We start from the raw sequence: 55000 nt of genomic DNA, 5'->3' as shown, positions 1-55000 counted from the left end.
GTTTCGGGGTCGGCTTCTCGCAGGCCGGGGGCGTCGGCCAGGAGCCGCTGCCGGCGACCGCCACCGCCTCCGTGCCGTCCGGCCCCGTCGAGGCGTACGCGCACGCGTCGGCCGCTGCCAGGCCCGCCGGTGCGCCCGCCAGCAGCCAGGTCAGCGTCACCAGGGTCAACACCCTTGCGGCGAGGGCGGTTCGGGTCGGTTCGGGTCCATGCACGACGCAGATCATGAAGCCTCGCGGGCCCGGGCGCGCCGGGGCGCGGAAGGAATGCCCCGAAGGAGTGGAAGGCGCTGTACGGCGGTTTGACGAACCGGGTCCCGGAGGTGGCCGGATGCGTACGTACATGCGAAGTGGCTGCCGTGACACAGGAGTCGGAAAGATTTTTCTGCGGCCGTTGAACACTTCCGTGGTCCCCACCCGTACCTAGGACCGTGCGGCGGCACAGACGGGCGCTGCAACATCCAGGTGATTATGGGGAGTTGACGATGAAGACCTCCTGGCGGAGCGCCTCACTCGCGGCGACGGCCGTGTCCGTCATGGCGTTGACGGCGGCGTGCGGTTCGGAAAATGTGACCACACCTTCCTCTGCGGCACAGAACGTCGGTGCCACGGCGGCGGCCGGAGGTTATGGCAGCGTTTACCGGCGCCGCTACGTCGAGCCCCAGCGCCGCGGGCAACGGCTACGGAGCCGACGGCCAGCAGGCCGCGGCGGCCGAGCCCGCGGGCCAGCTGACCGTTGCCAACAACCCCGACCTCGGCAAGGTGTTGAGCGACGGAGCGGGTCTCACCCTCTACCGCTTCGACGCCGACACGGCCAATCCCCCCAAGTCGAACTGCGACGGCGACTGCGCCACCGCGTGGCCGCCGGTTCCCGCCGACGACGCCACCGCCGGTGCCGGTATCGACAAGTCCCTCATCGGCGAGGTGACCCGCACGGACGGCACCAAGCAGCTGACCATCGGCGGCTGGCCCGCCTACCGCTACGCCAAGGACGTCAACGCCGGTGACGTCAACGGCCAGGGCGTGGGCGGCAAGTGGTACGCGCTCGCCCCCGACGGCAAGAAGGCGACCCTCGCCTCGCTGCCCGGCCTCTCCGTCCGCAAGGACGCCAAGCTCGGTGACATCGTCGTCGACAAGAACGGCCACACGGTCTACCGCTTCCTCAAGGACAAGGCATGGCCCAAGTCCGTCTCGAACTGCGTCGGTGCCTGCGCGGAGAAGTGGCCGGCCGTCGGGATCGTCTCGGCGAACGACACCAAGGGCGTCGAGAAGAAGGGCCTCATGGGCTTCACCCGGTCCGACGGCGCCAAGCAGATGACCGTCGACTGCTGGCCGATCTACACCTTCTCCGGTGACACGGCCGCCGGACAGACCAACGGTCAGGGCGTGGGCGGCACTTGGTACGCCGTCTCCCCTGAAGGGAAAGCGGTCGGCGCGCCCGCGGCGTAGCGAGAACCTCCCCAGGGTTGATCGCCCCCGCCCACTCGGCAACGGATACGCGGAAGGGAGGGACGCGGGCAAGCGACAAGAGTGCCGAACACAGCAGCGCGTACGACGACAGGTCCGCCCCCTCCGCACCGCACGGAGGGGGCGGGCCGCTTTGGCATTTCCCTTACGCCAATTCCGGCATTCTGCGCGCCTCTCCGCGTGTCCCCGCACGTCAATTCGGCACGTGCCGCAGGCAGTGACCGGGAACGGACGGTCAATTTCCGTTTCCGCTCGCTCCTTTGGCGGGCGATCAGTAGCCTCAGCTCGAACACCGGATCGCCTACGCCTTGGAGAGATACATGGAGCGTCCCGCCTGGGCACCACGAAGCATCGACATCTCGGTGCCGAGCGTTTCGCGTATCTACGACTACTACCTGGGCGGTTCGCACAACTTCGAGGTCGACCGGGAAGCGGCCCGCAAGGCCATGGAGTTCCTCCCGGGACTTCCCAAGATCATGCAGGCGAACCGGGCGTTCATGCGTCGCGCCGTCCGCTTCGCGGCGGCCGAGGGCATCACCCAGTTCCTCGACATCGGCTCCGGAATTCCCACCTTCGGAAACGTCCACGAGGTGGCCCAGGAGGCCAGCCCCGGCGCCCATGTGATGTACGTCGACCACGACCCGGTGGCGGTCGCGCACAGCCAGGCCGTGCTGGCCGGCAACGAGACCGCGGGCGTCGTCGCGGCCGACCTCCGCAAGCCCCAGGAGATCCTGGCGAGCGCCGAGGTTCAGCGCCTGATCGACGTGAATCGGCCAGTGGCCTTGCTTCTCGTTGCCATACTGCACTTCGTGGAAGACGTGGACGACCCGTACGGAGCGGTGGCACAGCTGCGCGACGCACTCGCGCCCGGCAGCCTGCTGATCCTCACCCATGCCTCGTACGAGGGAATCCCGTTGCCACCGGAGCGGGCGGAGGGCGCGGTCGACGTGTACAAGGACATTCGCAATCCGCTGATCATGCGCTCGCGCGACGAGATCGCGCGGTTCTTCGAGGGGTACGACATGGTGGAACCCGGACTGGTGCCGATGCCGGACTGGCGGCCCGACACCGCACCGGAGGACGAGGATCCGTATTCCTTCTCCGGATTCGCCGGCGTAGGACGCACGGCGTGATCGCGGAGCCGGACGGGCCGGAGGACAGACTGCGCAGGTTCGCGACCATCTGGAGCCGGGCGGTGTTCCCGGCGACCTCGACCTCGCTGACCCGCCCGGAGTTCGAGGAGCTGCTCCTGCCGCTGGCGCGGCGGTTGAGCGACGCGTTGCGCGCCCGGACCTTCGAGGCCGAGGAGGGCAAACAGGTCGGCGCCGCCCTCGTCGCCGCGCACTGCACCGACCCCGACGCCCTCAGCCGCACCCTGGAGTGCGTCGACGCCTACCTGGTGCTCTACTGCGGCGGCGACGGCTCCCAGGAGGATCTGCGGATCCGCTCGGCCCGCCTCCAGCACGCCATGGCCGCCGGCTTCGCCCAGGAGCTGCGCGAGCGCACCCTCGCCGAGCAGGAGGCCATCTCGGTGGCCGCCCTCCAGGCCCAGGGTGTCGTCGCCCAGGCCCTGCACGCGACCGAGGCCCGCTTCCGCGCGGTCTTCGAGGGCGCGGCCATAGGAATCGGCATGGCCGACCTCGAAGGCAACATCCTCCAGGTCAACGGCGCGCTGCTGCGCATGTTCGGGATCTCCGACCAGACCATGGGCGGCCGCAACGTCCGCGAGTGGACCCACCCGGACGACGCGCCCCAGACCTGGACCCTCTACGACGAACTCGTCCGCGGCGAACGCGAGCACTACCACGTCGAGAAGGCGTTCTACCGACCTGACGGAACGGTCCTGTGGACCAACCTCACCGTCTCCCTGCTGCGCGACGCCGACGGCAACCCGCAGTACCAGCTGGCCCTCATGGAGGACACCACCGAGCGGCGGCTGCTCAACCTGCGGCTGCGCTACGAGGCGACCCACGACGCCCTCACGGGCCTCCCCAACCGCACCCTGTTCTTCGAACGCCTGGAGAAGGCGCTCGGCGCGGGCGAGAACCAGCGGTTCGGGCTGTGCTACCTCGACCTCGACGGCTTCAAGACCATCAACGACAGCCTCGGCCACGCGGCCGGCGACCGGCTGCTCGTCGAGGTCGCCGACCGGCTCCAGTCCTGCGCGACCGCGCCCGGCGAGATGGTCGCCCGGCTCGGCGGCGACGAGTTCGTGGCGCTGACCACGGGCCCCGACACCGAGCGCGAGGTCGACGAGCTCGCGGGCCGCATCATGAACGCGCTGATCACCCCCGTCAGCATCGACGGCCGTGACCTCACCGTGCGCGGCTCCATCGGCATCGTCGAGGGACCGGCCGGCGAGCGCGGTCCGGCGGAGGTGCTGCGCAGCGCCGACATCACGATGTACCGGGCCAAGTCGGCGGGCGGCAACCGCTTCGAACTCGCCGACCCCGAGGCCGACGCCCGCGCCATCACGCGCCACGGTCTGACGACGGCACTCCCGGCCGCCCTGGACCGCAACGAGTTCTTCATCGAGTACCAGCCGCTGGTCCACCTCGGCGACGGCAGCGTGCGCGGCGCCGAGGCCCTGGTCCGCTGGCTGCACCCGCAGCACGGCGTCCTGGGCCCCGACCGGTTCATCCCGCTCGCCGAACACACCGGTCTCATCGTGCCGTTGGGCCGCTGGGTCCTCGACCAGTCCGTCCGGCAGGCCAAGCAGTGGCAGGAACGACACGGCGGCAACGACGCCACCGGCCCGCTGCGCATCAACGTCAACCTCTCGCCCTGCCAGCTCAGCCACCCCGGCCTGGTGCAGGACACCGTAGACATCCTGGAGCGCGCCGGCGTCAGCCCCGACGCGCTCTGCCTGGAGGTCACCGAGTCCGCGCTCATCGGCGCCGACGACGACCTCCTCAAGCCGCTACGGCGCCTCGCCGAGATGGGCGTCGACATCGCCCTCGACGACTTCGGCACCGGCTACTCGAACCTCGCCAACCTCCGCCGCCTGCCGGTGAGCATCCTCAAGTTGGATCGTTCCTTCACCCAGGGCATGCAGCAGTTCCCGGCCGACCCCGTCGACCTCAAGATCGTCGAGGGCATCGTCTCCCTCGCCCACAGCCTGAACCTCGCGGTGACGGTCGAGGGCGTCGAAACGGGAGCGCAGGCCGAGCAGTTGCGGATACTCGGCTGCGACACGGCCCAGGGCTGGTACTACGCCCGCCCCGGCCCGCCGGAGCGGCTGCACGATCTGGCGTTGGTCGACGCGACGGGCTGAGCGACCGCTGCCTCAGGGCAGCGGGATCGACCGCAGGCTGCGATGGGTGCCCGCCTGCACGACGACATGGTCAGGGTCGCCGCCCGGCACGGCGAGCCTGGGGTATTCCCCGCCCCTCGCCTGTGAGTACCGCGGGGACAGGTGCGGCGCGGCGTCGCCGGTCCCCTTCGGACCGGCGCGCAGGTCGATCGAGATCACCCGGTCCCGGACGGCGTCGTCGTTGCCCTGGGTGAAGGTGAGGAACCGGTCACCCGCCAACTCGGCCTCCTCCGTGGTGTTGTCGTAACTCCACAGCCTCTTGGGGTGGACGAGGTCGTACGCGTTCCAGGAGCCGGCGCCCGGGTCCTCCGCGCTGTCCTCGTACAGCACGAGCACACCGTCGGACGAGATCACACCGCGCTCGGGCTTGTCCCCCGTGTCCTCGGCCGTCTTCAACGGCCGGAGCGTGTCCGGGTCCAGGCGCCGGAGCGGCGGAAAGGTGTCCTCCGCGGAGTACGGGCTGCCGGTGCACACGAGGTAGTGGCCGCCGGTGATGAGGTAGTCGCACTCGACGCCCTGGGGACTGGTCGCCACGGTGTCGCCGGTACGCGTGTCGCGCGCGGTGACCTCGGTGCCGTCGCTGGTGTAGACGCGGCCCCCGAAGACGGCCATGTCCCCGTACGGATCCGCCGCGACGCCGCGGTGCCACAGCGGCTTCCCGTCGGACACCCGGAAGGCGGCGAGGGTGATGACCTTCGTGCCCTCCGTCGGGGACTCGAGCACGTAGACGGTCCCGCCCGCCACCCTGATGACCACCGGGAAGGCCGAGCCGTAGGTCAGCTGACGCGTCCACGCGGCCTTGCCCGTGCGCAGATCGGCCGCGCGCAGTGTCGCGCCGGAGCTGGTCACGGCCCGTTCGGCGGACGAGTCGACGACAAGGTCGGCGTCCTTGCCGCCCTCGGCCGGAGGGACGGTCCACTTGACCTTGCCGGTGGCCTGCGACCGCCCGACGAAGCCACCGGAACCGGTGCGGCACACGACCAGATGAGCCGCCGCCTCGCAGCGACCCCCCTCCTTGGAGTAGGACGCGGTCCACGCCCGCCACCCCGAGTCGGCGTGGGAGGCGCCGGTACAGCCCGCGAGTATCAACCCGAGCACGGCCACCCCGACCGGCCATGTTCTCCGCATTCCTGGTTCCCCCCTCGTACGCGAAGGGTTCATCGTACGGACGGTCAGCGCTCCAGCAGCATCCGCTGCAGTTCTCTGGCGGCCCGCGGCGGAGCCACATCGCTGCGATGCGCGAGCGCGATCGTGCGGTGCAGCCCGGGCCGCGCCAGCGGGGTCACCCGCAGCCCCCGCCCGGACTTCGTCGCCACCATGCGCGGGACTACGGCGACGCCGAGCCCCGCCCGTACGAAGCCGAGGACCGCGTCCATCTCGCCGCCCTCCACCGCGAAGTCGGGCTCGAAGCCCTCGGCGCGGCACGCGGCGACGGTCAGTTCGCGCAGGTCGTAGCCGTGCCGGAACATCACCAGACGCTCGCCCTCCAGATCGGCGATCCGGACCGTACGCCCACGCCCCGGCACCGGCGCCTCCGGTGACGACACCACCACCAGGTCCTCGCGCAGCAGCTCCACCGTGGTCAGCGCCGGAGACGGGGTGGGCAGCGGCAGCACCACCAGGGCCAAGTCCAGGGCGCCGCGCGCGAGTTCGCGTACGAGATCGTGCGAACCGCCCTCCTCGATCAGCAGCCGGATGCCCGGATAGCGGTCGTGGAAGGCGCGCAGCACGTCCGGCAGCAGGCCCGTGCACAGGCTCGGGGTCGCGCCCAGCCGGACCCGGCCGCTGCGCAGCTGGACCAGTTCGAGAACCTCGTGCCGGGCCGTGTCCGCGTCCGCCAGGATGCGGCGCGCGAGCGGCAGCAGCGCCTCGCCCGCGTCGGTGAGCGTGATGTTGCCCCGCGCCCGCAGGAACAGATCGGCCCCCAACTCCCGCTCCAGCGCCTTGATCTGCTGGGACAACGAGGGCTGGGCGACATGGACGAGATCGGCGGCCCGGGTGAAGTGCCGGGTCTCGGCGACGGCCACGAAGTACTGGAGCTGCTGGAACTGCATGCAGCCATGATAGTCGTAGCCTATGGAATCCAGGCGGATCATGTCTTGGACCGATCGACCTCCCGCCGCCTAACGTCCGTAGACATGGCTCTGGCAACGCGGACGGACCGACGGCCGTCGATGGCGCGCACGGTGTGGGACAGCTCCGTCGGCAAGAAGACAGTGATGGCGGTCAGCGGCCTGATCATGCTGCTGTACCTGGTCGTCCACATGATCGGGAACCTGAAGATCTTCTTCGGCGCGGGGGAGTTCAACCACTACGCCCACTGGCTGCGCACCGTCGGCGAGCCCTTCATGCACTACGAGTGGACGCTCTGGCTGATCCGGATCGTCCTCGTCGTCGCCGTGGTCGCGCACGCCGTCTCCGCGTACCAGCTCAGCCGCCGCGACATCAAAGCGCGCCCCAGCAAGTACGTGCACAAGAAACCCCGGGCGACCTACGCCACCCGCACCATGCGCTGGGGCGGGATCATCCTCGCCCTGTTCATCGTCTGGCACATCCTCGACCTGACGACCGGCACCGTGCACTCCGGCGGCTTCCAGGAGGGCCACCCGTACCAGAACGTCGTGGACACCTTCTCCACCTGGTACGGCGACACCATCTACATCGTCGCGATGCTCGCCCTCGGCCTGCACGTCCGGCACGGCTTCTGGAGCGCGGCCCAGACCCTCGGCGCGGGCAGCCGCAGCCGCGACCGCGCCCTGAAGACGACAGCCAATGTCCTCGCACTGCTGCTCGCCGCCGGCTTCATCGCCGTGCCCGTGGGCGTCATGACCGGAGTGGTGAGCTGAAATGGCCCCTGAAGCTGAAATCGCCCTTGAATACGCGGACTTCACGACCGGCGAACCCGTCACCGACACCAAGTCGCCCACCGGCCCCATCAACGAGCGCTGGGACACCCGCCGTTTCGAGGCCAAACTCGTCAACCCCGCCAACCGGCGCAAACACACGGTGATCGTCGTCGGCACCGGCCTCGCGGGCGGCTCCGCGGGCGCCACACTCGCCGAACAGGGCTACCACGTAGTCCAGTTCTGCTATCAGGACTCCCCGCGCCGCGCCCACTCCATCGCCGCCCAGGGCGGCATCAACGCGGCGAAGAACTACCGCAACGACGGCGACTCCGTCCACCGCCTCTTCTACGACACCGTCAAGGGCGGCGACTTCAGGGCCCGCGAGTCCAACGTCCACCGCCTCGCGCAGATCTCGGTGGAGATCATCGACCAGTGCGTGGCGCAGGGCGTGCCGTTCGCGCGGGAGTACGGCGGCCTGCTCGACACCCGCTCCTTCGGCGGCGTCCAGGTGTCCCGCACCTTCTACGCCCGCGGCCAGACCGGGCAGCAACTCCTCCTCGGCGCCTACCAGGCGCTGTCCCGGCAGATCGCCGCCGGGAACATCGAGATGCACCCGCGCACCGAGATGCTCGACCTGATCGTCATCGACGGGAAGGCACGCGGGATCGTGGCCCGCGATCTCATCAGCGGCCGTATCGACACCTACTTCGCGGACGCCGTCGTCCTCGCCAGCGGCGGCTACGGCAACGTCTTCTACCTGTCGACGAACGCCATGAACTCCAACGCCACCGCCGTCTGGCGGGCCCACCGGCGCGGCGCGCTCTTCGCCAACCCGTGCTTCACGCAAATCCATCCGACCTGCATCCCGCGCACCGGCGAGCACCAGTCCAAGCTGACCCTGATGAGCGAGTCGCTGCGCAACGACGGCCGGATCTGGGTGCCGAAGGCGAAGGGTGACGAGCGCCCGCCGAACCAGATCCCCGAGGACGAGCGCGACTACTACCTGGAGCGCATCTACCCGTCCTTCGGCAACCTGGTGCCCCGCGACATCGCCTCCCGCGCCGCGAAGAACGTCTGCGACGAGGGCAGGGGAGTAGGCCCTGGAGGCCAGGGCGTGTACCTCGACTTCGCCGACGCCATCGCGCGGATGGGCCGCAAGGCCGTCGAGGAGAAGTACGGCAACCTCTTCGACATGTACGCCCGGATCACCGCCGAGGACCCGTACACGGTCCCCATGCGGATCTACCCCGCCGTGCACTACACGATGGGCGGCCTCTGGGTCGACTACGACCTCCAGACCACCATCCCGGGCCTGTTCGCGATCGGCGAGGCCAACTTCTCCGACCACGGCGCCAACCGGCTCGGCGCCTCCGCGCTGATGCAGGGCCTCGCCGACGGCTACTTCGTCCTCCCGGCGACCATCAACGACTACCTCGCGCGGCACCCCGGGCACGAGGAGATCGGTATCCAACACCCCGCCGTGCAGGAGGTGTTGGCCGAGACCGAGGACCGCATCAACCTGCTGCTGGCAGTGGACGGCGACCGTACCCCGGACTCCTTCCACCGTGAACTCGGCGAACTCATGTGGGAGTTCTGCGGAATGGCCCGCACCGACAGCGGACTGCGCAAGGCGCTGGAGCGGATCCCGCAGATCCGCGAGGAGTTCTGGCGGCGGATCAAGGTCCCGGGCACCGGCGAGGAGTTCAACCAGTCGCTGGAGAAGGCGAACCGCGTCGTCGACTACCTCGAACTCGCCGAGCTGATGTGCCTCGACGCGCTCAACCGCGCCGAGTCCTGCGGCGGCCACTTCCGCGAGGAGTCGCAGACCCCGGACGGCGAAGCGGCGCGCAGGGACGAGGAGTTCGGCTACGCCGCCGCCTGGGAGTTCACCGGTACGGGCTCATCTCCCGTGCTGCACAAGGAAGACCTGGTCTTCGAGTACGTCCACCCCACTCAGCGGAGCTACGCATGAAGCTCACCCTGCGCGTCTGGCGGCAACGCAACGCCGACGCCCAAGGCGCCATGTCCACCTACCAAGTGGACGGAATCTCCAGCGACATGTCGTTCCTGGAGATGCTCGACACCCTCAACGAGGAACTCATCCTCAAGGGCGAGGACCCGGTCGCGTTCGACCACGACTGCCGCGAGGGCATCTGCGGCGCGTGCAGCCTTGTCATCAACGGCGACGCGCACGGCCCGGAACGCACCACCACCTGCCAGCTCCACATGCGGTCCTTCGAGGACGGCGACACGATCGACATCGAGCCGTGGCGCGCCTCGGCGTTCCCGGTCGTCAAGGATCTCGTGGTGGACCGCTCGGCCTTCGACCGGATCATCCAGGCCGGCGGTTACATCACCGCGCCGACGGGCGCGGCCCCCGAGGCCCACGCCACACCGGTGCCGAAGCCGGACGCCGACTTCGCCTTCGAGCACGCCGAGTGCATCGGCTGCGGGGCGTGCGTGGCCGCGTGCCCGAACGGCGCGGCGATGCTGTTCACCTCCGCCAAGATCAACCACCTCAACGTCCTCCCGCAGGGCGCCCCCGAGCGCGAGACCCGCGTCCTCGACATGGTCGCGCAGATGGACGATGAAGGCTTCGGCGGCTGCACCCTGGCCGGCGAGTGCGCCACCGCCTGCCCGAAGGGCATCCCGCTGGTCTCCATCACCAGCATGAACAAGGAGTGGCTGCGCGCCACGCGCAAGGTCGCCAAGCGCTGAACAGCCGTATCTACACCCGCACGAACTCCCTTACGGGACAAGAACGTTCGCCGACAAGATGCGGACGGGCGGGACCGGGAGTGGTGCTCATCCCCGGTCCCGCCAGGCATCGTGGCGCTCGGTAGGCTGCGCGCATGATCTTCACAGGCAGGGGAAAGGAGCGGTTTCTCGACGCCGTGACGGCGTTCGAGACCGCTGTGCGCGAGCGGGACGGTGAGCGGGCCCAGCGCCTGCTCCAGGACATGTACGGCCGGTTCGACAAGGCGGCGGAGCACGAGCTCATAGCCGCCGGGCCCCGTCTCGCGGCGCTGCTGCCGGACATGCCCGAAGGGCCGCGCGCCCTGACGGCGGTGGCGGTCGGCGCCTGTGTCGAGCGGGGCGCCGACGCGACACTGTGCGGTCCGCACGTCTTCGCCGGGCTCGCCGCGGCCCTCGGCTCCGCCGGGGAGTTCTGCGAGCGCTGGGCGGCGACCGGAGGAGGAGACCTGCCCGATCCGGACTCGGGCGACCCGGAACCCGCCGTACTCGAACGGGCCGGACGGGACGCCGCTCTGGGCTGGTGGCTGCTGCCCCGCTGGGAGATGGCCACAGTGGCGATGCTGAACCGCCCCGAGGTACGCACGTCACTCGAACCCGCCCTGCGCACAGGCCTGTTGGACGCCCTGCGCGTCGTACAGGAGGCGTCCGGCCACGACTTCAAATGCCTGCACTACGCCCTCCTCGTCCTCGACGACGAACCCCTCCTCGCCCTCCACCGCCCCACCGGCACCGGCTACCTGCTCCGGATGACCGGCATCGGAGACACCTTCCAGCTGCACACCCTCCTCGCCGACGTCCTCATCGGCGGCGGACACGTGCCCGGAGAGGCGCCCTCCGCGCAGGAGGCGGCCGTGTGCCGGGACGCCCCGGGGCAGGTGCCGACCACCGGAGCCTTCAACCTCGTGACCCCGGGCGGCGAATGGGTGTGGAACGAGGGAACTCCCACCGACATCCCGGTCGTTGAAGGCGTACGGGTGGTGGTCCTCGACCCGCCGCCGTACAAGCGAGGGTGGCCCGCGGGCCGGTTCTTCCCCGGGATGACCGGTGACCTGGTGCTGGAGCGGGTGCTCGGCGCCGAAGAGGCCCGCGAGTGGCTGGGGCGGTGCGCCCCGCCGAAGTGAGCGGCACACCCTGAGGGACCGGGTGTGGGGACGCCGTTCAACAACCCCACATCCCTGCTCCGGGCACAGGTCACGCGCAGGACGCCCGGCATCGGAAGAACTGTTGCGACCGGACATACGGAACCGGCCAGCCAGTTCCTCCGCCGAACCCGGCCCGTGATCAGGGAGAGCCATGACCGGCGTTTCCACCCTCGACCGTCCCTCGCAGCCCGCCGCGCCGACCCGCTACACCGTCACTCTCGCCCGTGACGAGGACGACGTACGTGCCGCGCAGCGGCTGCGGCACGACGTCTTCGCCGGTGAGATGGGCGCCCACCTGTCCAGCCCGCAGCCCGGCCTGGACGTGGACGCCTTCGACGCCTACTGCGACCACCTCCTCGTCCGCGACACGGTCACCGGGCAGGTGGTCGGCACCTACCGGCTGCTGCCGCCGGAGCGCGCCGCGGTCGCCGGACGGCTCTACTCGGAGAGCGAGTTCGACCTCGCCCCCCTCGACTCGATCCGCCCGGGCCTCGTCGAGGTCGGCCGCTCCTGCGTCCACCCCGACCACCGCGACGGCACGGTCATCGGCCTCATCTGGGCCGGCATAGCCCGCTACATGGTCGACCGCGGCCACGAATGGCTGGCCGGCTGCTGCTCCATCCCGCTCGCCGACGGCGGCGCCCTCGCCGCCGGCACCTGGGACCGGGTCAGCGCCAAGCACCTCGCCCCCGAGGAGTTCCGGGTACGCCCCCTGCTCCCCTGGAGCCCGGACGGCGTCACCCGCCCCACCGACCGCGTCGAACTCCCGCCGCTGCTGCGCGGATACGTCCGCCTCGGCGCCTGGGTCTGCGGCGAGCCCGCCCACGACCCGGACTTCGGGGTCGCCGACCTGTACGTGCTGCTGTCGATGCGCCGGGTCAACCCGCGCTATCTGCGGCACTTCCTCTCGCTCGTCCCGGCCTGATGAGCGTCTGGCTGCCCAGCGCGCCCTGCACCCCCAGGACGTGCATCGGGTCGACGGGGTCCGTCACGGCCGTACCGCGCGCCGTGCTGCGATTCGTGGCCGTACTGGTCGTGGTGGCCGCAGGGGCCGCGCTCACCCCCATCGGCGGGCGCATCCCTGCTCGCGCGGTGCGCTGGTGGTGCCGGACGATCGTCCGGGCCGCCGGCATCCGGCTCCGCATCACCGGCAGCACGACGCCCACCGGCGGACTGCTGCTGGTCGCCAACCACATCTCGTGGCTGGACATCCCGCTGATGGCCGCCGTACGCCCGGCCCGCATGCTGGCCAAGGCCGAGATCCGGCACTGGCCCGTCGCCGGGACGCTCACCGCGGGCAGCGGCGCCCTCTTCATCGACCGTGACCGGCTGCGGGCCCTGCCCGAGACCGTCGCCGCCATCGCGGGCGCCCTGCGGGCCGGCGGAGCGGTCGCCGTCTTCCCCGAGGGCAGCACCTGGTGCGGACTGGCCCAGGGCCACTTCCGGCGGGCCGTCTTCCAGGCCGCGCTCGACGCCGGAGTACCCGTACAACCGGTCGGCCTGCACTACCTCACCGACGGCGGCACGGCCAGCACGGCCCCCGCCTTCGTCGGCAGCGACTCACTGCTCACCTCGGTGTGGCGGGTGGTGTCGGCGCGCGGACTGGTCGCCGAGGTCGAGGTGGGGGAGACCATCGCGCCCGGCAGCCACCCCGACCGCCGCTCCCTCGCCCACGCGGCCCAGACCGGGGTGTCGGGCCGGGCCCACCACCCGGACCACTGCACCTCGGTGGCGCGGACCCCGGTGAAAATTCGCAGGACGATGCGGAGGCGTCCTGCTAGCGTCGCGGCCATGAGGATCATCAGGCACACCGGCACCGCGACCGCGCGAGCGACCAGCTCGCCGGCCGCCGACGCCTGACCTCACCACCTCTCCCGGCGGCCGGAAACGGACCGCCGGGACGTGTCGTTTCCAGCCCCCTCACAGGCCTCCCCGCGGTTCCTTTCCGGTCCCCACCCGACCTGAAGGACCCACCGCCATGAACACCGACGACACCGTCCGCACGTTCCTCGACTTCTACCGCGAACGCGGACACGAGCCGATCACCGGCAGCACCCTGCTCCCACCGCCCTCCGACCCGGTCCTCTTCACCACCTCCGGCATGCACCCGCTCACGCCGTACCTCCAGGGCCGCCCCCATCCGCAGGGGCGGCGCCTGGTCAACGTCCAGCGCTGTCTGCGCACCACCGACCTCGACGAGGTCGGCGACCCCACCCACCTGACCGTGTTCGAGATGCTCGGTTCCTGGTCGCTGGGCGACTACGACCATCCACAGAGCCTCCGCTGGGGATACGAACTCCTCCGCGACGGCTTCGGCATCCCGCCCGAGAAGCTGTACGTCACCGTCTTCGACACCGACCTCGAATCCCTGGACACCTGGCGTGAGTTGGGCCTCCCCGTGGAGCCGACCCAGGACGAGAACTGGTGGTCCAACGGACCGACCGGCCCCTGCGGCCCCGACTCCGAGATCTTCTTCTGGACCGGCGACGGCCCGCCGGAGGGGACTCCGACCACCGACTCGCGCTGGGTGGAGATCTGGAACCACGTCCACATGCGCTACGAACGCGGCGAGGACGGCGAACTCGTGCCGCTGCGGCAGGTCAACGTCGACACGGGCATGGGGGTGGAACGGCTCGTCTCCGTCCTCCAGGGACGTCGGTCGGTCTATGAGACGGACCTGTTCGAGCCGTGGATGCGGCTGGTCCCACCGCTGTGGGATCTGGACGAGCACGGGGTACGGGTGGTCTGCGACCACCTGCGATCGAGCATCGTGGTCCTCGGCGACGGGGTGCGGCCGTCCAACACCGGTCGTGGGTATGTCCTACGGCGGCTGGTGCGTCGGCTGCTCACGGTTCTGCGGCGCGATGAGCCTTCGCGCACGCTGACTGATCTGCCGGTGGAGCTTGTCGAGCACACGCTCGACCACTTTCGGCAGTCGCTCGGTGTCGACACGGTGCGAGACGTGTTGATGGACGAGGAGCGGCGGTTCGGTCAACTCCTTGAGCGGGGGCGGCGGGTGTTGTCGCGGCCGGAGTTCCGGGGCCCGCTGAGCGAGGAGGACTATCACTACCTGCACGACACGCATGGGTTGCCCCGTGACTTGGTCGCCGGTCTGTCGGGCGAGGAGCCCTCGACTTCAGTCACCACCCTTTGACCATGATCAGCAGAATGATCCCCACGGCGTACAGCGCCACTCCTCCGTAACCGAAGACGAACACGGCGAGCTGGTCGGTGCGGTAGTCGATGTCCTTCAGGAATCCCGTCTTCCCACGCCCTGGCTTCCGCCGGTCGTACACGACCGGAACCACCACGCCGAGGTCCACCATCCCCGGCTGGTCCTCGCGGAACTCGGCCCTGGGTTCACCTTCGGGCAGGCGGACCTCGTAGGAGACGCGGTACCGTCCGCCGCCGGCGTATTCCTGGGCCGTGGAAACGGCTCCGCCCTCGACGCCGTGCCGCGCCAGATTCCGCAGACGGCGATAGGTCATAAAGATGCCGATCATGGAGACCGCCGCACCGAAACCCACCATCTGAAAGATGACCGACAGAACAAAACCGGTGGTCGAGTCTCTCATGGCGCCCCCAGGCATGCTCACGACCAAGATCACGCATATTCAATGGGAACTACGCACCCTTGTCCAGGAAAAAGGCACTCAGGGCGTCGCCAGCGCCCTGCTCAAGTACGGTGCCGTCGTGCTTCCCGCCACCCTTGCCACCTTCCTCGGCGGGCCCGCTGCCACGATCCGGCCGGCGTCCAGGTCGATCACCCAGTCCGCGCCCGCCACCACCGCCATGTCGTGTTCGACCACCACCACGGTGTGGCCCGCGTCGACCAGTCCGTGGAGTTGGTGCAGCAGGACTTCGACGTCGGCGGGGTGGAGGCCGGTGGTCGGTTCGTCGAGGAGGTAGAGGGTGTGGGCGCGTCGGGTGCGTTGCAACTCGCTGGCCAGCTTGATGCGTTGGGCCTCGCCGCCGGACAACTCGGTGGCGGGCTGTCCCAGTCGGAGGTAGCCGAGGCCGACGTCCAGGAGTGTGGTGAGGCTGCGGGTCACGGCCGGGGTGTCCGCCTCCGCGAAGAAGTCCGCCGCGGCCTCCACCGTCAGGTCGAGGACCTGCGCGATGTTCCGTCCCCGGTACGTCACTTGGAGTGTACCGGGGTTGTAGCGGGCCCCGCCGCAGTCCGGGCAGGGGGCGTAGGTGCTCGGGAGGAAGAGGAGTTCGACGCTGATGAATCCCTCGCCCTGGCAGGTCTCGCAGCGCCCGCCCGGCACGTTGAAGGAGAACCGCCCGACGCCGTAACCCCGTTGCCGTGCCTCGTCGGTGGCGGCGAACACCTTGCGGACGACGTCGAAGAGGCCGGTGTAGGTGGCGAGGTTCGAGCGCGGGGTGCGGCCGATCGGTTTCTGATCGACCGACACCAGCCGTCCCACGCCCGGCAGTTCCTCGGTGATCTCGCCGATCAGGGTCGACTTTCCGGAGCCCGAGACGCCGGTGACGGCGGTGAACACGCCCAGAGGGAAATCGGCTGTCACGTCGCGCAGGTTGTGCCGGGTGATCGGGCCGACCTTCAACTCGCCCTGCGGGGGACGGACTTCGCGGGCCGGTGCGGGGGTGCGGTCGAAGAGGTAGCGGGCCGTCGCCGATTCCCTCACCTTCGCCAGGTCGGCCACCGGGCCGCTGTGCAGCACCTGCCCGCCGTGTTCGCCGGCCAGCGGTCCCACGTCCACCAGCCAGTCGGCGGCGCGCATCACGTCGAGGTGGTGCTCCACCACGAACACCGAGTTGCCCGCCGACTTCAGTCGCGTCAGGACCGTGAGCAGGGCCTCGGTGTCGGCGGGGTGCAGTCCGGCGGACGGTTCGTCCAGGACGTAGACGACACCGAAGAGACCAGAGCGCAACTGCGTTGCCAGGCGCAGCCGTTGCAGCTCGCCGGTGGAGAGGGTGGGGGTCGCGCGGTCCAGGCTCAGATGGCCCAGGCCGAGTTCGAGGACGGGGACGATGCGGGACTTGAGGTCTTCGGTGAGGACGCGGGCGACCTCCGAGGTGCCGCCCAGCGTGTCCGCCAAGTCCGCCAGCGGCAGCGCGGCCAGGTCGGCGATCGTGCGGCCCGCGACGGTCACCGCCAGGGACTCGGCGCGCAGTCTGCTGCCTGCGCAGAGCGGGCAGGGGGCGCTGGTCAGGAAGCGTTCCGCCTTGGCCCGTAGGGTCGCGCTCTTCGTGTCCGAGAAAGTCTTCATGACATAGCGGTGGGCGCTCATGTAGGTGCCCTGGTACGGGCGTTGGATGCGGTCGGCGTCCCGGACCGGATGGACCGTGACCACCGGCTGCTCGTCCGTGAACAGGATCCACTCCCGCTGTTCGGCGGGGAGTTCGCGCCACGGCACGTCGACGTCGTGACCGAGGGTGTCGAGGATGTCGCGCAGGTTCTTGCCCTGCCAGGCGCCCGGCCAGGCGGCGATCGCTCCCTCGCGGATCGAGAGGGAGGGGTCGGGGACCAGGGACTCCTCGCTCGTGCGGTGCACCCGGCCGAGGCCGTGGCACTCGGGGCACGCGCCCGCCGCCGTATTGGGGGAGAAGGCGTCCGAGTCGAGACGTTCGGCGCCGGGCGGGTAGTCGCCGGCGCGGGAGAACAGCATGCGGAGAGAGTTGGAGAGGTTGGTGACCGTGCCCACCGAGGAGCGGGAGGTGGGGGCCGAGCGGCGCTGCTGGAGCGAGACGGCGGGCGGGAGGCCGGTGATCTCGCCGACCTTCGGGGCGCCGACCTGGTGGATCAGCCTGCGGGCGTACGGCGCGACCGACTCGAAGTAGCGGCGCTGTGCCTCGGCGTAGATCGTGCCGAAGGCGAGGGACGACTTCCCGGAGCCCGAAACGCCCGTGAACACGGCCAGCACGTCCCGCGGGATGTCGACGTCGACGCCCTGGAGGTTGTGCTCGCGGGCGCCGCGGACGCGGACGTAGGGGTCGTGGGGGCTGTGCATGACCCGGCGAGTCTATGCGAACCCGCCCTGTGACGCCCGCTGACCTGCGGGGGTGCGGTGGTGTCCGTGCTGTGCCACGTTGGAAGGCACGGAAAGAGGTCGCCGCGGAGTCGCGTGTGCCCACCGTCCTGCGTCCGACCAGGCCGTATTCGCAGCCCTCCGGGAGACAGGTATGAGCAGCTATCGAGTCGCGCAAGTCGGTGCCGCCGGCGGCGAGTTCGAGGTCGTCGAGCGCGAGGTGCGGCAGCCGGGACCCGGACATGTACGGATCGCCGTGGAGGCGTGCGGGATCTGCCACAGCGACACCTTCTTCGTCGACGCCGGAGTGCCGGGCGTGCGGTTCCCGCTCGTCACCGGGCACGAGATCGCCGGACGGATCGACGCGCTCGGCGAGGGCACCTCGGACCAGGGCTGGCGGGTCGGCGACCGGGTGGCGGTCGGCTGGTTCGGCGGCAGCTGCGGCTACTGCACCCCTTGCCGGCAGGGCGACTTCATCGTCTGCGAGAACCTGAAGGTGCCCGGCTGGGCCTACGACGGCGGCTTCGCCGAGATGACGATCGCGCCCGTCGACGCGCTCGCCCGGATCCCCGAGGGACTGTCGGCCAGTGCCGCCGCGCCCATGGGGTGCGCGGGCGTGACCACCTTCAACGGGCTGCGGCGCAGCGCGGCGGGGCCCGGCGACCTGGTGGCCGTGCTCGGACTCGGCGGTCTCGGGCATCTGGGTGTGCAGTACGCGGTCGCGATGGGATTCGAGACCGTGGCGATCGCGCGCGGCGCCGAAAAGGCCGACTTCGCCAAGCAGTTGGGCGCGCACCACTACGTCGACAGCACGGCGGACACCGAAGTCGCGGAGGCGCTGCGGGCGTTGGGCGGTGCGAAGGTGGTGCTGGCCACGGCGGGCAACGCCGACGCCGCGTCGGCCACCGTGGAGGGGCTGCGCCACCGCGGTGAACTCGTCGTCATCGGGGCGGACACCGCGCCGTTGGGGATCAGTCCGCTCCAACTGATCATGCCCGGCAAGGTGGTTCGGGGGCATCCGTCCGGCACCGCACAGGACGTCCAGGACACCCTGGCCTTCAGTACGCTGCACGGCATCCGCCCGATGGTGGAGACCGTGCCGCTGGACCAGGCGGGCGAGGCCTACCAGCGGATGCTGTCCGGCGCGGCCCGCTTCCGGATGGTGCTCACCCCCTGAGCGAGGCGAGCCGCCGGTAGGAGTCCAGCAGGGCTTCGCGGTCGTAGGTGCTGGTGGTGACGAGGACCTCGTCCGCGCCCGTCTCCTTCAGCACCGTCTCCAGCTCGTGGGCCACCTGTTCCTCGGTGCCCGCGAGCTGTCCGGTGAGCCCTGCCTCGTAGAAGCCGAACTCCTTGTCGGACATGGCCAGTTGCTCCACCCGCTCGGCGGGCGGCAGCGGCGGGAAGGTGCCGTGGGTGCGCGAGTACGCCATCGACCAGGCCTCCGGCACGAGGAGCCGGCGGGCCGCCTCGGGGGTGGCGGCCACGGCGACCGTGCCCGAGACGACGACATACGGCTCGGCGGCCCAGGGGGAGGGGCGGAAGCGGGCGCGGTAGTGGTCGATGCCGCGCCGCATCTTCTCCCGGTTGCGCAGGTCGCCGATCACCATCGGCAGTCCGGCCCGGGCCGCGATGTCCGCGCCCTCGCCCATCGCGAGCACGAACGGCGGGACGACGAGGCCCTCCGAGGGCCGCGCGTGCGCGCCGGTCGGCGAGGTGCCCCGGAACCAGCCGAGCAGTTCGTCGAGTTGGCCGGCGAAGTCGTCGGCGTCGTCCTTGTCACGGTCCAAGGCCCTGCGCACGCCGTCCGTGAAGCCGACCGAGCGGCCCAGGCCCATGTCGATCCGGCCGGGGAAGAGTGACTCCAGCACCCCGAACTGCTCGGCCACGACCAGGGGTTGGTGGTTGGGCAGCATCACCCCGCCGGTTCCGACCCGGATGGACCGGGTGGCCGAGGCGACGGCGGCGGCCAGCACGGTCGGCGCCGAACCGGCGACCCCGGGCACACCGTGGTGCTCCGACACCCAGAACCGGTGATAGCCCAGCTCCTCGATCTCCCGCGCCAGCCGCACGGTGTCGCGCAGCGCCTCGGCGGGCGGGTGCCCCTCGCGGGTGCGGGAACGGTCCAACACGGAGAACGGGGTCGAGGCGATCAAGGAACTCACATCAGGTTCAACGCCCGCGAGCCTTCGGCATTCCCCGGGCCGGTCGGAGCGCTCAGCGCCGGGACCGGACGCGGGCGTCCCGGGGCGGGTCGATGAACTGCAGCTCCAGCGTCACGGGCGGCTCCGCGAGCCCCGGTCCGCCCGCCGCCGCCCACTCCAGGACTTCCTCCGTGCAGTCGTCGTCCATCGCGAACCCGACCCAGGTCGGCCGCCCGCCGGCCCGCCGCCCCGCGGCCGACGGCTGCACCACGATCACGTTGGCCTGGTCGCACGGGCCGAGACAGTCCGTCGTACGCACCGCGAATCCGTGCTCGGCGCCACCCGACCGCAGCCGTTCCAACTGCCAGGCGTGGTCCGTGCCCGGGTGCTTGCGCGGGTCGCCGCAGCAGCAGCCCCGGCAGACGACCAGGGTGCAGGGCCGTTCTCGGGCGGCGCCTATGAGGAACGTACGGGGAGCGGGAGTTGCGGCAGACATACGAGAAGCATGAGGCCAGGGCCTCGGACGGTCGCCGCCGGGGTGCGGGGGCTGTCTATGGTGGCCCGGTGACAGCTGACAGCAGGCGGCCCCTCGCCGTGTTCGACCTCGACAACACCCTCGCCGACACGGCCCACCGGCAGCGGTTCCTGGAGCACAAGCCGCGCGACTGGGACGGCTTCTTCGGCGCCGCGTCCCAGGACCCGCCGTTGGCGGAAGGCGTCGCGCTCGCGCTGGAGTGTGCCGAGGAGTGCGAGGTCGTCTATCTGACCGGGCGGCCCGAGCGCTGCCGGCGCGACACGCTCGACTGGCTCGCCGCGCAGGGGCTGCCCGAGGGGCGGGTCTTCATGCGGCGCAACGACGACCGCAGACCCGCCCGCCGCACCAAGCTGGAGATCCTCGAGCGGCTCGCCCGGGACCGGGACATCAGGGTTCTCGTGGACGACGACGAGTTGGTCTGCGACGACGCCGAGCGGGCCGGGTTCAGGGTCGTACGAGCCCGTTGGACCGTTCCATCCGCCGCGCTGGAGGCGGCGCAGGAGGGGGAGGGCCGGACCTGAAGGGGCCGGACCTGAGAGGGCCGTAGCCGCGTCATCCGACAGGACGCGCACGGCTCCTGCGCGGCTTGACGCATTCCCATATCGGCATACGATGGCTGCATGGCACGAGCAGCGACGACGTCGGACGTCTTCAACGCGATCGCCGAGCCGCAGCGCCGGGAGATCCTGGCGCTGCTGCGGGCGGGTGAGCGACCGGTGACCGAGCTGGCGCACGAGCTGGGGATGAGCCAGCCGGGGGCGTCCAAGCATCTGCGGGTGCTCCGGGAGGTAGGCCTGGTGCGGGTCCGCGAGGCGGGCAAGCAGCGGCTCTACGGCCTGGACGCCCGCGGGCTGCGGCCCGTCCACGAGTGGGCCGGCGGGTTCGAGCGGTTCTGGAACGAGAGCTTCGACCGGCTCGACACCTATGTGCAGGAGCTCAAGCAGACAGGACAGGAGGGCTGACCGATGGCAGGGACAAGGCAGGAAACAGGGGCGGGAGCGGAGTCGGCGACGGCCGAACGGGAGATCGTCGTCTCCCGGGTCGTCGACGCGCCCCGGGAGCTGGTGTTCGAGGCCTTCACCGAGGTCCGGCATCTGTCGCGGTGGTGGGGGCCGGACGGGTTCACCACCACCACGCGGTCCTTCGAGTTCCGCGAGGGCGGGGAGTGGGTCTTCGTCCTCCACGGGCCGGACGGGACCGACTACTCCGAGTGGATCCGCTGGACCCGGATCGTCCCGCCGGAGCGGATCGAGCTGCTGCACGGCGAGACCCCCGAGGACCCGAACGCCTTCGGGTCGGTCCTGACCTTCGCCGCGGACGGCGCGGCGACCCGGCTCGTCATGCGCACCCTGTTCCCCACCAAGGAACTGCGCGACGAGGCGGCCGAGAAGTACCACGCGATCGAGGGCGGCGAGCAGACCCTGGGCAACCTCGCGGCCTACGTCACCGACCTCGCGCGGAAGGCGGTGGAGGGCTGATGGCCGGCAAGGTGTTCTTCAGCGTGTCGATGTCGCTGGACGGCTTCGTCGCACCCGAGCCCGTGCCCGATGAGCTCACGCTCTTCGCGCCCGAACGGCGGGACGACCCGGACGTGCAGCGCTGGATGGGGCAGTGGACGGAGCTGCAGCAGTGGGTGTTCCCGCTGCGGTTCTTCCGGGAGAACGCGAAGCTGGGCGAGGGCGGTGAGGAGGGCGTCGACAACGACATCGCGCGCGAGACGTTCGAGCGCACCGGCGCGAGCGTCATGGGCAGGCGCATGTTCGACCTCGGTGAGGCGTCCTGGCCGGAGGAGGCGCCCTTCCACACCCCGGTCTTCGTGGTGACGCACAAGAAGCGCGACCCGTGGGAGCGGCCCGGCGGCACCACGTTCCACTTCGTCGACGACGGCGTCGAGCACGCCCTCGACCAGGCCCGCGAGGCCGCCGGCGACCGGGACGTCCGTATCGCGGGCGGCGGCGCGACGATCCTGGAGTACCTGAACGCGGGCCTGGTCGACGAGTTCTCGATCACGCTGTCACCGGTGCTCTTCGGCACCGGCACCCGGCTGTTCGACGGCGTGGACCGGTCCAGGATCGCGCTGGAGCCGGTCCGCGCGCAGCCGTCGTCGCGAGTGACGCACCTGACCTACGCGGTGCGCCCGCGGTAGGTCAGGTGTGTCAGTCCTCGTCCTCGATGCGGAAGCCGACCTTCAGACCGACCTGGTAGTGCTCGATCTGCCCGTTCTCGATCTGGCCCCTGACCTGCGTCACCTCGAACCAGTCGAGGCTGCGCAGGGTCTGCGCGGCGCGGGCCACGCCGTTGCGGATGGCCTGGTCGATGCCCTCGTGAGAGGTGCCGACGATCTCGGTGACCCGGTACGTGTGGTTGGACATGCGGGTACTCCTCTCGGCCGTGACGGGCGCGTCACGCGTCACTCCACCGTGCCCCAAGGTGCGGCGGTACGCGAGACGGCCCGTCACCCGAAGTCAGCGCACCACGCTCAGTGACAGCGCGAAGCGGCCCTCCCGGTCGGTCCACCAGTGGGCCAACTCCAGCCCGGCCGCCGCCAGTTCGCTCCGCACACCCTCCTTGCGGAACTTCGCCGAGATCTCGGTGCGCAGTTCCTCGCCGGCCGCGAAGTCGACGGCGAGATCGAGCGCCGGGATCTTCACGGTCTGGTCCGTGCGGGACCGCAGCCGCATCTCGATCCACTCGTTGCCGGCGTCCCAGAGGGCCACGTGGTCGAAGGCGTCGGTGTCGAAATCGGCGCCCAGTTCACGGTCGACCACGGTCAGGACGTTCTTGTTGAACGCGGCCGTCACCCCGGCCGCGTCGTCGTACGCCCTGACCAGGACCTGTTCGTCCTTGACCAGGTCCGTGCCCAGCAGCAGCGCGTCGCCGGGTGAGAGCAGCGCGCGGAGGCCGGCGAAGAACGTGGCGCGTTCGGCCGGCAGCAGGTTGCCGATCGTGCCGCCCAGGAACGCCAGCAGGCGCGGTCCCGGTGTCTCCGGGAGCGTGATCGCGCCGGTGAAGTCGGCGATCAGGGCGTGTACGTCGAGAGCTGGCCGCTCCGCGATGAGGGCGTGCCCGGCCTGGGTGAGCGCGCTCTCGCTGACGTCGACCGGGACGTACAGAGCCAGGTCGGTGAACGCGTCGAGGAGGTGGCGTGTCTTGTCCGAGGAGCCGGAGCCCAGCTCGACGAGCGTCCGCGCACCGGTCGCGGCGGCGATCTCGCCGGCCCGGTCGACGAGGATCTCCCGTTCCGCGCGGGTCGGGTAGTACTCGGGCAACTCGGTGATCTGCTCGAAGAGTTCGCTGCCGTGGGCGTCGTAGAACCACTTCGGCGGGAGGGTCTTCGGGGTGCGGGTGAGGCCTTCCAGGACGTCGGCACGCAGGGCCGCGTCGGTGGCGTCCTCGGGCAGGGTGCGGGTGAGAAGGAACGGACTCACGTGCGGGGCTCCTTCGGTGGTGCGAGGTCTTTCAGGGGGGTGAGGAGGACCTCGGCGCGGTTCGCGGTGAGCAGAGTGCGGTCGGGGACCTCCTGCCAGTGCGGGTCGTCGTCGTAGGGTTCGGAGGCCACGATCGTGCGGCGGCCGGGCTCGGAGAGGTACCAGAGGGAGTCGCCCCAGGCCGTCGCGGCGATCGAATCGCCGTTGGTGAGAAGGAGGTTGAGGCGGGAGCCGGGGGCCGCGTGGGCGACCTCCACCACCGTGTCGGCCAGCGCCTGGCCCTCCGCGTCGCCCGCCCGCAGCCGGCCGAGGACCAGCGCCCAGACGAGTGCCGAGTCGCAGCGGGCCTCAAGGGACAACAGGTCGACCGGGGGCAGGCGTCGGGCGAGCGCGGCGAGCGTCTGTGGCCAGCCGGTGACGGCGCCGTTGTGACTGAACAGCCAGGGGCCCGCGGCGAACGGCGCCGCCGCGGCCTCCCCGTCCGCACCCGCGAACGTCGCGTCCCGTACGGCGGCCAGCAGCGCCCCCGAGCGGACCACGCGGGCCAGGTCGGCGAAGGACTGGTCGCCCCAGATGGGCACGGCTCGCCGGTAGCGGCCGGGCACCGGGTCGCCCTCGGCGTACCAACCCACCCCGAAACCATCGGCGTTGACCGTGCCGTGCCGTTGGCGCCGGGGTTCCCAGGACTGGCGGTACAGGCTGTGCTCCGGGTCCACGAGGAGCCGGCCGAGCGGCTCCTCGGGTCCCAGGTACGCCAGGTGACGGCACATCAGACGGCCTCCGAGCGAGCCGTACGGGCTGTGCGGAACCCGGAGAAGATCTGCCGCCGGATCGGGTAGTCCCAGTTGCGGAACGTGCCCCGGCAGGCCACCTCGTCCACGGCGAACGAACCGCCCCGCAGAACCTTGTACTCCGGGCCGAAGAACACCTCCGAGTACTCCTTGTACGGGAACGCCCTGAACCCCGGGTAGGGCAGGAAGTCGCTCGACGTCCACTCCCACACGTCGCCGATCAACTGCCGTACGCCCAGCGGTGATTCACCCGCCGGATAGCTGCCCGCGGGTGCCGGGCGGAGGTGGCGCTGGCCGAGGTTGGCGTGTTCCGGGGCCGGGTCGGCGTCGCCCCATGGGTAGCGCATCGAGCGGTCGTTCACCGGATCGTGGCGGGCCGCCTTCTCCCACTCCACCTCGGTGGGCAGCCGGCGTCCGGCCCAGCGGGCGTAGGCGTCGGCCTCGTACCAGCACACGTGCAGGACGGGCTCGTCGGGTGGCACGGCCTCCGTCGCGCCGAAGTGGCGCCGCAGCCACTGCTTGCCGTCCTTGCGCCAGAACAGCGGCGCGACAAGGGAGTTGCGGCGGATGTGCGCCCAGCCCTCCTTCGTCCACCAGCGCGGGTCGTCGTAGCCGCCGTCCTCGATGAACGCCAGATACGCGCCGTTGGTCACCGGGGTCGTGTCGATGTAGAAGGGGGCCACCTCGCGCCGGTGCGCGGGCTTCTCGTTGTCCAGCGCCCACGGCTCGGTGGAGGTGCCCATCGTGAACGGGCCGCCGGGGACGAGGACTTCGGACGGGCCGGTGAACAGCGGTACCGGTTCCGGGTCCGGAGCCGTCAACGCCTGGGGGCCCGTGCGGAGCTGATGGGTGATCAACATCGTTTCGTCGTGCTGCTGTTCGTGCTGGGCGACCATCCCGAAGGCGAAGCCCGCCTCCGTCAGCCGCGTCCCGCGGAACGTCGAATCGGCCAGTACGTCCGTCACCCGGCCGCGCACCTCGGCCGCGTACTGCCGGGCTTCCGCGGGCGGCAGCAGCGGCAGCGAGGGGCGTTCGGAGCGCGGGTGCTCGAAGGCGTCGTAGAGGCCGTCGATCTCGGGGCGCATCGCGTCCCGGCCGCCGACGGCGCGCAGCAGCCACAGCTCTTCCTGGTTGCCGATGTGCGCGAGGTCCCAGACCAGCGGGGACATCAACGGCGAGACCTGCGCGGTGAGTTCGGGCTCGTCCACGCAGCTCGTCAGGAGCGTCGTGCGGTCCCGGGCCGTGGTGAGGGTGGTCAGCGCCCGTTCCCTGAGCGCCTCGATATCGATGTCATCAACGGTGGTGTCGGCGTCGGTCATGTGCGGATGTCCTTCCCGTGCGGGCGGCTGTCCGTGCCACGCACGCGGTCGAGCAGATCGTCGGCGGGGCAGCGGCCCCGGATGACATAGCGGTCGAAGTACGCGCGGACGGCGTCCACGACCTCGGCGCTCGCGCCCAGCCGGGGCAGCGCCTCCAGCGCCGTCGCGAAGCACACGAGCGCCACCTCGTGCAGCTCCGGGTCGGACAGGCCGTAGCGGGCCGCGTCGATCCACAGCGGATTGTGCGGCGCGGGCAGGCCCAGGGACCGTTCGGCCAGCGGCTTCACCGCCCGGTACGCGGTCTCGGCGGCCTCCGGGTCGTCGAACAGCGCCGTCGTCACCGCGAGCGGCACGATCCAGCCGTCGTCCCCGGGCTGCGCGTCGATCATGCGCAGTTCGAGATGGCCACGCGGTCTCACCGGCGGGAACAGGGTGGTCAGGTGGTAGTCGAGGTCGTCACGGGTCGGGGGCGTGGACGAACGGGTCCACTCCCGGAAGGTCAGCCCCTCGGGCACGTCCCACGGGCCGTCCTCGCGCCGGACGCACATCACCGGCGAGTCCAGCACGTGCTCCGCCCAGGCGCCGCGCGGTTCCGCGTCCAGCGGCGGCGCGCCCGCCCGGCCGGGGCCGATCTCCATCCAGATCAGCTGCCGGGAGGAACGCCAGCCCGTGGGGCTGCGGCCGACCAGCGGGGAGTTGGCGAACGCGGCCACCAGCACCGCGCCCAGCTGGTGCGCCAGCCACCAGCGCCGCCCGTGGCCGAGCGGTCCGGGCTCCTCGTAGCCGGCGTCGAGGCACACCTGCACGGACGCCGAGGTGCACATCATGCGGCGGCCCGCGGGTCCTGTGCGGTCGAGGCAGCGCTCCATGGCGTCGTAGCGCGGCTCGTGCAGGAACCGGCGCGGCGGGTGCCAGGGATCGTGGCCGACGCCGACCAGCCCCAGGTTGTCGCGGGCCAGTATCGCGCGGACGGTGTCGAGGTCTTCGGAGACGGAACCGATGCACTCCATCAGGGAGGTGGCGGGCGACGAGCTGAGTTCCAGCTGGCCGCCGGGCTCGACGGTGAGCGCCGACCTCAGGTGCACGGTCTTCAACGCGGCGTAGGCCGCTTCGAGTCGTTCGGGTGTCACGGGGAGCTGCGGGAGCCGCAGCTCGTGGACGAGCCATTCCACTTCGACCCCGAGGGTTCGGGGCGGACCGGTCTTGAAGCAGATGCCCCTGACCAGGGCCTCCACCTCGGGTTCGGTGACCGCGGTACGGGGCTCCGTACAGTCGCTACAGTCACTTGCCGTATCGGACATGTCGGGATCCTCCTGAGATTCCACCATGCCACCGGCCCGGTTTCGGTTGGGCCCGGGTCGGCACACTCGTACCACCCAAGACCCTCGCGGCGAGTCGCACAAGGGTGCGTATTGCCACGTTCGGGATCGGTAATCTCCGGTTCGCCGGCCGTTCGCGGAGCCCGGAAACTCCGTTGCACCGCACGACCAGCATCGCTCACGATGCATGTATGAGCACGACGGGGGAGAACACGGGGGAGATCGCGGGGCGCGCTCTCATGGCGTACACGGGGGTTATGCCATGAGCGCGCGCCTGCGCGGTATCGCGCAGCAGACCGAACAGATCGTCGCGGCCGGGGGCTACCGCGCGGCGGACGGGCGCGAGGTGCCCATCGCCGCGGAGACCGAGGCGGCCCGAGCGGGCACGAGCCTGCACGGACCGGAACCGGTGCGCATACCGGCGTTCTCGCCGGTGGACACGTTCATCGAGGTCACGGGCGAGAGCAGCCTGGAGGCCGCCCGCCGTCTCACCGGCCCGGTGGCCGTGCTGAACTTCGCCTCGGCCCGCAACCCCGGCGGCGGTTTCCTCAACGGCGCCCAGGCCCAGGAAGAGGCCCTGTGCCGCGCCTCCGCGCTGTACACCTGCCTGCTCGAGGCCCGCGGCTTCTACGACCACCACCGCGCCCACCGCGATCCGTTCTACACGGACCGGGTCGTCCACTCACCGGCCGTCCCCGTCTTCCGCGACGACAAGGGCCGCCTCCTGGACGAGCCGTACACCGCCGGATTCCTGACGGCCGCCGCGCCGAACGCGGGGGTCGTGCTGCGTACGGCACCGGAGCGCGCGGCCGAGCTGCCGGGTGCCGTGGCCGTACGGGCGGAGCGGGTGCTGGAGACGGCGCTCGCGCACGGTTACCGGCGGCTGGTCCTGGGGGCCTGGGGCTGCGGAGTGTTCCGGAACGACCCGGCGCAGGTCGCGGGCGCCTTCCACGCACTGCTCGGGCCGGGCGGGAGGTTCGCCGGGGCCTTCGAGCACGTGGTGTTCGGCGTCCTGGACCGCACACCGGGTGCCACGGTCCGGGACGCCTTCGTACGGGCCTTTCCGGAGCGTCAGCTCCAGAAGTAGCCGCTCAGCTCACGCAGGTGGCCGCTCAGGTCCAGCCGTAGCGCTCGTGCAGCCGGTGGCGGACGAGGTTGAAGCGCATCTGGTCGATCGCGCACGCCTCACGGCGCATGCCGTCCTCGTGCAGGCGCAGGATGCGGTCCACGTCGACCCAGGAGTCGCGGCCCGACTTGTCCCACGGGCCGTTGCCGATCGCCACCCACTCGCGGTCGGCGTCGTGCCGCTTGCTGGAGAGCTGGACGGCGAGCAGCGTCCCGCCGGGCTCACGGGCCACGACGAGCACCGGGCGGTCCTTGCCCCGGCCGTCGTTCTCCTCAAAAGGCACCCAGGTCCAGACGATCTCACCGGGGTCGGGATCCCCGTCGTGCGCGGGGGAGTACTCGGTACGCACCTTGCCGACCTCGCGCGGGTCGGCCTCGGTGGTGGCGGAGGGGCCGTAGCGGCCCGGGACGTTCTCATCGGTAAACGCGGTCACGGGGGGCACCCTAGAGGGTGTCCCCCGCGATCCGTGCGTCAGCCTCCTGTTGACGTCACTTCTCGTCCTTCTCCACCGGCACCTTCTGCGACGGTGGTGCCGTGGTCCCGTTCAGGGCCGAAGTCCCGTTCGGGGTCTGGCCGTTCTGGTTCATCGTGGAGAGCAGCTGACGGGCCAGGCCCAGGCCCGTGCCGCCCATCGTGAGCGCCTTGGCCAGCATCTCCGCCATGCCGTCCGCCCCGTTGAGGACCACCATGTTGTCGACGCTGCCGAACGCGGACGCGCCGGCCTTCACGATCTCCGGCCAGTTCTCGGCGAGTTGCTGCGCGACCACCGCTTCCTGGTTCTCGGCGAGGGCCGCGGCCCGCGCCTTGATGGCCTCCGCCTCGGCGAGACCCTGGGCCCGGGTCGCCTCGGCGGCGGCCAGACCCTTCGCCTGAGCGGCTGCCGCCTCGGCCTCACCGGTGGCCCGGGTGGCCGTCGCGGCGGCGGCACCGCGTGCCTGGGTCGCCTCTGCCTCGGCCATCGCGGCCGTCTTGATCCGGCTCGCCTCGGCCGTGGCCGCCAACTCGGTCTCCTTGGCCTTGGCCTGCGCGGCGGAGATCCGCGCGTCACGCTCGGCCTCGGCCCGGGCCCGGGTCTCGTAGGCCTGGGCGTCCGCGGGCTTGCGGACGTCCGCCTGGAGCTGCTGTTCCCGGCGCAGCGCGTCGAGTTCGGCGATCCGGGTCTCCTGGACGACGACGTCCTGCCGGGCGGCGGCGTCCGCGAGCGGTCCGGCCTGTCGGGCCTTCGCCGCCGCCTTGTCGCGCTCGGCCTGGTAGCCGGCCTGGAGGATCTCGCTGTCCCGGGTGGCCTCCGACATCCGTGCCGCGGCCTTCTGTTCGGCCTCGGTGGCGAGACGGTTCGCCTCGGCCTGCGCGATACGCGCGTCCCGCTGCACGGCGGCGGCGTGCGGCATCGCGAGGTTCTTGATGTACCCGGTCGGGTCCTCGATCTCGTGGATCTGCAGCGAGTCCACGATCAGACCCAGCTTCTCCATCTCCGTGCCGCACGCGGCACGGGTCTGGCCGGTCAGTTTCTCGCGGTCGCGGATCATGTCCTCGACCGTCAACCCGCCCACGATGGACCGGAGATGACCGGCGAACACGTTGTGCACGCGCTCCGACATCATCTTCTGCTGGTCGAGGAAACGGCGGCCCGCGTTGGCGATCGACACGAAGTCGTCGCCCACCTTGAAGATGACCACACCCCGCACCTTGAGCGGGATGCCCTGGGTGGTGACGCAATCCACGTGCAGTTCGGTCTCGTTGAGGTCCAGCGAGATCTTGCGCACCGCCTGCACACCCGGCAGCACCAGCGTGCCGCGCCCCGTGACGATGCGGAACCCCATGCCCTCTTCGAGGCCTTCGGTACGGTGTTTCGAGCCCGAGATGATGAGTGCCTCGTTGGGCTCGGCGACCCGCCACATCGACTTGAACAGACCGATCAGTACGAGGACGGCGACAACCGCCACCCCCGTTACGACGCCGATGACCATCGGCATACGCCCCCTAGTGATGGTGCCCTTTCGGCACCGAACGAAGGGAGTGTGCGCCTGTGCGACACCGGGGTACAGACGTTGACGGATCCTTGTTGCAATCTTGACGCGAACACCCTTGAAACGGCTCTCACCTGCGAGGGAGCACGCTCAACTGTCGTACGCCGCTGTTACGTAGACGGTACGTGGCGGGAGATATTCCACGACCATCACCACGGTGCCCCGCTCGATCCGGTCGGTGCCCGTGGCGGCGTACGCGAGGAAGTGCTCGGCGCCGCCGCGCACCCGGACGATCACCTCACCGACGAGCCCCGGTCCGACCGCCCCCGTGACCCGCCCCATCAGCCCGACCATCGAAGCGTCTTCCATGGTCACAGGGTACGGGCCGAACGGGTTTGTGCCGCCGGGGAATCCGCGCCCATCGGCTCCGGCCACCGCTCGTGCCAGCGCAGCTCCGCCTCCAACTGGGCGGCCAGCGACAGCAGGAGCGGCTCGCTGTTCGCCGGGCCCAACAGCTGGGCGCCGACCGGGAGTCCGTCCCCGACGAACCCGGCGGGGACGTTGACGCCGGGCCAGCCGAGGATGTTCCACGGCCAGGCGTAGGGACAGGCGGCGATCATCGCGCGGTCGGTGGCCAGGCCGTCCAGGTCGAGCATTGCCCCAATGAGGGTCGGGGGAGCGGCAGTTGTCGGCGCGAGGACCAGGTCGTACCTCCCGAAGAACGCGCCGAACCGGTCGTGCAGGGTCGCCTCCGCGCGCCGGGCCGCCCGCAGCGGGGCCCCGCCGAGCAGTCGGCCGACGCGGGCCGCCTCCAGGGTGCGCCGGTCGAGAAGTTCGGGGTGCGGTGCCTCGCGGACCCGCTCGGCGAGACCGACGGTGGCGCGGGGGAGGAAGGTCAGCCCGATCTGGCCGTAGGGCGGATCATCCGCTACGACTGTGTGGCCCAACTGGGCCAGTTTCTCGGCGAGTTCGAGGACCCGAGCCCGTACGTCCGGGAGCAGCCGGGCGGGCAGCGCGGTGAACGGCGGCTTCAGGGAGAGCGCGATGCGCAGTCGGCCGGGGTCGCGGCCCACGGCCTCGGACATCCGCAGCGCGGCCGGCCGGTGCGGGTCCTGGGCGTGATTGCCGCTGGCCGCGTCCAGCAGCAGGGCCGCGTCCGCGACCGTACGCGCGAGGGTGCCGTTGACCGTGATGCCCTGGAAGGACTCGCCGCGCGGCCAGGTCGAGATGCGGCCGCGCTGCGGTTTGACGCCGACGAGGTGGGTCCAGGCGGCGGGGATGCGGACGGAACCCGCGCCGTCCGAGCCGAGTGCGGCCGGGACCAGTCCCGCCGCGACCGCCGCCGCCGAGCCGCCGGACGAACCCCCGGGTGTATGGCGGGAGTTCCACGGATTGAGGGTCGCGCCGAACGCGGGTCCCTCGGTGAACGGCCACTGTCCGAGTTCGCAGGTGTTCGTCTTCCCGACGATCACGGCACCGGCCGCCCGCAGCCGTCGTACCGCCTCCCCGTCCTCGGCGGCCGGCGGGAACTCGCCCCGGCAGCCGAACGCGGTCGGCTCGCCCGCCACGTCCGTGTCGTCCTTGACGGCGACCGGCACCCCGAGCAGCAACTTGCGCGTACCGGCGGCCAGTTCGCGGTCCGCCGCGTCGGCCTCGGCGAGCGCGGCCTCCCGCCGTACGACCCGAAAGGCGTTCAGGGAGGCCTGAGTTGCCTCGATCCGGGCCAGGGCCCGCTCGGTCAGGGTGCGTGACGTCACCTCGCCGGCGGCCAGCGCGCGGGCGGACTCGGCGAGGCCGGGGGAGCGGTCGGGCGTCATGGCGGCACCTCCGGGAACGCGTGGTGTACCGAACGGTAACGGCCGGGAGTCCTGTGTGGTGCGGATGCGGCAACTTCCCGCGTGGCGTGGACGGTTGACGGTCCGCCACCAGGTCCGCCACAGGCTTCCCACAGAGATCTTCCAGCACTGCGCAAACCATTGACGTGTTCCTGACCCACCCCTACCTTCTGACCGAATTCACGAACCGCGTTCGACATGGCGAACGTCCGAGTCTCCGGGAGAGCCGCCCGTGACCACACGTCCCCCCACACCGTCCCGCCGCGCCCTGCTGCGCGCGCTGGCGGCCCTGCCCGCCTCCGCGCTCGTCCTGGGCGAGGCCCCCGGACTGCTCGGCACGGCCCTGGCCGCCGCCCCCGCCGCCGGCTACGCCACCCGCTACACGATCGTCCCGTTCCTCAACAGCGACGACGGCACCGTCAACGTCTACCAGTCCGACGACGCCACCGACTTCCGCCTCGTACAGGCCTCCTCGTACACCCCGCCGAGCAACCGCATCCGCGACGCGAGCGTGTTCAAGCACACCGACGGCTACTACTACCTGACGTGCACCACCCACACCTGGGAGGACGTCAGCACCACCATCGGCTTCGCCCGCAGCGCCGACCGGGTCAACTGGACGTTCCTGTACGACTACACGGTCCCGATCACCAACCTGTCCCGCGCCTGGGCCCCCGAGTGGTTCGTGGACAGCGACGGCAGTGTCAACGTCATCGTGTCCTGCTCGACCACCGACGACGAGTGGATCTTCACCCCGTACCGGCTGAAGGCCACCAACTCCGCGCTCACCGACTGGAGTTCACCAGTCGCCCTGTCCGGCATCGGCTCCAACCACATCGACACCTACATCGTGCGCATCGGCTCGACGTACCACGCCTTCACCAAGAACGAGACGGCCAAGTACATCGAGTACGGCACCGCCACCAGCCTCACGGGCCCCTACACGATCTCCAAGACCGGCGACTGGGCCGGCTGGGGCAGCTACCGCGAAGGCCCCTCGGTCGTCCAGCTCGACAACGGCGGCTGGCGGATCTTCTTCGACGGCTACGGCGACGGCACCTACTACTACAGCGACAGCTACGACACCTTCGCCACCTGGTCCGCGCCGACCGCGCTCACCACGCTCTCCGGCACGGCACGCCACTTCACCGTCATCAAGGAGACCGTGTCCGGCGGCCCGAGCCTCGCGACCGGGGTCACCCGCTCCTTCCAGTCCGCCAACTACACGACCCGCTACTGGCAGGAGGTGTCCTCTCTCCTCAACCTGCCGGTGGTGACCAGCTCCAGCACCACAGCCTTGAAGCAGGCGTCCACGTTCACCGTCGTCGCGGGCCTCGCCGACGCGACCGGCTTCTCCTTCCGGGACAGCGCGGGCAACTACCTGCGCCACTACGACTTCCGGGGCCGCTTCGACGCCAACGACGGCACGACCACCTTCGCGAAGGACGCCACGTTCTACGCCCGGACCGGCGCCACCACCGGCTCGCTCCGCTTCGAGTCGTACAACTACCCCGGCTACTACCTGCGCCACTACAACTATCAACTCCGGGTGGACCCGACGGACGGCACGGACCTCTTCCGTACGGACAGTTCGTTCGTGCCGGTGACGGCCTGGGCCTGAGCGCGGGCCGTGCTCAGTCGGTGAGGCCCAGTGCCCCCGCCGCCTGGATCGCCAGCCAGACCTCGGCCAGCGCCCCCGTCGACGTCAGGTCGCGGTCGGTGAGCGTGCCGAAGCGGCGCAGCCGGTAGGCGAGGGTGTTCGGATGGATGTGCAGGGCCGCCGCGGCCGTGTCGGTGCGGCGGTCCCGCTCCATCCAGGTACGGGCGGAGACCAGCAACTGCGAGTCGTGGGCCTCGTCGTAGCGCAGCACCTCGCCGAGCACATGCTCGACCAGTGCCGTCAGGACGGCCGGGTCGTCGGGCAGCCAGCGGCCGGTCGCGTCGTCGCCGTAGCGGACGACGGGCCGGCCCGACTCCACCGCCTTGGAGACCGCCCACAACGCCTCGCGCTGGGCGACTCGCAGCGCGGCGCCCGGCAGGAAGGGGCGGCTCATCCCGCTTGCCACGCCCGGGAGTTCACCGATGGCTACGGTCAACTCCGGTGCGCCCAGGACGTAGCGGTCCTCGCCCCGGGTGAGCAGTAGATGCGGGTGGTCCTCCAGACAGCGCAGCAACGCCTCGTCGGTGGTGTGCCGCACGACGACGAGCACGGTGTCGCCGTCGATCGCGTGCCGGGCGAGCCTGCGGCGCGCGGCCTCCGGGTCGAGGACTTCCTGCAGCAGTTCGGCCAGGGTCTCCGCGCCCTCGCGGCGCAGTGTCTCGCGTTCGTTGCGCACCATCGCCAGGCGCAGCGCCGCCACGGTGGCGATGTGCTGGGCGACGGCGAGCCCGGCCGGCTGGGCGCCCTGCCGCTCGTAGGCGACGAGGAAGCCTGCCGGGCCGCCGGGCGCGGGCACCGGCAGGACGAATCCGCCGGGGACGGTCGGCGGGGCGTCGACCGAGGCGGGCAGAACGGCCGGATCCGGCACGGGGACGCCGGGCAGCAGCGGGCGGCCCTGCGGCGTACACAGATAGACGTCGTAGCCCGACAGGTCTTCGAGGCGGCGCAGCAGGGTCGGGGTGTCCAGATCCTCGGCGACCAGCCAGCGCAGCGCGCCGAAGACCTGGAGCTGCGCGCCCAGCCGGTGCCCGGCGTCCTCCTGGACGGAGGCCGCGACTTCCTGGGAGATCGCGATGAACGGGACGGCGAGCGGCACTTCGAGCACCGGGAAGCCCCGCTCCTCCGCCGCCCGGAAGAACGCCTCGTGCAGCGGTGGCATGTGCAGCTGTGCGGAGAGGGCGAGCGCGGACACCCCGGCGTCGTCCAGCCGCTCCAGATAGGCGCGCTGTCCGGCCGCCGTACGCGGCACCGCGAGACCCGTCGTCATGATCACCTCGGCGCCCAGCAGCCAGGGCGTCGGATCGGTGAGTTCGCTGGCGTGCGCCCAGGACACGGACCTGCCGAGCCCGTCCCGACCGGCCTTCACGGAGAGCTGCAGCGCGGGGAAGGCGAGCAGATCCTCGACGGTCACTTTGTTTCCAGCCACAAAAGACAGCGTACTGCTCCGTGACTCGCACAATTGTCGCCGGTCGCGCGAGGGCCACAGACTGTGAAACCGGCCCCCCGCATGAACGGAAGGTGGAGCGCCAGTGACGACCTCGATCACCGAAATCGAGACCTACGGCGTCGAACGGATCCCGGACGAGGACCGCACGGCCCGCCCGATCGACCTGTTCCGACTCGCCTTCGGCGGTGCCAACACCTTCGCCACCTGTGTGCTGGGCGCCTTCCCGATCCTCTTCGGCCTCTCCTTCTGGCAGGGCCTCGCCGCCACCGTCCTCGGCCTGGTCGCGGGTGCGCTGCTGCTGGCCCCGATGGCTCTGTTCGGCCCCACCAACGGCACGAACAACGCCGTCTCCTCCTCCGCCCACCTCGGCGTGCACGGCCGGGTCGTCGGCTCGTTCCTGTCGCTGCTCACCGCCGTCGCGTTCTTCTCGATCTCGGTGTGGTCCTCGGGCGACGCGCTGGTCGGCGGCGCGCACCGCCTCGTCGACGTCCCCGAGTCGGACGTCACCTACGGCATCGCGTACGCCGTCTTCGCCGGGCTCGTCCTGGCCGTCTGCGTCTACGGCTTCAAGTTCATGCTGCTGGTCAACAAGATCGCGGTGCTGGCCGCGTCGGCCCTCTTCGTGCTCGGCGCCTTCGCCTTCGCCGGCGACTTCGACCCCGGCTACGCGGGCACCTTCGCCTCCACCGCCGACCCGCTGTTCTGGCCGTCGTTCATCGGCGCCGCCCTGATCGTGCTCTCCAACCCGGTCTCCTTCGGCGCGTTCCTCGGCGACTGGTCCCGCTACATCCCGGCCGGGGCCCCGCGACGCCGGGTGATGGGCGCCGCGTTCCTCGCCCAGCTCGCCACCCTGCTGCCGTTCCTCTTCGGCCTGGCCACCGCGTCGATCATCGCCTCGAAGGCCGCCAAGTACGTCGACCCGGCCGCCCCCAACTACGTCGGCGGACTCCTCGCCATCTCGCCCGGCTGGTACTTCCTGCCGCTGTGCCTGATCGCACTGATCGGCGGCCTCTCCACCGGCACGACGTCCCTCTACGGCACGGGCCTCGACTTCTCCAGCGTCTTCACCCGCTTCAGCCGCGTCCAGGCCACCTTCTTCATCGGCGCCCTGTCGATCGCGTTCATCTTCGTCGGCCGCTTCGCGCTGAACCTCACGCAGTCCATCTCGACGTTCGCCACGCTGATCATCACCTGCACCGCGCCCTGGATGATCGTCATGACGCTCGGCTATGTCACCCGGCGCGGCTGGTACGACGCGGACGCGCTCCAGGTCTTCAACCGCCGTCAGCGCGGCGGCCGTTACTGGTTCACGCACGGCTGGAACTGGCGCGGCATGTCGACCTGGCTGGTCTCCGCCGTCGTGGCCCTGCTGTTCACCAACCTCCCCGGCCAGTTCGTCGGCCCGCTCGGCGACCTCGCGGGCGGCACCGACATCTCCCTGCCGGTCGGCCTCGCCCTCGCGGTCGTCCTCTACCTGGCCCTGCTCACCGTGTTCCCCGAGCCGCGCGCCGTCTACGGACCGGCAGGACCCCGCTTCGTCCGGGCCTCCGACGCACCGGTGCCGCCCATCACCGGCGACGGCAGCGAGGCACCCGCCCCCGAGCCCGCCGCGGCCAACTGAACCCCCGCAAGGAGCAGCTCATGAGCACCACCGTCCAGGAAGTCCGGGCCGCCGCCGACGCGCTCGTCGCCGCCTTCGCCGAGGGCCGCCTCGACGACTACTTCGGCGCCTTCGCCCCGGACGCGAGCTTCGTCTTCCACACCACCCCGCAGCGGCTCGGCTCCACCGCCGAGTACCGCGCGCTGTGGCAGCGATGGGTGGACGAGGACGGCTTCCGCATCCTCGGCTGCACCTCCTCAGCCCAGCTGATCCAGCCCGTCGGCGACACCGCCGTCTTCAGCCACGACGTGGAGACGCGGATCGCCACCCACTCCGGCGAGGAGACCGTCCAGGAGCGGGAGACCATCGTCTTCGCCCGCGCGGACGACGGCGCCTGGGTCGCCGTACACGAGCATCTGTCCGCCCGCAGCGCCGCCTGACCAGGAGAGACGTCCATGAGCACCACCTTCCGCAACTACATCGACGGTGCGTTCGCGGACGCCTCGGACGGCCGCACCCTCGACGTGGTGGACCCCACCACCGGTGACGTCTACGCGACCTCCCCGCTCTCCGGGGCGGCCGACGTCGACGCGGCGATGGCCGCCGCCGCTGCCGCGTTCCCCGTCTGGCGCGACACGACGCCGTCCGTACGGCAGCGCGCCTTGCTGAAGATCGCCGACGCGATGGAGGCCCGGGCCGACGAACTGGTCGCCGTCGAGAGCCGGGACACCGGCAAGCCGCTGCATCTCACCCGCAGCGAGGAACTCGCCCCCGCCATCGACCAGATCCGCTTCTTCGCGGGCGCGGCGCGGATGCTCGAAGGGCGTTCGGCGGGCGAGTACATGGAGGGCATGACCTCGATCATCCGCCGCGAGCCGGTCGGGGTGTGCGCACAGGTCGCGCCCTGGAACTACCCGCTCCTGATGGCTGTTTGGAAGTTCGCGCCCGCGCTCGCGGCCGGCAACGCGGTGGTCCTCAAGCCCTCGGACACCACCCCCGCCTCCACCGTCCTGCTCGCGGAGATCATCGGCTCGATCGTGCCGAAGGGCGTCTTCAACGTCGTGTGCGGCGACCGCGACACCGGCCGGCTGATGGTCGAGCACCCCACCCCCGCGATGGCCTCCATCACCGGCTCCGTGCGCGCCGGCATCCAGGTCGCCGAGTCCGCCGCGAAGGACGTCAAGCGGGTCCACCTGGAGCTCGGCGGCAAGGCCCCTGCGGTGGTCTTCGAGGACGCCGACCTGGACAAGGCGGTCGAAGACCTGATCGTCGGCGGCTTCTTCAACGCGGGCCAGGACTGCACGGCCGCGACCCGGGTCCTGGTCCACGAGTCGGTCCACGACGAGTTCGTGGCCGCGCTCGCGAAGGCTGCCGCGGAGACGAAGACGGGCCGGCCGGACGACGAGGACGTGCTCTACGGCCCCCTCAACAACGCGGGCCAACTCGCCCAGGTCAGCGGCTTCGTCGAGCGCCTCCCCGAGCACGCCAGGATCGAGACCGGCGGCCACCGGGTCGGCGACCAGGGCTACTTCTACGCCCCGACCGTCGTCTCCGGCCTCCGCCAGGACGACGAGATCGTCCAGAACGAGGTCTTCGGACCGGTCATGACCGTCCAGTCCTTCACCGACGAGGCCGAGGCCGTGCGCTACGCCAACGGCGTCGACTACGCGCTGGCCTCCTCGGTGTGGACCAGGGACCACGCGCGGGCGATGCGGATGTCGAAGGCGCTCGACTTCGGCTGCGTCTGGATCAACACCCACATGGCACTCGTCGCCGAGATGCCGCACGGCGGCTTCAAGAAGTCCGGTTACGGCAAGGACCTTTCGGCCTACGGCTTCGAGGACTACACCCGGATCAAGCACGTCATGACATCACTCTGACCCGAGGTCGGCCAGCCGCTGCCAACGGTCCTCCAGCGCAGGGTCGATGGCGCTGCGCCACACCAACGTCCCGCCGATCAGACCGGGTTCGTCCCGGGGCGCCAGGGCCGGGGCTTCGAGCGCGTCGGCGGCCTCCTCCAGGTAGGTCACCAGCGTGTCGCGCTCGTCGTCCGGGTGGTCGTCGTAGCGCGACCACCGCCCGAGGAACCCGGTCTCGGTGTCGAGGTAGAGCCCCGAGACGCGGTTGGCGGGACTGTCCGCGGCGACCGGGATCCAGCCCGGCCGCCACACGATGATCCGCTCCTCCTCGGGACGACTGGCGTACGCGGTGTCCATGTGCGCCTGGGCCTCCGTCTTCTGCCGGTGTACGACGGCCACCGCGTCCAGCGGCAACAGCGCCCGGTTGCCCGGGAGGCAGCCCCGTCCGTCGGACCCTTCGTCGCCCGCAGTGAGCAGCCACAGGACGGTCAGCTCGACGGGTATCCGCACCCCGATCCCGCTCTCCAGCGCGGCGACGGCGGCCGGGTCGGCGCCCGTGCGGAGCGCCGCGTAGGAGTCGGGCGCGCTGTCCCGGAGCCGGCGCGTGATCCGGTGCCAGGCGTCCGCGACCTCCCGCACGGTGACCGCGGTGACATCGGGTTCGGCGGCCAACTCCCGCTCCTGCTCGGCATCTTGAACGTCGTCGGGTTCGGCGGACGGGGCCAGGGCGACGTACCGGATCTCGATGCGGTCGGGCTCATGGAGGTAGCCGACCGACAGCGAGGGACAGTCCTCGAACATCTCACCGTCGACCAGCACGGTACGGATACCGGGCAGCCGCGACGGCACCCCCATGTCCGGGTCGTCGGCGAGCTGCCCGGCCACGGCCTTCAACGCGTAGGGAGCACCGGCCCCGAACCGGGCGGCGGCGTCTCGCACGAGCGCGGGTATCTCGACGTCCACGGCCTGGGGCTCCTTGAGCTGGGGGAGAGCGATGCGCTCCACACCCTAGGACGCCGCAGGCTCCCGGCGTCTGCGGGTCATGTCCTGAGGGGTGGCCCGCAGGGCGAGGGCGCGGGGGTAGATCGCCTGGAGGAGGGGGCCCGTCATGGCGGTGGTCAGTACCGCCATGACCACCATCAGGGAGTACAACCGCCCGTCCAGGATGCCGAGTTGGCGGCCGACGCTGAGGATGATCAGTTCGGTGAGGCCGCGGGTGTTCATCAGGACGGCGAGGGCGGAGGAGATACGACGGTCGAGACCGTTGGCGTAGGCGCCCGTGTACGCGCCGACGACTTTGCCGCCCACCGCCACCAGGAGGATCAGCGCCAGCTGGCCGAGGTCGGACCAGCCGAGTCGGGACAGGTCCACCTGGAGGCCGGCGACCAGGAAGAACACGGGGAGCAGCAGCACGTTGTTCACGAGCCCGACCCGTTCGCTCAGATCGGCCCGGAGCCGCTCCGATCCCGGGCGCGGGACGACCGCCCCGAACAGGAACGCCCCGAAGATGAAGTGCAGCCCCATCCACTCGGTGGCGGCCCCCGACAGCAGCAGCCCGGCGAACGCCGTGGCCAGCAGGACGGCCGTCGGCTGCGCGGACACCCCCGGCCTCTTCAACAGCCGCCCCAGCAGCCACCGTACGGGGTAGCGCATCAGCAGCAGATACGGCAGGAACAGCAGCGCCCGTTCGGGGTTGCCGCCCGGTGCGACGATCGCGACCACCACGGCCAGCAGTGACCAGGCCAGTACGTCGGCGAGGGCGGCGCAGCACAGCGCCAGCGCACCCAGCGGGGTGTGGTCCAGGTGGCGGTCGGTGAGGATCCGGGCCAGCACCGGGAACGCGGTGATGGACATCGCGGCGCCCATGAAGAGGACGAAGCCCAGATGGTCGGGGCTGGGATGGTCGCGCAGGAGATAGGTCCCGAGCGCCATGCCCAGCCCGCACGGCAGCAGCAGCGAGGCCAGGGAGACGGAGGCGGCGATACGGCCCGTGCCGCGCACCATGCCGCGGTCGAACTCCAGGCCCACCAGGAACATGAAGACGGCGACCCCGACATCGGCGAGCGCGGTCAGGAACGGCCGGATGTCGGTCGGCAGCAGCGCACGCGAGACCGCGCCGTCGAACAGGGTCGGGCCGAGCAGGATGCCGGCCAGGATCTCGCCGACGACCGCGGGCTGCCCGAGTCTGCGCGCGAGCGCCCCGCACAGGGCCGCGGCGACGATGACGACGGCCAGTCCGGTCAGTAACGCGGATGCTTGGGAGGAGGTCATGGCGGGACGGACTCCTTGTGCCGGGGATCCTCGGTGGGCCCGGACGAAACCGTGCCACCTCTGGCCGAAGCGACGGCGCAGGTCTCACGACGACATCGGCACTGCGTTAACGGGATGGCGACACAGTGGGACGGGCCCAGCCCCATCGAGGAGCCGACTTGGGCATGAATCCGAGACCGAGGATTTCGTGAGCGGCACCTCGCTCTTCCTCTTCGTAAACCCGGTGCAATTCCCCGACCGACATAGAGAAGTGGTCGGGGGATTGGGTCGGTGCGATTGTTCCTGGGCGCGTCGCCGAAGTGAGCGGACCGTCAACGCCCCGTCGCCGACGGCTCGTTGGGGAGGACGGCCCTCGGCGGCCCGTCGGCGGTCGCGCGCAGAGTGGGTTCGTTGCGCAGGCGTACGAAGGTGATGGCCAGGGCGACCGCCTGGACGGCGGCGCAGCCCAGGACGGCCGTGCCGAGGTGGGCCGGCGGGGTGAGGGCGACGAGGATGCCGGCCAACGGGAACGGCAGCAGCAGGAGCAGCATGGTCAGGGAGAGCGTGGTGCCGAAGGCCGTGGCCGGGATGACCAGGGAACGCAGGGTGCGCAGCACGACGGTGAGGCCGCCGTCGCCCGCCATGAACAGCGCGACGAGGACCGTGTAGGCGGCGTAGGACGGGGCCTGCGGGAGAGCCAGGCAGGCCGCCGACGCGAACGTCGCGCACACGACCCCGACGCCCCACAGGTCGAGTCGGCTCAGCGCGAGGCGGCAGCAGGTGACCGCCAGCAGGGTCGCTGCCGCGGCGGCGGACCACAGGGTGCCGACGTCGGCGGAGGAGCGGCCGAAGTTCTCCACCACGATCACGGGACTGGCCGACTGGAGCAGACCGAGGGCGAGATTGGAACAGGCCAGGCCCGCCACCAGCCAGCGCAGCGCGGGCAGTTTGCGCAGCATCCGCAGCCCGGTCCGCAGCCCACCGGGTGTCCGTTCGCCGTCCGGCCGCGCGGAGCGCAACGGGGTGGGCGGGGTCTGGAGACCGAGTACGGCGGCCAGCAGGGACAGCGCGGTCAGGCACCCGAGCATCCAGCCCGGTCCCACCAGCAGCAGGAAGCCCGCGAGCAGGGGGCCGACCAGCATGGCGGTCTGGTCGATGCCGATGAGGACCGACTGCACTCCGTGCGGCCGGTGTTGGGCCCGCCGGGTGACGATCACGCCCACCGCCTCGTTGGCCACGAAACTGAACTGGGTGAGCGTGCCGGTCACCGCGGCCAGCACCAGCACGGTCACCGTCTCCGCGGTGCCGCGCGGCAGGACGGCGAGGGTGACCGCCGCCCCGGCCAGCACCAGGGCCCGCAGCAGCGAGGCCAGGAAGCACACGATGGCCGCGCCGCGCCGGTCCACCACATTGCCGGCCAGCACGAACGCGGCGATCCGGGGCGTCCACTCCAGGGCGAACGCCAGGCCCGTCAGCGACGGGGACCGGGTGATGGTCAGGACGAGGAGCGGCATGGCGTACGTCGACATGGAGAACGCCAGCGCGTCACTGGTGCGGGGTGCGTAGATCCGTCGGAAGAGACTGCCGGACGGAACGGCTGCATGGCGACCGGCGGGCGGCCGGTCCTCGTGCAGGGTCATGGCCACGGAGCGGAGGGCTTTCGGTGAGGCGTATCACGGAGGGGGAAACGGGCGGCCCCCGCCCACGGCGAAAGGAATTCGCGGGAGGCGGGGGGCAGGGTAAAACGCCTACGGGCAACGGCAGTTGAGGCGTGAAATATATCGCAGCCAAGGGGTTCGGCATATCCCGAGCGCACATCTCCGCACATCTCCGCACGGCCTCCGCAAGGGATTCGTGGCATTTCCGCCGCCGAAATCGGACGTGTCCGCAGATTTATGGCCCGGGGTCCGAGAGGTGATGGTCCCGTCGGTCAGCTCAGAGCCGGAAGCCCTCGGCGAGGCTCTCGATGTGGGCGGTCAGCAGGGTGTCGCCGCGCTGCCCCATACCGGCGAACTGCAGGGCTATTTCGAGACTGACCGTCCCGTGCAGGGTGGACCAGGCCATGACCGTGCCGGCGAGCGCGATCCCCATGGCCGCGCGCTCGGTACGGAGCCCGGTGTGGGCCGTGACCCAGTCGCGGACGGCGGGCTCGCGGTCGGCCCACGCGGTCATCTCCTCGACGAGGGGCGCGACGGCGGCGCCCGGCTCGGCACCGACGAAGAGACCGAGAAAGGGTCCGAGTGCGCCCCGGGCGCCACCGGACGTGCCCGGCGTCGCGACATGGCCCGGGAGCGGCGCGCCCTGGATGAGCTGGTGGAGGTGCGGCCGGCGCATCGCCCAGGACCGGTAGGCGAGGGCGAGTCGGTGCAGCCAGGCCCTGGGTTCGATCGGCGCGCTCGGGGCGGAGCCGGTGCCCGCGTCGTCGATGGCGTGCGCGATGTCGAGATAGGCGTCCGTGACCAGGGCGTCGACCAGCGCGTCCCGGCTGCCGTAGTAGCGGTAGAGGGCCGGTCCGGAGAGCCCGAGTGCCTTGGCGATGAGGGTGAGTCTGAGCCCGGACGATCCGCCGGACGCCAGCTGCCGCAGCGCGATTTCCTTGATCTCCGACCGTGTCCGTTCCCTGAAGCGCTCCCGAGGGGTGGGGATGCGTGTCGTCACGGTGACCTCCTCTGTCGGCCATGGCCGTGCCGGTCATGCCGATGAGCGCTACTGTATACCTCGTTAGTTATTGTATGTAGCGAACATGAGTGACGATCCCAGGAGGATGGGGCATGGCAACCCAGGCGCGCAGTCCGCGGGAGCGGTACCGGGAGCAGACCCGCTCGGAGATCAAGGAAGTGGCCGTACGCCAGCTCGCCGCCGGGGGTCTCGAGAGCGTGGCCCTGCTGCGGATCGCCAAGGAGATCGGGATGTCGGGCCCCGCGCTCTACCGCTACTACGCCAGTCGGGACGACCTGCTCGCCGAACTGGTCCTCGACGCCTACACGGATGCCGCCCAGGCCGTCCACACGGTGGACATCGAAGCCGGCGGACGCGCGGCGCTGCACGCCCTGACCAGGGCCTATCGGGCGTGGGCGGTGACGAATCCGCATCTCTACCTGCTCGTCCAGGGCACCCCGGTGGCGGGCTTCACCACTCCGCCCGAGACCGTGCTGCGGGCCCGGTCGGTCCTCGGGCCGTTCCTGCCGGTCTTCGCGGAGGGCCGGCCGCTGGCCGGTCTCGACCCGCTGCTCGCGGAGTTCCAGGTCTGGCTGCGCGACGAGCCGGACGTGACGGCGTGGGTCGCGCAGTGGACGGGCCGGGACCCCGCCGACCCGGCGGCGGCCGTCGCGCTGACCGGCGCGATCATGGCCTGGCCGCAGATCCACGGCACCGTGGGCCTGGAGACCGCGGGCCAGTTCACCGGCATGGGGCACGACCCCGCCACCCTGCTCGACGTACAGACGACGATCCTGGCGGACGCCTTCCAGCTCCGCTGACCCCCTCGCCCTCGCGGGCGCTCACCACTACTGACCAGCGCTTACGAGCCCTGTCGGCCATCGCCGGCGGGGCTCTTTCGTGTTCCGTACCGGGTGCCCCCGAAGGTATCTTGCTAGATGTAGTCGTGACAGTTACGCTCTATAACAACGGCATTGAAGTGTCGCGCAAAAGCGTGCGTGCGGCACGCCATGTCATCCCCTCGCCTCGTCTCGCCCACAGGAGGAGCCCACCGTGATCGAAGCAATCGGACTCACCAAACGCTACGGAGAGAAGGCAGCCGTCAACGACCTGTCCTTCACCGTGCGCGCCGGGCAGGTCACGGGCTTCCTGGGCCCCAACGGCGCCGGAAAGTCGACCACTCTGCGCATGCTGCTCGGCCTGGACCGCCCGACCTCCGGCACCGCGCTCATCGACGGCCGGCCCTACGCCTCGCTGACCCGGCCCCTGCACACGGTCGGCGCCCTGCTGGACGCCTCCGCCTTCCACCCCGGCCGCTCGGCACGCAGCCACCTGCGGGCCATCGCCCTCTCGAACGGCATCGGCGCCGCCCGCGTGGACACCGTCCTCGACGAGGTCGGACTGTCGAGCGTCGCCGGACGCCGGGCGGGCGGCTTCTCCCTCGGCATGAAGCAGCGGCTCGGCATCGCCGCCGCCCTCCTCGGCGACCCCCAACTCCTCATCTTCGACGAGCCGGTGAACGGCCTCGACCCCGAGGGCGTCCACTGGATCCGCACCCTCATGCGGGACCTCGCCGCGCGGGGCCGTACGGTCTTCGTCTCCTCGCACCTGATGAGCGAGATGCAGTACACCGCCGACCACCTGGTCATCGTCGGCCGCGGCCGGCTCATCGCGGACAAGCCGCTCGCGGATCTCATCGACTCCGCCGCCGGCACCCATCTGACCATCCGCACCCTCCCCGCGCACCGCGGCGAACTGGCCGCCGCCCTGCGGGCGTTGGAAGCCCAGGTCGAGACGCGCGCCGACGACGCGCTCGCCGTGCGCGGCACAACTCCCCACGAGGCGGGCCTGCTCGCCCACCACCGCGGTATCCCGCTCACCGAACTGTCCGTCCAGCGCTCGACGTTGGAGGACGCGTACATGGCCCTCACCGACGACGCCGTCGAATACCGGGCGAAGGAGGCAGTGTGATGCGTGACGTGATCGCCTCGGAGTGGCTCAAACTCCGCTCGGTACGCTCGACTTGGTGGGCGCTCGGCGCCGCCCTCGTCCTGATGCCGCTGACCGGTCTGCTCATCGGGATCAACACGAGCTCCGACCAGCTCGGCAACCCGTCCTACGACGCCCTCGACACCCTGACGGGCACGGCCATCGTGCAGTTCGCCTTCGGTGTGCTGGGCGTCCTGGCCATCTCACCCGAGTACGGCACCGGCCTCATCCGTACGACCTTCGCCGCCGTGCCGGCCCGCGGCCGGGTGATCGCGGTCAAGGCGGGCCTGCTCACCGTGGTGTTCGCGGTGGCGGGCACCCTGGTCTCGCTCGTCACGTTCCTCGTCGGACAGGCCGCGCTCCCCACGGGCCTGGGCGTCTCGCTCGGCGACCCGGGCGTCCTGCGGGCCGTGCTCGGAGCCTCCTTCTACATGGTCTTCATCGGCATGTTCGGCTTCGCGCTGGGGGCGTTGATCCGGCACACGCAGGGCGCGCTGTCCGTGCTGATGGCCGTGGTCTTCGTGATCATGGGCATCCTGCCGTCCATCGTGCCGCAGTCCCTCCAGGACAGCGTCGCCGCCTACTCGTTCACCGGACTCGGCCGCTCCCTGATCGTCGTCAAGCACGTCGACGGCGTCACCACCCCGCTCACCGCGCTGGTGCTCTGCCTGGTGTACGCGGCCGTCGTCCTCGTCCCCGCGTTCGTCCTCACCAACCGACGCGACCCCTGAGTTCCCCCCAACTCGCGTCCCCACCAGAGCACTTCACGGAGGCCACCATGTCCCACACCACCTACAACCAGCAGCGGTCCGCGGTGAGCGTCGTCCTCGACAACCGTCTGTCGTACGTCAGTTTCGGCCTCGCCTGGCTCGTCGGGCACGGCGTGAACGCGCTCACCCACGGCGACGATCCCCTCGTGGACCTGCCGTCCGCGATACCGGCCTCGCTGCTCGTCGTAGGCCTGCTCGCCGGTGTCGTCGTCACCGGCGTTATCACCTCCAAGGCGCTGCGCGGAGTCCGCGGCCCCGACGCGCTGGCCGGGAACCTGCTCGCCGCGTCCTGGCCGATCGGCTTCGGCGCCCTGTTCCTGATCATCACCGCGCTGAGCGCGGCCCTCGACGAGCAGAAGGTGCACACCCTCATGTGGCCCACCGCCTCCGGGCTCGTCGTGGGACTCCTCTACCTCGCCGGAGGTGCCGTCTACCGCGATCGCCTCCAGTACGTCCTCGGCACCTGGCTCGCCCTCACCTCCTCCGCCGCGCTCTTCCTCCACGGCGCACCCCTGTACTGGGTGCTCGCCCTCGCGGGCGGCGGCAGCTACCTCGTGGCAGCGGCCCTGGAACCCCGCCGCCACGCCAAGGCCCTGCTCGCCAGGGCGAGTTGAGACACCACCTGCGGACGGCGGCCACCGGCACCACGCCGGTGGCCGCTCTCCGTGTCCTCCTGGCAAAAGCGTGCCTAGTAGCCGTGCCCTGCCTTCTTCACCTTGCGGGAGACCGTGAACCGGTCGACCTCCGCGCCGGTCGCGGCCAGCGCCCGGACCGTGAGCGTCGTCGTACGGCCGGGTGTGGCCGGGGCGACGTCGACGCGGATGAACGAGTAACCGGTGTAGCGCACCCGGGACCAGTCGACGTTCTCGGTGACCTTGCCGTCCTTGCCCGTCCAGTACGTCGGCACCGAGTCGATCGCGTCCTCGTGGCCCTCATAGCTGTCGGCCACCGGGAAGCTGTACACGCTCTCGCCGCCCGCGCCCGCCGTCACGTACACCACACCGCCCTTGGCAGGCTCGTGGGTGCCGCCGATCGGCAGGGACCGTACGGCCTTGTCCTGGACGACCGGGTCGGTGCGCTCGTAGACGTGGTTGTGGCCGTTGACCACCAGGTCCACCTGGTGCTTCTCGTACAGCGGCACCCACTGCTCGCGCACCCCGCCCTCGGAGGCGTGCGAGCTGGTGGTGGAGAAGGCGCAGTGGTGGTGGAAGACGACGACGAAGTCGACGTCCGTACGGGCCCGCAGCTCGCCGAGCCGCTTGTCGAGCCAGGCGGTCTGCTTGCCCGCGGTGTAGCCGATGTTGGCGGGGATCTCGTACGACACGTCGTTCGCGTCGACCGAGACCACACCCACGTTGCCGTGGACGAAGGAGTAGACACCGGGAGCTGACGAGGCGTCAAAACCGTTGCCGGGGAGGGTGAAACGGGCCTCGTTGCCGCCGTAGCCGTTGGGGGAGTACCAGGACTCCATGTCGTGGTTGCCGAACGCCACCATCCACGGCACCCGGCTGGAGAGCGGCTCGATCTGCGCCAGGAACGAATCCCACTGGCGGGCGTCGTAGTTGCCCGCGTCCCCGGGCAGCCCGTGGCCGGTCTCCTCGGCGTAGCAGATGTCGCCCGCGTGCAGGTGGAAGGCCGGACTCTGCGCCTGGACAAGGGCGTTGAGGCCGATCGAGGTGTAACTCGGGTTCTGGTCACCGAAGGCGGTGAACGTGAACGGCCGGGTGCTGTGCGTGCGGGGCGCGGTGGTGAACGAGTAGATGGCGTGCGCGGCGCCCGGGTCGGCGGGGTCGAAGCCGTCGTGGCCGACGCCGTAGTAGTACGTCGTGTCGGGGCTCAGGTTGTCCAGCGCCGCGTGCACGTAGTACTGGTCGATGTCGGCGCTCTTGCCGATCCCGGCCGGTGTGAACAGGTCGCGCACCTCGGCCGGTATGCGGTGGCTCAGGTCGAGGGGACTTCTGCCGATCCGGAGGAACGGTTTGCTGACCGGCAGAGGCACCTGCCAGGACACCCGCATCTGGGTCCGGGGATCGGCGCCGTAGGCGAGGTGCCTGCCGAACGGCGCCACCAGCGAACCGTGCACGGTAGACGTGGTCGAAGCAGGCACCAGCGTGGGCGTCGCCGCCGCCGCGACACCCCCGCCGCCCGCGAGGGCGACACCGGTGGCGGCGACCGCGCCACCGCGCAGCAGACCGCGCCGGGAGAAGGCGCGGCGGAGGTACTCGTGTTGCTCGGGCATGCTCAGGGTGTCGGCGAGCCGGTCGGGAAGGCCCATGCGAGGAGTGTTCATGGGCGCGACGCTGGCAGCGCCGGTTGAACGACCGATTGCCGCCTGCCCATGGACTGGCCATATCCCGCCCATCGCCTGGCTTGTTCGCTACGCCTCGGATGTCGCCGGTGGCCGGGTGAAGTGTCAGGCGTCGGCCAGGATGGGCAGTGCCAGGGGGCTGGTGCTGTGTGCGGGAGCCAGGACTGGTCATGGTCGGCCCGTTGTCTGGCTTGCCTGCTACGCCTGGGACGTCGCGGGTGGCTGGGTGAAGTGTCGGGTGGCGGCCAGGATGGGCAGTGTCAGGGGGCTGGTGCTGTGTGCGGGAGCCGGGACTGGTCGTGGTCGGCCCGTTGTCTGGCTTGCCTGCTACGCCTGGGATGTCGCGGGTGGCCGGGTGAAGTGCCGGGCCGCGGTCAGGACGAGCAGCGCCAGGGCGGCCGGTGCCGCGTACGCGAGCCGGAACTCGCCGGTGGAGCCGAGCAGTCCGCTCACCGCGCCACCGGTGAGGACACCCGCGTAGTTGAAGAGGTTCAGCCGGGCCAGGACCGCTTCCGAGGCGGCCGGGCGCAGCCGCGCGGCGGAGGCCAGACACAGCGGGGCGAGCACCGACGCCCCCAGGCCCACCACCCCGGCCGCGAGCACGGCGAACGGCCAGCTCGGAGCCATGGCCATGCCCGCCAGCGCACCCGCCACCACCACGGCGGCCGTGCGTACGATGGCGACCGTCCCGACCCGCTGCACCAGCCGGTCCACGCTCGCGCGGCCGACGACCGTGCCGGCCTGGTACGCCGCGTACGCCATCGGCGCGACCGTGAGCGACGCGGCGAGGGTCTGGCGCAGATAGACCGCCGACCAGGCGGAGACCGTCGAGTCCACGACGTAGACGACGAGTAGGACCAGACCGAAGGGGAGCAGCCGCAGCCACAGCCGACGACCCAACGGCGGTTGCGCAGACGGCACTTGGGCGACGGGAAGGACGTGCGTACGCAGACAGCAGGCGACGAGCAGCAGGATGCCCGCCTGCACGGCCAGGCCGTCGCCCACGGGCCGGTCGAGACGGGCCGCCCCGGCGGTGAGCAGGGCCGCGAGCACACCGCCCACGCTCCACGCCGTGTAGAAGGATCCGAACACGCTGCGGCCGTAGGCGCGTTCGATCGCGGCGGCACGGGTGTTGATCCCGACGTCGAGGCCGCCCACCGCGAGACCGAAGAGGACGTAGGCGCAGACGGTGGTCCCCGGGCCGGGCGCCTGTCCGATCAGGGTGAGCGCGACGGCGGCCGTGAGCAGGGCGCCGCGCATCGTGGCGACCGGACCGGCGACACGGACCGCGGCCAGCCCGAGAAAGCTGCCGAACCCGGCCGCCAGGGCGACCGCGACCAGCGTGGCGGTCGTCAGGAGCGGGGAGAGCCCCTGGTGCTCGGTGACCGCGGGGACGGTCGTGTACACGGCGGCGACGGACACACCCTGGGCGGCGAACGCGAGCGTCGCCACCCTCCGGGCGCCCGCCCTGGGGGCGCGACGCCCGCTCTCGGCCCGGCTTGGAGCGCTGACTGACATGCAGGGACCGTAGTCAGGCGGTGCGGGACGGACGCAGGACGCCGGGGGCCGTTGAGGGGACTCCGGAGGCCAGTGGGCACGACCGGTGCGGCCCGGGTGCTTACGGTGGTCGCCCACGAGGAGGTGAGTGCGATGTTCCCCGACCCGGCCCCGGCGGACCCGCACGGGACGAGCCGCAGCACATCGGCGACGATCCAGCCGAACATCCTGCGCTATCTCGTCACCGTCGCCGACGAACGCGGCATCGACCTGCGGCCCCTGCTGAGCCAGGTCGGCCTGGACGAGACGCTGATGCGGTCCGCCGCGCTACGGGTGTCGTACCGGCAGGGCAGCGCGGTGATCCGGCGCGCGGTGGAGCTCACCGGGGACGAACGGCTGGGCCTGAAGGTCGGCGCGGCGCAGCACCTCACCGCGTGGGGCCTGCTCGGCTTCGCGCTGCTGGCCGCCGACACCCTGCGCCACGCCATCGAGACCGGGGTGCGGTACCAGAACCTCTCCGGCGCGATGACCGTGTGGTCGACCGGCGTGGACGAGGACGGCGCCTTCGTGCTGCGCGCCGACCTCCCCGATCCCGCCGTCGACCCGAGCGTGGCCTCCTTCCTCATCGAGGAGGGGCTCGCCTCAGTGGTCACCGTGTCCCGACTGGCCATCGGCCCGGACTTCGCCCCGCGCGTGGTGGAGTTCTCCGCCCCGCCACCCCGTCAACACGCCCTGTACGACGCCGTGTTCGGCTGTCCGGTCCGCTTCCGCGCCCCGGCCGACCGCATCGTCATCGACCCCGCGTGGGCCCGCGCCCCGATGCCCGGCCGCGACCGGGTGACATACGCCTCGACCCTGGAGACGCTCGACACCCAACTCGCCTCCCGCACCGGACAGCAGGACCTCCTGGAAGTGCTGGAGGTGTCCGTCGCGCAGAGCCTCCCGGTGATCCCCTCCTTCGGCGAACAGGCACGACGGCACGCGACCAGCGAGCGGACCCTGCGCCGCCGACTGGCCGACTGCGGCACCACCTACGAGGCACTGGCCGAGGGAGTACGCCGGGAACGCGTCGAACAGCTGCTGCTGCGCCCGGAGTTGACGCTGCGTGACATCGCCCACCGGGCGGGCTTCTCCGACGAACGCGCCCTGCGCCGCGCGGTACGCCGCTGGCACGGCACCTCCCCGGTCCAGCTGCGGGAGCGGCTGCTCCAAGCGGCGGCGCACCGCGAGTAACCGGGTCAACGGGTGCGGATCCAGACCGACTTCTCCCGCGTCCACTGGTCGAAGGCGTTCGTCGACTTCTCCGCGCCGCCGAACCCGGACTGCTTCCAGCCGCCGAACGGGGTGGTGATGTCCCCCTCGCTGTAGGAGTTGACGGAGACCACGCCCGCCTCGATGCCACGGGCCAGCCGCAGCGCGGTGTCGAGATCGCGGGTCCACACGGAGGCGGCGAGCCCGTACTCGGTGGCGTTCGCCATCCTGACCGCCTCCTCCTCGGAGCCGAAGGTCTCGACGGTGACCACCGGACCGAACAACTCCCTTGTGAGTACGGCGCTTTCGGCGGGAGCGCGGGTGATCACGGTGGGCGGGTAGTAGGCGCCGTGCGCGGGGAGCCCGTGGGGGAGTCCCGCCGTGTGGATCTGGGCCCCGGCCGCGCGGGCGGCGTCGACGGCACCCGCGACCCGGTCGAAGGCGGCGCGGTCGATGAGCGGCCCCTGCTGGGTCCGCGGGTCGGCCGGATCGCCGACGACGAGTTCCCGCGCCGCCGCCGTGAACCGCTCCACGACCTCCTCGGCGATGCTCCGGTGCACCAACACCCTTGAGCCGGCGGTGCAGTTCTGCCCCATCGTCAGGAACGCGGCCTCGATCACGTCGCCGATCAGCTCGTCGCCGTAGGAGAGCGCGTCGGCCATCAGCACCTGCGGGCTCTTGCCACCCATCTCCAGGGAGACGCGTTTGAAGTTGCTGTCGGCGGCTGCCCTGAGGACGCGGCGGCCGGTGGCGGTCGAGCCGGTGAAGGAGAGGGCCCGGACGAGGGGGTCGTGGGCGAGGGCTGCGCCGGCCTCCGCGCCGTAGCCGGGCAGCACCGTGAGCACGCCGTCGGGCAGGCCGGCCTCGGTGGCGAGCGCGGCGAGGTGGAGGGCCGAGCGCGGGGTGGCCTCGGCGGGCTTCACGAGGAGGCAGTTGCCGGCGGCCAGCGCGGGGCCGACCTTCCAACTGGCCATCGCCAGCGGGTAGTTCCACGGCAGGATCGCCGCGCCGACACCGACCGGCTCGCGGCTGACGAGACCGAGCGCGTCGGTCCCGCTCGGCGCGAGTCGGCCGAAGACCTTGTCGGCCGCCTCGGCGAACCAGCGGATCGCCTCGACCGCTCCCGGCACATCTCCCGTACGGCACTCCGTGATCGGCTTGCCCGCGTCCTCGCTGTCGAGCCGGGCGAGGAGTTCGGCGTCCCGTTCCATCAGGTCGGCCAGCCGCAGCAGTACGGCACTCCGCTCGCGGACCGGCAGCCGCGACCACACCCCGGAGTCGTAGGCGAGTCGGGCCTGTTCGGCGGCCTTGGTGACGTCGTCGGCGCTCGCGGCGGGCAGGGTGGCGAGCGGCTCGCCGGTGGCCGGGTTGACGACGGTCAGGTTCTCGTTCCTGGTCATGCCTCCTCCACCAACTCCCAGCGCCCGTCGGTCTGTCGGGCCAGTCCGCGACCGCGCAAGTCCTCCAGATAGCGGGCCATTCCGCGGTCGCCGCGCCTGCGGAACAGGGGGAAGATCCTGGGCAGCAGGTTCGGGACGAGCATCGCGCACCGCACCAGACGGGACTCGCCGGACCGGGGGTATGCCTCAAGCCGTGGCCTGTCCAGCAGGCTCACGACGGCCGCGACGACGTTCGCCGGCTGCTGCGGGCGGTCCTGGAACTGCATCGAGTTGCCGCCGTCCACGGCCTCCTGGCGCAGCATCCGGGTGTCGGTCGCCGAGGGCAGCACCGACCCCGCCAGGATGCCCCTGCCACGCAGATCCAGGCCGATGGCGAGCATCGCGCCGCGCAGCCCGAACTTGGACGCCGTGTAGATCGGGGTCTCGCCCAGCGGGAAGATCCCGCCCAGGGAGACCGTGGTGACCACCCGGGCGTCCCGCGAGGCCTTCAGCAGGGGGATCGCGATCCGGGTGGCGACCAGCGGGGAGGTCAGATTGAGGGTGATCTCCTGCTCGATGCTCTCGACGCTGCGCGCGTCGAACCGCTCCGAGCTGGTCATGCCCACGTTGTTCACCAGCACGTCGAGCCGGCCGTGCACCTCGCCGACCCGCTCGAACAGCCCCTCCAGCTGGGCGCGTTGGGTCAGATCGCAGCCGATGCCCGAGTGCCCGGCACCGGGCAGCGCGGCGGCCACCTTCTCGGCACGGGCCCCGTCGATGTCGACGACGACACAGCGCGCGCCGCCCGCCGCGAAGCGTTGGCACAGCGCACTGCCGATACCGCCCGCGCCACCGGTCACCAGCACGACCTTGTCGGTGAAGTCGAACCGCCTCATGCCGCCGTCTCCACCCGTCGCGGAGACCGCACCGGCGGCGCCTGGCCCTCGGTGCGCCAGCCCATCTGCCGGGCCACCTTGCCGAGGTACTTCACGAACGCCCCGCTGTCGACGTAGCCGGTGTGCCGGGGCGAGGCGACGAACTTCAGCCCGCCGGACAGATCCGGCCGGTCGGCGCGGATCATCTGCGTGAACCGCTCCGCGTCGGCCAGGCCGTGGCGCGCGTCGTGCAGATACCCGGCGATCAACTGCGCCTGCATGTCGAAGAGTTGGTACGCCCCGGCGTTGGTCTCGACGAACCCGATCCCGAACAGGCCCCGGTGCTCGCGCGAGAACGACGACAGATACAGGTCGGGATGCTGCTCGTCGCCGAAGTACCGCTGTGCGACCGGGACTTTGTGGACGAAGCCGGTGGCCAACAGGATCAGGTCGAAGTCGTCGCTCGTGCCGTCCGTGAAGTGCACGGTGCTGCCCTCGGCGCGGGCGATGCCGGGCCGGGCGGTGATGTCGCCGTGCTGGAGGTGGTGGATCAGCATCGAGTTGATCGCCGGGTGCGTCTCGAAGAGCTTGTGGTCCGGCTTCTGCAGGCCCAGGCGCGTCGGATCGCCGTTGACGATCCGCAGCAGACCGCCGAAGAGCCGCTGCGCCAGCCACATCGGCAGATGCGGACCGCTGTTGGCGATGGTGTCCACCGGCCGCCCGAAGAGATGCTTGGGGATGAACCAGTACCCGCGCCGCATGCTGATCACCGCACGGTCCGCCGCCCTGGCCGCGTCGCACGCGATGTCACATCCGGAGTTCCCCGCGCCCACGACCAGCACCCGCTTGCCGCGCAGCTCCTCGGCGCTGCGATAACCGACGGTGTGCCGGACCTCCCCGCTGAACTCCCCAGGAATGTCAGGGATGTTGGGGTGCCACTGGGAGCCCGTGCACACCACCACCTGCCCGTGCAGACTCTCCCGCCCGTCGGTGCGGACGACCGTCCAGGTGCCGTCCGCGTTCTTCTCGACGCTCGCGACCCCGGCGCCGAACTCGATCCGGTCCGTCAGCCCGTAGGCGTCGGCGAAGGACCGCAGATACGACAGGATCTGCCGGTGCGGCGGATAGTCCGCGAAGTGATCGGGCATGGGGAAACCGCTGAAGCCCGACAGGGTCCGGCTGGAGATGAAGTGCGCCGACTCGTACATCGGCCCGCCCGGATTCTCGATGTCCCAGATCCCGCCGACCCCGGTGTGCCGCTCCAGATGCGTGTACGGCAGCCCCCGCTCCGCCAGCGCCCTGGCGACCGCCAGTCCGGCGGGCCCCGCCCCGATCACACACGTGTCCAACTGGCTTTCCGTCACGAGCCTGCCTCCTCGGTCGTCCCGTTTCACGGGTGGTGGAGGAAACGTATGCACCCGCTGTCCTGCGGGAACTGACCCGCGCGGCCAGGGACCGGACCTCGGCGGCCGTG

Annotated in this window: 49 protein-coding genes and 2 pseudogenes; 25 read left to right on the top strand and 26 right to left on the bottom strand. The window is 71.0% G+C overall.

The genetic code is table 11. The annotated features are described in order from the left end of the window. Window positions 1-214 (bottom strand): annotated as a pseudogene (locus JHN45_RS17455) (hypothetical protein); the annotation flags it as partial. A 320-nt stretch (window positions 215-534) separates the two neighbouring features. On the opposite strand from JHN45_RS17455, the pseudogene JHN45_RS17450 reads away from it, so the two are divergent. The 3 genes and pseudogenes from JHN45_RS17450 (at window position 535) to JHN45_RS17440 (ending at window position 4739) form a co-directional block, all read left to right on the top strand. Then, window positions 535-1447 (top strand): annotated as a pseudogene (locus tag JHN45_RS17450) (SCO0930 family lipoprotein). A gap of 338 nt (window positions 1448-1785) precedes the next feature. Beyond that, the gene (locus JHN45_RS17445; RefSeq protein WP_201049658.1) at window positions 1786-2598 is read left to right on the top strand and encodes an SAM-dependent methyltransferase; all 813 of its coding nucleotides are present in this window, start codon (window positions 1786-1788) and stop codon (window positions 2596-2598) included. Further along, the gene (locus tag JHN45_RS17440; protein ID WP_200709152.1) at window positions 2595-4739 is read left to right on the top strand and encodes a bifunctional diguanylate cyclase/phosphodiesterase; all 2145 of its coding nucleotides are present in this window, start codon (window positions 2595-2597) and stop codon (window positions 4737-4739) included. The genes JHN45_RS17445 and JHN45_RS17440 overlap by 4 nt, the downstream gene beginning before the upstream one ends. Window positions 4740-4751: 12 nt before the next feature. Here the strand turns inward: JHN45_RS17440 and JHN45_RS17435 are convergent, their stop codons facing one another. Together JHN45_RS17435 and JHN45_RS17430 are read right to left on the bottom strand one after the other, a co-directional pair. Next, window positions 4752-5906 (bottom strand): PQQ-binding-like beta-propeller repeat protein, encoded by a 1155-nt coding sequence (locus JHN45_RS17435; RefSeq protein WP_201049657.1) that lies wholly within the window; start codon window positions 5904-5906, stop codon window positions 4752-4754. A 44-nt stretch (window positions 5907-5950) separates the two neighbouring features. Beyond that, on the bottom strand, window positions 5951-6832 hold the full coding sequence (locus tag JHN45_RS17430; RefSeq protein ID WP_200709151.1) for a LysR family transcriptional regulator: 882 nt from the start codon (window positions 6830-6832) through the stop codon (window positions 5951-5953). 120 nt (window positions 6833-6952) lie between these two features. On the opposite strand from JHN45_RS17430, the gene JHN45_RS17425 reads away from it, so the two are divergent. The 7 genes from JHN45_RS17425 to JHN45_RS17395 all read left to right on the top strand — a co-directional run bounded on the left by JHN45_RS17425 (window position 6953) and on the right by JHN45_RS17395 (window position 14677). Continuing rightward, window positions 6953-7624 carry a succinate dehydrogenase gene (locus JHN45_RS17425; RefSeq protein ID WP_201049663.1) on the top strand — a complete coding sequence of 224 codons (672 nt, stop codon included), beginning with the start codon at window positions 6953-6955 and terminating at the stop codon, window positions 7622-7624. A 1-nt stretch (window position 7625) separates the two neighbouring features. Further along, the gene (locus JHN45_RS17420; protein ID WP_201049656.1) at window positions 7626-9596 is read left to right on the top strand and encodes a fumarate reductase/succinate dehydrogenase flavoprotein subunit; all 1971 of its coding nucleotides are present in this window, start codon (window positions 7626-7628) and stop codon (window positions 9594-9596) included. Next, window positions 9593-10342 carry a succinate dehydrogenase/fumarate reductase iron-sulfur subunit gene (locus tag JHN45_RS17415; RefSeq protein WP_201049655.1) on the top strand — a complete coding sequence of 250 codons (750 nt, stop codon included), beginning with the start codon at window positions 9593-9595 and terminating at the stop codon, window positions 10340-10342. The genes JHN45_RS17420 and JHN45_RS17415 overlap by 4 nt, the downstream gene beginning before the upstream one ends. A gap of 134 nt (window positions 10343-10476) precedes the next feature. After that, a complete protein-coding gene (locus JHN45_RS17410) occupies window positions 10477-11502 on the top strand; it encodes a hypothetical protein (protein ID WP_201049654.1) in 1026 nt (341 codons plus the stop codon). A gap of 172 nt (window positions 11503-11674) precedes the next feature. Continuing rightward, window positions 11675-12448 (top strand): GNAT family N-acetyltransferase, encoded by a 774-nt coding sequence (locus JHN45_RS17405; RefSeq protein ID WP_200709147.1) that lies wholly within the window; start codon window positions 11675-11677, stop codon window positions 12446-12448. Further along, entirely contained in the window at window positions 12448-13383 is a 936-nt protein-coding gene (locus JHN45_RS17400) for a 1-acyl-sn-glycerol-3-phosphate acyltransferase (protein ID WP_201049653.1), read from the top strand. The genes JHN45_RS17405 and JHN45_RS17400 overlap by 1 nt, the downstream gene beginning before the upstream one ends. Before the next feature lie 118 nt (window positions 13384-13501). Further along, the gene (locus JHN45_RS17395; RefSeq protein WP_201049652.1) at window positions 13502-14677 is read left to right on the top strand and encodes an alanine--tRNA ligase-related protein; all 1176 of its coding nucleotides are present in this window, start codon (window positions 13502-13504) and stop codon (window positions 14675-14677) included. Here the strand turns inward: JHN45_RS17395 and JHN45_RS17390 are convergent. Next, the gene (locus JHN45_RS17390) at window positions 14664-15131 is read right to left on the bottom strand and encodes a DUF3592 domain-containing protein (RefSeq protein WP_200709144.1); all 468 of its coding nucleotides are present in this window, start codon (window positions 15129-15131) and stop codon (window positions 14664-14666) included. The genes JHN45_RS17395 and JHN45_RS17390 overlap by 14 nt on opposite strands. 45 nt (window positions 15132-15176) lie before the next feature. After that, complete coding sequence (locus JHN45_RS17385; RefSeq protein ID WP_201049651.1) at window positions 15177-17501, bottom strand: excinuclease ABC subunit UvrA; 2325 nt, start codon at window positions 17499-17501, stop codon at window positions 15177-15179. 172 nt (window positions 17502-17673) lie between these two features. On the opposite strand from JHN45_RS17385, the gene JHN45_RS17380 reads away from it, so the two are divergent. After that, the gene (locus JHN45_RS17380) at window positions 17674-18696 is read left to right on the top strand and encodes an alcohol dehydrogenase (RefSeq protein ID WP_201049650.1); all 1023 of its coding nucleotides are present in this window, start codon (window positions 17674-17676) and stop codon (window positions 18694-18696) included. Here JHN45_RS17380 and JHN45_RS17375 read toward each other — a convergent pair. After that, window positions 18686-19681, bottom strand: coding sequence for an LLM class flavin-dependent oxidoreductase (locus JHN45_RS17375; protein ID WP_201049649.1), 996 nt, complete (start codon window positions 19679-19681; stop codon window positions 18686-18688). The two genes, JHN45_RS17380 and JHN45_RS17375, sit on opposite strands and share 11 nt — an antisense overlap. 52 nt (window positions 19682-19733) lie before the next feature. Beyond that, window positions 19734-20156 (bottom strand): (2Fe-2S) ferredoxin domain-containing protein, encoded by a 423-nt coding sequence (locus tag JHN45_RS17370; RefSeq protein WP_201049648.1) that lies wholly within the window; start codon window positions 20154-20156, stop codon window positions 19734-19736. A 68-nt stretch (window positions 20157-20224) separates the two neighbouring features. Here JHN45_RS17370 and JHN45_RS17365 point away from each other — a divergent pair, with 68 nt between their 5' ends. From JHN45_RS17365 to JHN45_RS17350, 4 genes are all read left to right on the top strand, one after another. Next, entirely contained in the window at window positions 20225-20716 is a 492-nt protein-coding gene (locus JHN45_RS17365; RefSeq protein ID WP_201049647.1) for a hypothetical protein, read from the top strand. Between the two features lie 99 nt (window positions 20717-20815). Continuing rightward, window positions 20816-21157, top strand: a complete 342-nt coding sequence (locus JHN45_RS17360; protein ID WP_201049646.1) for a helix-turn-helix transcriptional regulator — start codon at window positions 20816-20818, stop codon at window positions 21155-21157. 3 nt (window positions 21158-21160) lie between these two features. Beyond that, window positions 21161-21673, top strand: coding sequence for an SRPBCC family protein (locus JHN45_RS17355; protein WP_201049645.1), 513 nt, complete (start codon window positions 21161-21163; stop codon window positions 21671-21673). Further along, window positions 21673-22341: a dihydrofolate reductase family protein gene (locus JHN45_RS17350; RefSeq protein WP_201049644.1), complete on the top strand. Its 669-nt coding sequence runs from the start codon at window positions 21673-21675 to the stop codon at window positions 22339-22341. Before JHN45_RS17355 ends, JHN45_RS17350 begins: the two co-directional genes overlap by 1 nt. Window positions 22342-22351: 10 nt before the next feature. Here the strand turns inward: JHN45_RS17350 and JHN45_RS17345 are convergent, their stop codons facing one another. The 5 genes from JHN45_RS17345 to egtA form a co-directional block, all read right to left on the bottom strand. Beyond that, complete coding sequence (locus JHN45_RS17345) at window positions 22352-22567, bottom strand: dodecin (RefSeq protein ID WP_019068358.1); 216 nt, start codon at window positions 22565-22567, stop codon at window positions 22352-22354. Between the two features lie 93 nt (window positions 22568-22660). Beyond that, window positions 22661-23623 (bottom strand): L-histidine N(alpha)-methyltransferase, encoded by a 963-nt coding sequence (gene egtD / locus JHN45_RS17340; protein WP_201049643.1) that lies wholly within the window; start codon window positions 23621-23623, stop codon window positions 22661-22663. Further along, window positions 23620-24393 (bottom strand): ergothioneine biosynthesis protein EgtC, encoded by a 774-nt coding sequence (egtC, locus tag JHN45_RS17335; RefSeq protein WP_201049642.1) that lies wholly within the window; start codon window positions 24391-24393, stop codon window positions 23620-23622. Before egtC ends, egtD begins: the two co-directional genes overlap by 4 nt. Next, window positions 24393-25733: an ergothioneine biosynthesis protein EgtB gene (egtB, locus tag JHN45_RS17330; RefSeq protein ID WP_201049641.1), complete on the bottom strand. Its 1341-nt coding sequence runs from the start codon at window positions 25731-25733 to the stop codon at window positions 24393-24395. The genes egtC and egtB overlap by 1 nt, the downstream gene beginning before the upstream one ends. Next, window positions 25730-27034, bottom strand: a complete 1305-nt coding sequence (gene egtA, locus JHN45_RS17325; protein WP_200709132.1) for an ergothioneine biosynthesis glutamate--cysteine ligase EgtA — start codon at window positions 27032-27034, stop codon at window positions 25730-25732. Before egtA ends, egtB begins: the two co-directional genes overlap by 4 nt. Before the next feature lie 280 nt (window positions 27035-27314). On the opposite strand from egtA, the gene JHN45_RS17320 reads away from it, so the two are divergent. After that, window positions 27315-28139 carry a TIGR02452 family protein gene (locus JHN45_RS17320; RefSeq protein WP_201049640.1) on the top strand — a complete coding sequence of 275 codons (825 nt, stop codon included), beginning with the start codon at window positions 27315-27317 and terminating at the stop codon, window positions 28137-28139. Window positions 28140-28164: 25 nt separating this feature from the next. Here the strand turns inward: JHN45_RS17320 and JHN45_RS17315 are convergent, their stop codons facing one another. From JHN45_RS17315 to JHN45_RS17300, 4 genes are all read right to left on the bottom strand, one after another. Further along, window positions 28165-28611, bottom strand: a complete 447-nt coding sequence (locus JHN45_RS17315) for a type II toxin-antitoxin system PemK/MazF family toxin (protein WP_200709130.1) — start codon at window positions 28609-28611, stop codon at window positions 28165-28167. A 55-nt stretch (window positions 28612-28666) separates the two neighbouring features. Beyond that, complete coding sequence (locus JHN45_RS17310; protein ID WP_201049639.1) at window positions 28667-30154, bottom strand: flotillin family protein; 1488 nt, start codon at window positions 30152-30154, stop codon at window positions 28667-28669. Window positions 30155-30298: 144 nt separating this feature from the next. Next, the gene (locus tag JHN45_RS17305; protein WP_234467570.1) at window positions 30299-30517 is read right to left on the bottom strand and encodes a hypothetical protein; all 219 of its coding nucleotides are present in this window, start codon (window positions 30515-30517) and stop codon (window positions 30299-30301) included. A 2-nt stretch (window positions 30518-30519) separates the two neighbouring features. Then, a complete protein-coding gene (locus tag JHN45_RS17300) occupies window positions 30520-31965 on the bottom strand; it encodes an amidase (RefSeq protein WP_201049638.1) in 1446 nt (481 codons plus the stop codon). 250 nt (window positions 31966-32215) lie between these two features. On the opposite strand from JHN45_RS17300, the gene JHN45_RS17295 reads away from it, so the two are divergent. After that, on the top strand, window positions 32216-33604 hold the full coding sequence (locus JHN45_RS17295; RefSeq protein ID WP_201049637.1) for a glycoside hydrolase family 43 protein: 1389 nt from the start codon (window positions 32216-32218) through the stop codon (window positions 33602-33604). A gap of 13 nt (window positions 33605-33617) precedes the next feature. On the opposite strand, the gene JHN45_RS17290 is transcribed toward JHN45_RS17295, so the two are convergent. Further along, complete coding sequence (locus JHN45_RS17290) at window positions 33618-35069, bottom strand: PucR family transcriptional regulator (protein ID WP_307783123.1); 1452 nt, start codon at window positions 35067-35069, stop codon at window positions 33618-33620. A 103-nt stretch (window positions 35070-35172) separates the two neighbouring features. Between JHN45_RS17290 and JHN45_RS17285 the strand changes: the two genes are divergently transcribed. From JHN45_RS17285 to JHN45_RS17275, 3 genes are read left to right on the top strand one after another with little or no spacing between them, the layout of a single operon-like run. Next, window positions 35173-36711, top strand: a complete 1539-nt coding sequence (locus tag JHN45_RS17285) for a cytosine permease (protein ID WP_201049636.1) — start codon at window positions 35173-35175, stop codon at window positions 36709-36711. 20 nt (window positions 36712-36731) lie between these two features. Then, window positions 36732-37130 carry a nuclear transport factor 2 family protein gene (locus JHN45_RS17280; RefSeq protein WP_201049635.1) on the top strand — a complete coding sequence of 133 codons (399 nt, stop codon included), beginning with the start codon at window positions 36732-36734 and terminating at the stop codon, window positions 37128-37130. Window positions 37131-37145: 15 nt separating this feature from the next. Then, a complete protein-coding gene (locus tag JHN45_RS17275; RefSeq protein ID WP_200709124.1) occupies window positions 37146-38570 on the top strand; it encodes a gamma-aminobutyraldehyde dehydrogenase in 1425 nt (474 codons plus the stop codon). Here the strand turns inward: JHN45_RS17275 and JHN45_RS17270 are convergent. The 4 genes from JHN45_RS17270 to JHN45_RS17255 form a co-directional block, all read right to left on the bottom strand. Next, entirely contained in the window at window positions 38562-39512 is a 951-nt protein-coding gene (locus JHN45_RS17270) for a hypothetical protein (protein ID WP_201049634.1), read from the bottom strand. The two genes, JHN45_RS17275 and JHN45_RS17270, sit on opposite strands and share 9 nt — an antisense overlap. A gap of 45 nt (window positions 39513-39557) precedes the next feature. After that, window positions 39558-40820: a cation:proton antiporter gene (locus JHN45_RS17265; RefSeq protein WP_201049633.1), complete on the bottom strand. Its 1263-nt coding sequence runs from the start codon at window positions 40818-40820 to the stop codon at window positions 39558-39560. 311 nt (window positions 40821-41131) lie between these two features. Beyond that, window positions 41132-42439: an MFS transporter gene (locus tag JHN45_RS17260; RefSeq protein WP_201049632.1), complete on the bottom strand. Its 1308-nt coding sequence runs from the start codon at window positions 42437-42439 to the stop codon at window positions 41132-41134. Between the two features lie 295 nt (window positions 42440-42734). Next, window positions 42735-43457 carry a TetR/AcrR family transcriptional regulator gene (locus tag JHN45_RS17255; protein ID WP_201049631.1) on the bottom strand — a complete coding sequence of 241 codons (723 nt, stop codon included), beginning with the start codon at window positions 43455-43457 and terminating at the stop codon, window positions 42735-42737. Between the two features lie 113 nt (window positions 43458-43570). Here JHN45_RS17255 and JHN45_RS17250 point away from each other — a divergent pair, with 113 nt between their 5' ends. The 4 genes from JHN45_RS17250 to JHN45_RS17235 all read left to right on the top strand — a co-directional run bounded on the left by JHN45_RS17250 (window position 43571) and on the right by JHN45_RS17235 (window position 46830). Continuing rightward, a complete protein-coding gene (locus JHN45_RS17250) occupies window positions 43571-44278 on the top strand; it encodes a TetR/AcrR family transcriptional regulator (RefSeq protein ID WP_201049630.1) in 708 nt (235 codons plus the stop codon). A 232-nt stretch (window positions 44279-44510) separates the two neighbouring features. Then, the gene (locus JHN45_RS17245; RefSeq protein ID WP_200709118.1) at window positions 44511-45428 is read left to right on the top strand and encodes an ABC transporter ATP-binding protein; all 918 of its coding nucleotides are present in this window, start codon (window positions 44511-44513) and stop codon (window positions 45426-45428) included. Continuing rightward, complete coding sequence (locus tag JHN45_RS17240) at window positions 45428-46177, top strand: ABC transporter permease (RefSeq protein ID WP_201049629.1); 750 nt, start codon at window positions 45428-45430, stop codon at window positions 46175-46177. The genes JHN45_RS17245 and JHN45_RS17240 overlap by 1 nt, the downstream gene beginning before the upstream one ends. 47 nt (window positions 46178-46224) lie before the next feature. Next, complete coding sequence (locus JHN45_RS17235) at window positions 46225-46830, top strand: ABC transporter permease (protein WP_201049628.1); 606 nt, start codon at window positions 46225-46227, stop codon at window positions 46828-46830. 74 nt (window positions 46831-46904) lie between these two features. Here the strand turns inward: JHN45_RS17235 and JHN45_RS17230 are convergent, their stop codons facing one another. Both JHN45_RS17230 and JHN45_RS17225 read right to left on the bottom strand, forming a co-directional pair. Beyond that, a complete protein-coding gene (locus JHN45_RS17230) occupies window positions 46905-48491 on the bottom strand; it encodes a metallophosphoesterase family protein (RefSeq protein WP_201049661.1) in 1587 nt (528 codons plus the stop codon). A gap of 360 nt (window positions 48492-48851) precedes the next feature. Beyond that, window positions 48852-50042, bottom strand: coding sequence for an MFS transporter (locus tag JHN45_RS17225; RefSeq protein WP_236583771.1), 1191 nt, complete (start codon window positions 50040-50042; stop codon window positions 48852-48854). Between the two features lie 132 nt (window positions 50043-50174). Between JHN45_RS17225 and JHN45_RS17220 the strand changes: the two genes are divergently transcribed. Next, window positions 50175-51254: an AraC family transcriptional regulator gene (locus JHN45_RS17220; protein ID WP_201049659.1), complete on the top strand. Its 1080-nt coding sequence runs from the start codon at window positions 50175-50177 to the stop codon at window positions 51252-51254. A 5-nt stretch (window positions 51255-51259) separates the two neighbouring features. Here the strand turns inward: JHN45_RS17220 and JHN45_RS17215 are convergent, their stop codons facing one another. The 3 genes from JHN45_RS17215 to JHN45_RS17205 are packed head-to-tail and all read right to left on the bottom strand — an operon-like array spanning window position 51260 to window position 54890. Beyond that, window positions 51260-52672 (bottom strand): aldehyde dehydrogenase family protein, encoded by a 1413-nt coding sequence (locus JHN45_RS17215; protein WP_201049627.1) that lies wholly within the window; start codon window positions 52670-52672, stop codon window positions 51260-51262. After that, the gene (locus JHN45_RS17210) at window positions 52669-53547 is read right to left on the bottom strand and encodes an SDR family NAD(P)-dependent oxidoreductase (RefSeq protein ID WP_201049626.1); all 879 of its coding nucleotides are present in this window, start codon (window positions 53545-53547) and stop codon (window positions 52669-52671) included. The genes JHN45_RS17215 and JHN45_RS17210 overlap by 4 nt, the downstream gene beginning before the upstream one ends. After that, window positions 53544-54890: an NAD(P)/FAD-dependent oxidoreductase gene (locus JHN45_RS17205; RefSeq protein ID WP_201049625.1), complete on the bottom strand. Its 1347-nt coding sequence runs from the start codon at window positions 54888-54890 to the stop codon at window positions 53544-53546. The genes JHN45_RS17210 and JHN45_RS17205 overlap by 4 nt, the downstream gene beginning before the upstream one ends. Window positions 54891-55000 lie beyond the last annotated feature (110 nt).

The organism is Streptomyces sp. MBT53 (assembly GCF_016654115.1).
In the GTDB taxonomy this organism is placed as follows: domain Bacteria; phylum Actinomycetota; class Actinomycetes; order Streptomycetales; family Streptomycetaceae; genus Streptomyces.
The sequence above is the reverse complement of the archived record's forward strand: the minus strand, read 5'-3'. Positions and strand labels throughout refer to the sequence as shown.

Coding starts and splice junctions, on each gene's coding strand:
- JHN45_RS17445 (WP_201049658.1), top strand. CDS start 1,786: ATGGAGCGTCCCGCCTGGGCACCACGAAGCATCGACATCTCGGTGCCG.
- JHN45_RS17435 (WP_201049657.1), bottom strand. CDS start 5,906: ATGCGGAGAACATGGCCGGTCGGGGTGGCCGTGCTCGGGTTGATACTC.
- JHN45_RS17430 (WP_200709151.1), bottom strand. CDS start 6,832: ATGCAGTTCCAGCAGCTCCAGTACTTCGTGGCCGTCGCCGAGACCCGG.
- JHN45_RS17425 (WP_201049663.1), top strand. CDS start 6,953: ATGGCGCGCACGGTGTGGGACAGCTCCGTCGGCAAGAAGACAGTGATG.
- JHN45_RS17420 (WP_201049656.1), top strand. CDS start 7,626: ATGGCCCCTGAAGCTGAAATCGCCCTTGAATACGCGGACTTCACGACC.
- JHN45_RS17415 (WP_201049655.1), top strand. CDS start 9,593: ATGAAGCTCACCCTGCGCGTCTGGCGGCAACGCAACGCCGACGCCCAA.
- JHN45_RS17410 (WP_201049654.1), top strand. CDS start 10,477: ATGATCTTCACAGGCAGGGGAAAGGAGCGGTTTCTCGACGCCGTGACG.
- JHN45_RS17405 (WP_200709147.1), top strand. CDS start 11,675: ATGACCGGCGTTTCCACCCTCGACCGTCCCTCGCAGCCCGCCGCGCCG.
- JHN45_RS17400 (WP_201049653.1), top strand. CDS start 12,448: ATGAGCGTCTGGCTGCCCAGCGCGCCCTGCACCCCCAGGACGTGCATC.
- JHN45_RS17395 (WP_201049652.1), top strand. CDS start 13,502: ATGAACACCGACGACACCGTCCGCACGTTCCTCGACTTCTACCGCGAA.
- JHN45_RS17385 (WP_201049651.1), bottom strand. CDS start 17,501: ATGCACAGCCCCCACGACCCCTACGTCCGCGTCCGCGGCGCCCGCGAG.
- JHN45_RS17380 (WP_201049650.1), top strand. CDS start 17,674: ATGAGCAGCTATCGAGTCGCGCAAGTCGGTGCCGCCGGCGGCGAGTTC.
- JHN45_RS17370 (WP_201049648.1), bottom strand. CDS start 20,156: ATGTCTGCCGCAACTCCCGCTCCCCGTACGTTCCTCATAGGCGCCGCC.
- JHN45_RS17360 (WP_201049646.1), top strand. CDS start 20,816: ATGGCACGAGCAGCGACGACGTCGGACGTCTTCAACGCGATCGCCGAG.
- JHN45_RS17355 (WP_201049645.1), top strand. CDS start 21,161: ATGGCAGGGACAAGGCAGGAAACAGGGGCGGGAGCGGAGTCGGCGACG.
- JHN45_RS17350 (WP_201049644.1), top strand. CDS start 21,673: ATGGCCGGCAAGGTGTTCTTCAGCGTGTCGATGTCGCTGGACGGCTTC.
- JHN45_RS17345 (WP_019068358.1), bottom strand. CDS start 22,567: ATGTCCAACCACACGTACCGGGTCACCGAGATCGTCGGCACCTCTCAC.
- egtC (WP_201049642.1), bottom strand. CDS start 24,393: ATGTGCCGTCACCTGGCGTACCTGGGACCCGAGGAGCCGCTCGGCCGG.
- egtB (WP_201049641.1), bottom strand. CDS start 25,733: ATGACCGACGCCGACACCACCGTTGATGACATCGATATCGAGGCGCTC.
- egtA (WP_200709132.1), bottom strand. CDS start 27,034: ATGTCCGATACGGCAAGTGACTGTAGCGACTGTACGGAGCCCCGTACC.
- JHN45_RS17320 (WP_201049640.1), top strand. CDS start 27,315: ATGAGCGCGCGCCTGCGCGGTATCGCGCAGCAGACCGAACAGATCGTC.
- JHN45_RS17310 (WP_201049639.1), bottom strand. CDS start 30,154: ATGCCGATGGTCATCGGCGTCGTAACGGGGGTGGCGGTTGTCGCCGTC.
- JHN45_RS17305 (WP_234467570.1), bottom strand. CDS start 30,517: ATGGAAGACGCTTCGATGGTCGGGCTGATGGGGCGGGTCACGGGGGCG.
- JHN45_RS17300 (WP_201049638.1), bottom strand. CDS start 31,965: ATGACGCCCGACCGCTCCCCCGGCCTCGCCGAGTCCGCCCGCGCGCTG.
- JHN45_RS17280 (WP_201049635.1), top strand. CDS start 36,732: ATGAGCACCACCGTCCAGGAAGTCCGGGCCGCCGCCGACGCGCTCGTC.
- JHN45_RS17275 (WP_200709124.1), top strand. CDS start 37,146: ATGAGCACCACCTTCCGCAACTACATCGACGGTGCGTTCGCGGACGCC.
- JHN45_RS17265 (WP_201049633.1), bottom strand. CDS start 40,820: ATGACCTCCTCCCAAGCATCCGCGTTACTGACCGGACTGGCCGTCGTC.
- JHN45_RS17260 (WP_201049632.1), bottom strand. CDS start 42,439: ATGACCCTGCACGAGGACCGGCCGCCCGCCGGTCGCCATGCAGCCGTT.
- JHN45_RS17250 (WP_201049630.1), top strand. CDS start 43,571: ATGGCAACCCAGGCGCGCAGTCCGCGGGAGCGGTACCGGGAGCAGACC.
- JHN45_RS17240 (WP_201049629.1), top strand. CDS start 45,428: ATGCGTGACGTGATCGCCTCGGAGTGGCTCAAACTCCGCTCGGTACGC.
- JHN45_RS17235 (WP_201049628.1), top strand. CDS start 46,225: ATGTCCCACACCACCTACAACCAGCAGCGGTCCGCGGTGAGCGTCGTC.
- JHN45_RS17230 (WP_201049661.1), bottom strand. CDS start 48,491: ATGGGCCTTCCCGACCGGCTCGCCGACACCCTGAGCATGCCCGAGCAA.
- JHN45_RS17225 (WP_236583771.1), bottom strand. CDS start 50,042: ATGTCAGTCAGCGCTCCAAGCCGGGCCGAGAGCGGGCGTCGCGCCCCC.
- JHN45_RS17220 (WP_201049659.1), top strand. CDS start 50,175: ATGTTCCCCGACCCGGCCCCGGCGGACCCGCACGGGACGAGCCGCAGC.
- JHN45_RS17215 (WP_201049627.1), bottom strand. CDS start 52,672: ATGACCAGGAACGAGAACCTGACCGTCGTCAACCCGGCCACCGGCGAG.
- JHN45_RS17210 (WP_201049626.1), bottom strand. CDS start 53,547: ATGAGGCGGTTCGACTTCACCGACAAGGTCGTGCTGGTGACCGGTGGC.